The 54250-nt window shown below is 59.9% G+C and carries 59 protein-coding genes and 1 pseudogene (1 of these 60 cut by a window edge); 33 read left to right on the plus strand and 27 right to left on the minus strand.

Going from position 1 to position 54250, the window contains the following annotated elements; all coding sequences use genetic code 11:
• Positions 1 to 326: 326 nt before the first annotated feature.
• Positions 327 to 839, minus strand: a complete 513-nt coding sequence (locus ACWR1S_RS07875) for a carboxymuconolactone decarboxylase family protein (RefSeq protein WP_454563073.1) — start codon at positions 837 to 839, stop codon at positions 327 to 329.
• A 282-nt stretch (positions 840 to 1121) separates the two neighbouring features.
• Between ACWR1S_RS07875 and ACWR1S_RS07880 the strand changes: the two genes are divergently transcribed.
• Positions 1122 to 1937, plus strand: a complete 816-nt coding sequence (locus ACWR1S_RS07880) for a cupin domain-containing protein (protein ID WP_454563074.1) — start codon at positions 1122 to 1124, stop codon at positions 1935 to 1937.
• 3 nt (positions 1938 to 1940) lie between these two features.
• Here the strand turns inward: ACWR1S_RS07880 and ACWR1S_RS07885 are convergent, their stop codons facing one another.
• Entirely contained in the window at positions 1941 to 2834 is an 894-nt protein-coding gene (locus tag ACWR1S_RS07885) for a DMT family transporter (protein WP_454563075.1), read from the minus strand.
• A gap of 89 nt (positions 2835 to 2923) precedes the next feature.
• Here ACWR1S_RS07885 and ACWR1S_RS07890 point away from each other — a divergent pair, with 89 nt between their 5' ends.
• The 4 genes from ACWR1S_RS07890 (at position 2924) to ACWR1S_RS07905 (ending at position 6254) form a co-directional block, all read left to right on the plus strand.
• Positions 2924 to 4255, plus strand: coding sequence for an aminotransferase-like domain-containing protein (locus ACWR1S_RS07890; protein WP_454563184.1), 1332 nt, complete (start codon positions 2924 to 2926; stop codon positions 4253 to 4255).
• Positions 4256 to 4307: 52 nt separating this feature from the next.
• Positions 4308 to 4697 (plus strand): c-type cytochrome, encoded by a 390-nt coding sequence (locus ACWR1S_RS07895; protein ID WP_454563076.1) that lies wholly within the window; start codon positions 4308 to 4310, stop codon positions 4695 to 4697.
• Between the two features lie 169 nt (positions 4698 to 4866).
• The gene (locus tag ACWR1S_RS07900) at positions 4867 to 5892 is read left to right on the plus strand and encodes a hypothetical protein (protein ID WP_454563077.1); all 1026 of its coding nucleotides are present in this window, start codon (positions 4867 to 4869) and stop codon (positions 5890 to 5892) included.
• A gap of 23 nt (positions 5893 to 5915) precedes the next feature.
• On the plus strand, positions 5916 to 6254 hold the full coding sequence (locus ACWR1S_RS07905; RefSeq protein ID WP_454563078.1) for a hypothetical protein: 339 nt from the start codon (positions 5916 to 5918) through the stop codon (positions 6252 to 6254).
• A 6-nt stretch (positions 6255 to 6260) separates the two neighbouring features.
• Here the strand turns inward: ACWR1S_RS07905 and ACWR1S_RS07910 are convergent, their stop codons facing one another.
• A complete protein-coding gene (locus tag ACWR1S_RS07910; RefSeq protein ID WP_454563079.1) occupies positions 6261 to 7166 on the minus strand; it encodes a LysR substrate-binding domain-containing protein in 906 nt (301 codons plus the stop codon).
• Positions 7167 to 7326: 160 nt separating this feature from the next.
• On the opposite strand from ACWR1S_RS07910, the gene ACWR1S_RS07915 reads away from it, so the two are divergent.
• From ACWR1S_RS07915 to ACWR1S_RS07925, 3 genes are all read left to right on the plus strand, one after another.
• Positions 7327 to 8628, plus strand: coding sequence for an NAD(P)/FAD-dependent oxidoreductase (locus ACWR1S_RS07915; protein ID WP_454563080.1), 1302 nt, complete (start codon positions 7327 to 7329; stop codon positions 8626 to 8628).
• Between the two features lie 51 nt (positions 8629 to 8679).
• Positions 8680 to 9768, plus strand: coding sequence for a polyamine ABC transporter substrate-binding protein (locus tag ACWR1S_RS07920; protein ID WP_454563081.1), 1089 nt, complete (start codon positions 8680 to 8682; stop codon positions 9766 to 9768).
• A gap of 91 nt (positions 9769 to 9859) precedes the next feature.
• On the plus strand, positions 9860 to 10153 hold the full coding sequence (locus ACWR1S_RS07925) for a hypothetical protein (RefSeq protein ID WP_454563082.1): 294 nt from the start codon (positions 9860 to 9862) through the stop codon (positions 10151 to 10153).
• On the opposite strand, the gene ACWR1S_RS07930 is transcribed toward ACWR1S_RS07925, so the two are convergent.
• From ACWR1S_RS07930 to ACWR1S_RS07940, 3 genes and pseudogenes are all read right to left on the minus strand, one after another.
• Entirely contained in the window at positions 10154 to 11794 is a 1641-nt protein-coding gene (locus ACWR1S_RS07930) for a sensor domain-containing diguanylate cyclase (RefSeq protein WP_454563083.1), read from the minus strand.
• A 150-nt stretch (positions 11795 to 11944) separates the two neighbouring features.
• A pseudogene (locus tag ACWR1S_RS07935) lies at positions 11945 to 12226 on the minus strand (hypothetical protein); the annotation flags it as partial.
• 123 nt (positions 12227 to 12349) lie between these two features.
• On the minus strand, positions 12350 to 12910 hold the full coding sequence (locus ACWR1S_RS07940) for a chorismate mutase (protein ID WP_454563084.1): 561 nt from the start codon (positions 12908 to 12910) through the stop codon (positions 12350 to 12352).
• 199 nt (positions 12911 to 13109) lie between these two features.
• Here ACWR1S_RS07940 and ACWR1S_RS07945 point away from each other — a divergent pair, with 199 nt between their 5' ends.
• Positions 13110 to 14465, plus strand: a complete 1356-nt coding sequence (locus ACWR1S_RS07945) for an MATE family efflux transporter (RefSeq protein ID WP_454563085.1) — start codon at positions 13110 to 13112, stop codon at positions 14463 to 14465.
• 74 nt (positions 14466 to 14539) lie between these two features.
• Complete coding sequence (locus ACWR1S_RS07950; RefSeq protein WP_454563086.1) at positions 14540 to 15097, plus strand: YceI family protein; 558 nt, start codon at positions 14540 to 14542, stop codon at positions 15095 to 15097.
• Between the two features lie 15 nt (positions 15098 to 15112).
• On the opposite strand, the gene ACWR1S_RS07955 is transcribed toward ACWR1S_RS07950, so the two are convergent.
• The 3 genes from ACWR1S_RS07955 to ACWR1S_RS07965 all read right to left on the minus strand — a co-directional run bounded on the left by ACWR1S_RS07955 (position 15113) and on the right by ACWR1S_RS07965 (position 16358).
• The gene (locus tag ACWR1S_RS07955) at positions 15113 to 15325 is read right to left on the minus strand and encodes a YXWGXW repeat-containing protein (protein ID WP_077573601.1); all 213 of its coding nucleotides are present in this window, start codon (positions 15323 to 15325) and stop codon (positions 15113 to 15115) included.
• A 42-nt stretch (positions 15326 to 15367) separates the two neighbouring features.
• The gene (locus ACWR1S_RS07960) at positions 15368 to 15691 is read right to left on the minus strand and encodes a YXWGXW repeat-containing protein (RefSeq protein ID WP_454563087.1); all 324 of its coding nucleotides are present in this window, start codon (positions 15689 to 15691) and stop codon (positions 15368 to 15370) included.
• A gap of 181 nt (positions 15692 to 15872) precedes the next feature.
• The gene (locus tag ACWR1S_RS07965; RefSeq protein ID WP_454563088.1) at positions 15873 to 16358 is read right to left on the minus strand and encodes a hypothetical protein; all 486 of its coding nucleotides are present in this window, start codon (positions 16356 to 16358) and stop codon (positions 15873 to 15875) included.
• 151 nt (positions 16359 to 16509) lie between these two features.
• Here ACWR1S_RS07965 and ACWR1S_RS07970 point away from each other — a divergent pair, with 151 nt between their 5' ends.
• Entirely contained in the window at positions 16510 to 17196 is a 687-nt protein-coding gene (locus tag ACWR1S_RS07970) for a GNAT family N-acetyltransferase (RefSeq protein WP_454563089.1), read from the plus strand.
• 580 nt (positions 17197 to 17776) lie between these two features.
• On the opposite strand, the gene ACWR1S_RS07975 is transcribed toward ACWR1S_RS07970, so the two are convergent.
• Both ACWR1S_RS07975 and ACWR1S_RS07980 read right to left on the minus strand, forming a co-directional pair.
• Entirely contained in the window at positions 17777 to 18895 is a 1119-nt protein-coding gene (locus ACWR1S_RS07975) for a DmpA family aminopeptidase (RefSeq protein ID WP_454563090.1), read from the minus strand.
• A 160-nt stretch (positions 18896 to 19055) separates the two neighbouring features.
• Complete coding sequence (locus ACWR1S_RS07980; protein WP_454563091.1) at positions 19056 to 20171, minus strand: extracellular solute-binding protein; 1116 nt, start codon at positions 20169 to 20171, stop codon at positions 19056 to 19058.
• Between the two features lie 110 nt (positions 20172 to 20281).
• Here ACWR1S_RS07980 and ACWR1S_RS07985 point away from each other — a divergent pair, with 110 nt between their 5' ends.
• On the plus strand, positions 20282 to 21055 hold the full coding sequence (locus ACWR1S_RS07985) for a helix-turn-helix transcriptional regulator (protein WP_454563092.1): 774 nt from the start codon (positions 20282 to 20284) through the stop codon (positions 21053 to 21055).
• A 149-nt stretch (positions 21056 to 21204) separates the two neighbouring features.
• Here ACWR1S_RS07985 and ACWR1S_RS07990 read toward each other — a convergent pair whose 3' ends face one another.
• Positions 21205 to 22146: a class I SAM-dependent methyltransferase gene (locus ACWR1S_RS07990; RefSeq protein ID WP_454563093.1), complete on the minus strand. Its 942-nt coding sequence runs from the start codon at positions 22144 to 22146 to the stop codon at positions 21205 to 21207.
• A 199-nt stretch (positions 22147 to 22345) separates the two neighbouring features.
• Here ACWR1S_RS07990 and ACWR1S_RS07995 point away from each other — a divergent pair, with 199 nt between their 5' ends.
• Both ACWR1S_RS07995 and ACWR1S_RS08000 read left to right on the plus strand, forming a co-directional pair.
• Positions 22346 to 22759, plus strand: coding sequence for a response regulator (locus ACWR1S_RS07995; RefSeq protein WP_454563094.1), 414 nt, complete (start codon positions 22346 to 22348; stop codon positions 22757 to 22759).
• A 69-nt stretch (positions 22760 to 22828) separates the two neighbouring features.
• Positions 22829 to 23494 (plus strand): HAD-IA family hydrolase, encoded by a 666-nt coding sequence (locus ACWR1S_RS08000; protein WP_454563095.1) that lies wholly within the window; start codon positions 22829 to 22831, stop codon positions 23492 to 23494.
• Between the two features lie 121 nt (positions 23495 to 23615).
• On the opposite strand, the gene ACWR1S_RS08005 is transcribed toward ACWR1S_RS08000, so the two are convergent.
• Positions 23616 to 24275 (minus strand): methyltransferase family protein, encoded by a 660-nt coding sequence (locus ACWR1S_RS08005; protein ID WP_454563096.1) that lies wholly within the window; start codon positions 24273 to 24275, stop codon positions 23616 to 23618.
• Between the two features lie 218 nt (positions 24276 to 24493).
• Complete coding sequence (locus ACWR1S_RS08010) at positions 24494 to 25390, minus strand: LysR substrate-binding domain-containing protein (protein ID WP_454563097.1); 897 nt, start codon at positions 25388 to 25390, stop codon at positions 24494 to 24496.
• Positions 25391 to 25502: 112 nt separating this feature from the next.
• Here ACWR1S_RS08010 and ACWR1S_RS08015 point away from each other — a divergent pair, with 112 nt between their 5' ends.
• Genes ACWR1S_RS08015 through ACWR1S_RS08025 form a run of 3 tightly spaced genes read left to right on the plus strand, consistent with a single transcriptional unit; the run spans position 25503 to position 27753 of the window.
• Positions 25503 to 26525, plus strand: coding sequence for an aldo/keto reductase (locus tag ACWR1S_RS08015; protein ID WP_454563098.1), 1023 nt, complete (start codon positions 25503 to 25505; stop codon positions 26523 to 26525).
• Entirely contained in the window at positions 26522 to 27319 is a 798-nt protein-coding gene (locus ACWR1S_RS08020) for an SDR family NAD(P)-dependent oxidoreductase (protein WP_099756603.1), read from the plus strand. Before ACWR1S_RS08015 ends, ACWR1S_RS08020 begins: the two co-directional genes overlap by 4 nt.
• Before the next feature lie 23 nt (positions 27320 to 27342).
• On the plus strand, positions 27343 to 27753 hold the full coding sequence (locus ACWR1S_RS08025; protein ID WP_454563099.1) for an SRPBCC family protein: 411 nt from the start codon (positions 27343 to 27345) through the stop codon (positions 27751 to 27753).
• A 129-nt stretch (positions 27754 to 27882) separates the two neighbouring features.
• On the opposite strand, the gene ACWR1S_RS08030 is transcribed toward ACWR1S_RS08025, so the two are convergent.
• Both ACWR1S_RS08030 and ACWR1S_RS08035 read right to left on the minus strand, forming a co-directional pair.
• Positions 27883 to 29277 (minus strand): sensor histidine kinase, encoded by a 1395-nt coding sequence (locus ACWR1S_RS08030; protein ID WP_454563100.1) that lies wholly within the window; start codon positions 29275 to 29277, stop codon positions 27883 to 27885.
• Positions 29255 to 29938 carry a response regulator transcription factor gene (locus ACWR1S_RS08035; RefSeq protein WP_007914996.1) on the minus strand — a complete coding sequence of 228 codons (684 nt, stop codon included), beginning with the start codon at positions 29936 to 29938 and terminating at the stop codon, positions 29255 to 29257. Before ACWR1S_RS08035 ends, ACWR1S_RS08030 begins: the two co-directional genes overlap by 23 nt.
• Positions 29939 to 30131: 193 nt before the next feature.
• Here ACWR1S_RS08035 and ACWR1S_RS08040 point away from each other — a divergent pair, with 193 nt between their 5' ends.
• The 6 genes from ACWR1S_RS08040 to hcnC all read left to right on the plus strand — a co-directional run bounded on the left by ACWR1S_RS08040 (position 30132) and on the right by hcnC (position 35545).
• Positions 30132 to 30440 (plus strand): YdcA family protein, encoded by a 309-nt coding sequence (locus ACWR1S_RS08040; protein WP_454563185.1) that lies wholly within the window; start codon positions 30132 to 30134, stop codon positions 30438 to 30440.
• A 192-nt stretch (positions 30441 to 30632) separates the two neighbouring features.
• On the plus strand, positions 30633 to 31562 hold the full coding sequence (locus tag ACWR1S_RS08045; protein ID WP_007914999.1) for a membrane protein: 930 nt from the start codon (positions 30633 to 30635) through the stop codon (positions 31560 to 31562).
• Between the two features lie 226 nt (positions 31563 to 31788).
• Positions 31789 to 32328 carry a hypothetical protein gene (locus ACWR1S_RS08050; protein ID WP_116030229.1) on the plus strand — a complete coding sequence of 180 codons (540 nt, stop codon included), beginning with the start codon at positions 31789 to 31791 and terminating at the stop codon, positions 32326 to 32328.
• Positions 32329 to 32569: 241 nt separating this feature from the next.
• Positions 32570 to 32887, plus strand: coding sequence for a (2Fe-2S)-binding protein (locus tag ACWR1S_RS08055; RefSeq protein ID WP_454563101.1), 318 nt, complete (start codon positions 32570 to 32572; stop codon positions 32885 to 32887).
• Entirely contained in the window at positions 32884 to 34293 is a 1410-nt protein-coding gene (gene hcnB, locus ACWR1S_RS08060; RefSeq protein WP_454563102.1) for a cyanide-forming glycine dehydrogenase subunit HcnB, read from the plus strand. Before ACWR1S_RS08055 ends, hcnB begins: the two co-directional genes overlap by 4 nt.
• Positions 34286 to 35545: a cyanide-forming glycine dehydrogenase subunit HcnC gene (hcnC, locus tag ACWR1S_RS08065; RefSeq protein WP_454563103.1), complete on the plus strand. Its 1260-nt coding sequence runs from the start codon at positions 34286 to 34288 to the stop codon at positions 35543 to 35545. The genes hcnB and hcnC overlap by 8 nt, the downstream gene beginning before the upstream one ends.
• Positions 35546 to 35663: 118 nt before the next feature.
• Here hcnC and ACWR1S_RS08070 read toward each other — a convergent pair whose 3' ends face one another.
• On the minus strand, positions 35664 to 37472 hold the full coding sequence (locus ACWR1S_RS08070; protein WP_454563104.1) for a monovalent cation:proton antiporter-2 (CPA2) family protein: 1809 nt from the start codon (positions 37470 to 37472) through the stop codon (positions 35664 to 35666).
• Between the two features lie 251 nt (positions 37473 to 37723).
• On the opposite strand from ACWR1S_RS08070, the gene ACWR1S_RS08075 reads away from it, so the two are divergent.
• The gene (locus tag ACWR1S_RS08075; protein WP_454563105.1) at positions 37724 to 38638 is read left to right on the plus strand and encodes a LysR family transcriptional regulator; all 915 of its coding nucleotides are present in this window, start codon (positions 37724 to 37726) and stop codon (positions 38636 to 38638) included.
• On the opposite strand, the gene ACWR1S_RS08080 is transcribed toward ACWR1S_RS08075, so the two are convergent.
• Positions 38628 to 39398, minus strand: coding sequence for a substrate-binding domain-containing protein (locus ACWR1S_RS08080; RefSeq protein WP_454563106.1), 771 nt, complete (start codon positions 39396 to 39398; stop codon positions 38628 to 38630). The two genes, ACWR1S_RS08075 and ACWR1S_RS08080, sit on opposite strands and share 11 nt — an antisense overlap.
• 12 nt (positions 39399 to 39410) lie before the next feature.
• Entirely contained in the window at positions 39411 to 40703 is a 1293-nt protein-coding gene (gene tcuC / locus ACWR1S_RS08085) for an MFS transporter (protein ID WP_194936312.1), read from the minus strand.
• Between the two features lie 465 nt (positions 40704 to 41168).
• Between tcuC and ACWR1S_RS08090 the strand changes: the two genes are divergently transcribed.
• Together ACWR1S_RS08090 and ACWR1S_RS08095 are read left to right on the plus strand one after the other, a co-directional pair.
• Positions 41169 to 41474: an RcnB family protein gene (locus tag ACWR1S_RS08090; protein WP_454563107.1), complete on the plus strand. Its 306-nt coding sequence runs from the start codon at positions 41169 to 41171 to the stop codon at positions 41472 to 41474.
• Positions 41475 to 41575: 101 nt separating this feature from the next.
• A complete protein-coding gene (locus ACWR1S_RS08095; protein WP_093441034.1) occupies positions 41576 to 42040 on the plus strand; it encodes a hypothetical protein in 465 nt (154 codons plus the stop codon).
• A 5-nt stretch (positions 42041 to 42045) separates the two neighbouring features.
• On the opposite strand, the gene ACWR1S_RS08100 is transcribed toward ACWR1S_RS08095, so the two are convergent.
• Entirely contained in the window at positions 42046 to 43122 is a 1077-nt protein-coding gene (locus tag ACWR1S_RS08100) for a diguanylate cyclase domain-containing protein (RefSeq protein WP_454563108.1), read from the minus strand.
• A 163-nt stretch (positions 43123 to 43285) separates the two neighbouring features.
• Between ACWR1S_RS08100 and ACWR1S_RS08105 the strand changes: the two genes are divergently transcribed.
• Positions 43286 to 43624: an FKBP-type peptidyl-prolyl cis-trans isomerase gene (locus ACWR1S_RS08105; protein ID WP_053121462.1), complete on the plus strand. Its 339-nt coding sequence runs from the start codon at positions 43286 to 43288 to the stop codon at positions 43622 to 43624.
• Between the two features lie 59 nt (positions 43625 to 43683).
• On the opposite strand, the gene ACWR1S_RS08110 is transcribed toward ACWR1S_RS08105, so the two are convergent.
• The 5 genes from ACWR1S_RS08110 to ftrA form a co-directional block, all read right to left on the minus strand.
• Positions 43684 to 44019, minus strand: coding sequence for a hypothetical protein (locus ACWR1S_RS08110; protein WP_137216433.1), 336 nt, complete (start codon positions 44017 to 44019; stop codon positions 43684 to 43686).
• Positions 44016 to 45254: an S-type pyocin domain-containing protein gene (locus ACWR1S_RS08115; protein ID WP_320413140.1), complete on the minus strand. Its 1239-nt coding sequence runs from the start codon at positions 45252 to 45254 to the stop codon at positions 44016 to 44018. The genes ACWR1S_RS08110 and ACWR1S_RS08115 overlap by 4 nt, the downstream gene beginning before the upstream one ends.
• A gap of 306 nt (positions 45255 to 45560) precedes the next feature.
• A complete protein-coding gene (locus ACWR1S_RS08120) occupies positions 45561 to 45830 on the minus strand; it encodes a hypothetical protein (RefSeq protein ID WP_454563109.1) in 270 nt (89 codons plus the stop codon).
• 2 nt (positions 45831 to 45832) lie between these two features.
• The gene (locus tag ACWR1S_RS08125) at positions 45833 to 46213 is read right to left on the minus strand and encodes a DUF6124 family protein (protein ID WP_150775071.1); all 381 of its coding nucleotides are present in this window, start codon (positions 46211 to 46213) and stop codon (positions 45833 to 45835) included.
• A 437-nt stretch (positions 46214 to 46650) separates the two neighbouring features.
• Positions 46651 to 47625 carry a transcriptional regulator FtrA gene (gene ftrA / locus ACWR1S_RS08130; RefSeq protein WP_454563110.1) on the minus strand — a complete coding sequence of 325 codons (975 nt, stop codon included), beginning with the start codon at positions 47623 to 47625 and terminating at the stop codon, positions 46651 to 46653.
• Positions 47626 to 47726: 101 nt separating this feature from the next.
• Between ftrA and ACWR1S_RS08135 the strand changes: the two genes are divergently transcribed.
• The 4 genes from ACWR1S_RS08135 (at position 47727) to ACWR1S_RS08150 (ending at position 51400) form a co-directional block, all read left to right on the plus strand.
• Entirely contained in the window at positions 47727 to 48155 is a 429-nt protein-coding gene (locus ACWR1S_RS08135) for a rhodanese-like domain-containing protein (RefSeq protein ID WP_454563111.1), read from the plus strand.
• 247 nt (positions 48156 to 48402) lie between these two features.
• The gene (locus ACWR1S_RS08140; RefSeq protein WP_454563112.1) at positions 48403 to 49182 is read left to right on the plus strand and encodes an ABC transporter substrate-binding protein; all 780 of its coding nucleotides are present in this window, start codon (positions 48403 to 48405) and stop codon (positions 49180 to 49182) included.
• Positions 49183 to 49392: 210 nt separating this feature from the next.
• Positions 49393 to 50505, plus strand: coding sequence for a succinylglutamate desuccinylase/aspartoacylase family protein (locus ACWR1S_RS08145; protein ID WP_454563113.1), 1113 nt, complete (start codon positions 49393 to 49395; stop codon positions 50503 to 50505).
• Positions 50506 to 50683: 178 nt separating this feature from the next.
• Positions 50684 to 51400, plus strand: coding sequence for an alpha/beta hydrolase (locus tag ACWR1S_RS08150; protein WP_454563114.1), 717 nt, complete (start codon positions 50684 to 50686; stop codon positions 51398 to 51400).
• Here the strand turns inward: ACWR1S_RS08150 and ACWR1S_RS08155 are convergent.
• Together ACWR1S_RS08155 and ACWR1S_RS08160 are read right to left on the minus strand one after the other, a co-directional pair.
• The gene (locus ACWR1S_RS08155; RefSeq protein ID WP_186624566.1) at positions 51390 to 51947 is read right to left on the minus strand and encodes a DcrB/PsbP domain-containing protein; all 558 of its coding nucleotides are present in this window, start codon (positions 51945 to 51947) and stop codon (positions 51390 to 51392) included. The two genes, ACWR1S_RS08150 and ACWR1S_RS08155, sit on opposite strands and share 11 nt — an antisense overlap.
• Positions 51948 to 52031: 84 nt before the next feature.
• Positions 52032 to 52805 (minus strand): hypothetical protein, encoded by a 774-nt coding sequence (locus ACWR1S_RS08160; protein WP_454563115.1) that lies wholly within the window; start codon positions 52803 to 52805, stop codon positions 52032 to 52034.
• Positions 52806 to 52952: 147 nt separating this feature from the next.
• Between ACWR1S_RS08160 and ACWR1S_RS08165 the strand changes: the two genes are divergently transcribed.
• Positions 52953 to 53489 (plus strand): chalcone isomerase family protein, encoded by a 537-nt coding sequence (locus ACWR1S_RS08165; protein ID WP_454563116.1) that lies wholly within the window; start codon positions 52953 to 52955, stop codon positions 53487 to 53489.
• Between the two features lie 72 nt (positions 53490 to 53561).
• Positions 53562 to 54250, plus strand: the 5' portion of a protein-coding gene (locus ACWR1S_RS08170) for an Nramp family divalent metal transporter (RefSeq protein WP_454563117.1). Its footprint extends 631 nt past the window's final position; the window shows 689 of its 1320 coding nt (coding positions 1-689); its start codon is at positions 53562 to 53564; the stop codon falls past the right edge of the window.

Raw genomic sequence — 54250 nt, forward strand, 5'->3', positions numbered from 1 at the left:
CAAGAGCTGCAGCCGAGCTAACGCTCATCCTGTTGAGTGGGGCGGCTTTGCCGCTAGGGTTGTACGCACGTTAAAACTGTGAGAGCGAGCCTGCTCGCGAAGGCGGCCTGCCAGCCGACCAATTTCTTGCTGATGTACCCGATCCAACTGTGGGAGCGAGCCTGCTCGCGAAGGCGGCCTGACAGCCGACCAATTTCTTGCTGATGTACCCGATCCAACTGTAGGAGTGAGCCTGCTCGCGATAGCGGTGTGTCACTCAAAGATGCTTTGAATGACACACCGCTATCGCGAGCAGGTCAGCTCCCACAGGTTTTGTGTAGCCGGATTCAGATGGCCGGGAAGTCAATATCGGTCAGCGCCGCGTTGTTCAGGTAGTTGGTCAGGCTCTGCACGGCCACCAGTGCGATCACTTCGATGATCTTCACGTCGTCGATGCCGGCAGCACGGGCAGCGGCGATCTGTTCGTCACTCAAATGGCCGCGACTTTCGGTCAACTGACGGGCGAGGGTGGCGTACGCGTTGAGTTCGCCTTGGCGGGCGGCGACGATGTCTTGCGCCGAGAGCCCGGCCTTGCTGGCAAACAAGGTGTGTGCGGCCAGGCAATAGTCGCAACCGTTGACCTGTGAGGTGGCGAGGTACACCGCTTCTTTTTCCTGGGCGCTCAGCGAGGTTTTGCCGAGGATCGCCGAGGCTTGCACGTAGGTTTCGAGGGCCACCGGCGCTTTCGCGAGGGTGGTGAAGACGTTGGGCAGGAAACCGATTTTCTTTTTCACGCCTTCCAGTACTGGGCGGCTGGCGTCGGCGGCGGTTTCGAGGCTGATAGCGTGGATGCGGCTCATGGTGATGCTCCGAGAGTCCGGTGCGTAGTGCGCCGGGGATGGAGGCCATGTTATTGGGTGAGGCTGGTGGATTGGCGGCAAATCGTCGAGGATATGCGGCAGATCGTCCAGCTCTGGCGTTCGCTGACAGATTTGTGGTGACTGGACGGGCGTCTTCGTGAGCAAGCTCACTCCCACCGGGGAATGGATTTCAAATGTGGGAGCGAGCTTGCTCGCGAAGGTCGCGGCGCAGTCTCAGCGCTGAAAAGAATACGAGCCGCCCGATAACTGTTGGAGCCGTCCATGGATCGCCTTTCAACATTGCTCAGCCATTTCGGCGTGACTGCCGGCACTTTTCACAGCGGCACGTTCTGCGGCGTCGCGGTTCATGAAAATGAACCGGTCGGCCATGTGCATTTGTTGCAGGGTGGTGAACTGTTGCTCAAGCCGGGCAGCGAACGTGAGATTCGCCTGAGTGAGCCGTCGTTGATTTTCTTCCCCCGACCTTTTGCCCATCGCATGTTCGCCGACGAGGCGATGGACACCCGAGTGGTCTGCGCAACGCTGACGTTTGACGGCGGTTCCGGTAATGCACTGGCGGCGGCACTGCCGGATTATCTGGTGCTGAAGCTGACGGACATCCCGGAGCTGGGCAACACTGTTGAATGGCTGTTCAAGGAAGCGTTCGAAGGTCACTGCGGGCGCGTGGCAGTGATGGATCGACTGTTCGAACTGCTGGTTATTCTGTTGCTGCGGCACTTGATCAGCAGTCGCGAACAACAACCGGGGATGATCGCCGGGCTGGCCGATCCACGTCTTTCGCGCGCCTTGAACTCGATGCACGAGCAACCGCAAAAGCCCTGGAGCGTGGCGGATCTGGCGTCTGTCGCTAACCTGTCCCGCGCCGGGTTTGCCGAGCAGTTTCGTCGGGTTGTCGGGCAGACGCCGGCCGATTATCTGCTGAGCTGGCGGGTCAGTCTGGCGCAGAAACGCCTGCGCGAAGGCAAACCGATTGCGCTGATTGCCGAAGAGGTCGGTTACGAAAGTCCTTCGGCGCTGGCGCGGGCGTTTCGGCGTAAGACCGGGCTCAGCCCTCGCGAATGGAAGGCGGGCGCCTGAGCATCATTTGGCGAATTTCTTCGCCCCGGCCACGCACAGGATCACGCCCAGCGTCACGGCGAGCATGCCGACGCTGACGTGTTCATGCAGCAGGGTCGCCGCCAGCGCCAGACCGAAAAACGGCTGCAGTAATTGCAACTGACCCACCGCCGCAATCCCGCCCTGAGCCAGGCCGCGATACCAGAACACAAAGCCGATCAGCATGCTGAACAGCGACACATAGCCCAGACACAACCATGCCGACAGACTGACCGTGCTGAACGAGGCGGGCGCCCGCCACAGACTCAACACCACCATCACGGGTAGCGACAGCACCAGCGCCCAGCAAATCACCTGCCAGCCGCCGAGGGTGCGTGACAACTTCGCGCCTTCGGCATAACCGAGCCCGCAGGCGAGAATGGCGGTGAGCATCAGCAGGTCACCGGTGGGCGAGGCAGTCAGCCCTTGTGCCAGCGCGAGGCCCACCACCAGTGCGCTACCCAGTACGGAGAAAATCCAGAACACCGGTCGCGGCCGCTCACCGCCGCGCAGCACGGCAAAAATCGCCGTCGCCAATGGCAGCAATCCGACAAACACAATCGAGTGCGCCGACGTCACGTGTTGCAGCGCCAGGGCGGTCAGCAGGGGAAAGCCGAGCACTACGCCCAGCGCGACAATCAACAGCGACAGCCACTGATCGCGCGCCGGACGCCGTTCGCGAAACAGCCACAACAGCGCCACCGCCAACACACCGGCGATGGCAGCGCGGACCACCGTGAGAAACACCGGATCGAACTCCAGCACCGCCAGACGCGTGGCCGGCAGCGAGCCGCTGAAGATCACTACGCCGATAAAACCGTTGATCCAGCCGCTGGTTTTTTCCATTGCCGGGGGGCTCAGGTTCGAAGTCTGTTCCATGCCAGATCACGCTCAGGAGTGGGTTGCGTTGCGGCCATGCTAGAGCCGAGAATCAGCACAATCAAAGAATTGTCATGGATACATCCGGCATGCCACGTTCGCGCTACAAGACACTCGTTGATGCCTATGCGGCAGACATTCGCTCGGGCCAGTTGCCGCCGGGTACGCGGTTGCCGACGCACCGGCAACTGGCCGCTCAGGAAGGGCTGGCGCTGGTCACAGCCTCGCGGGTGTACGCGGAGCTGGAGGCGATGGGCCTGGTCAGTGGCGAAACCGGGCGCGGCACGTTCGTGCGCGAAACCTCGCTGTCGCCGGGGCAGGGCATCGATCAGAAACAGGTGGCGGTGGGCATGATCGACCTCAATTTCAACTACCCGTCATTGCCCGGTCAGGCGGATCTGTTGCGCACCGCGCTGCGCCAATTAGCGTTGTCCGGGGATCTGGAAGCGTTGCTGCGTTATCAGCCGCACGCCGGTCGCGCCCACGAGCGCGCGTCCGTCGCTCGGCATCTGCTGACGCGCGGGGTGACGGTCGAAGCCGAGCAAGTGCTGATCGTCAATGGCGCCCAGCAAGGCCTCGCCGTCACGTTGATGGCATTGCTCAAACCCGGCGATGTGATTGCCGCCGACGCGCTGACCTATTCCGGCTTCAAGGTACTGGCCGAAGCGCTGCATCTGGAAGTCGTAGCCATTCCGCTCGGTGATCAAGGGCCGGATCTCGTGGCGCTGGACACACTCTGTCGCAGCCGCTCGGTGCGCGCCGTGTACAGCATGCCGACGTTGCACAATCCGTTGGGTTGGGTGATGCCGTTGGCGCAACGCGAGCAGTTGGTGGCGATTGCCCGTCGACATGATCTGACCCTCATCGAAGACGCGGCCTACGCGTTTCTGGTAGAAAACCCACCCCGCGCGTTAATCGAGCTGGCGCCGGAGCGCACGGTGTACGTCTCGGGCCTGTCGAAAAACATCGCCACGGGCCTGCGCGTCGGTTTCATCGCTGCACCGACAGAGACCGTGCCCGCGCTGGAACGCATTATTCGCGCCACGACCTGGAACACGCCGGGCATCATGACCGCGATTGCTTGCGGCTGGCTCGACGACGGCACGGTGACGCTGCTGGAGGAACAGAAACGCAACGACGCCAAAGCGCGGCAGGCCCTGGCGGCCGAGGTGCTGCAAGGCTTGCCGAGCATTGGCCATCCGGCGTCGTATTTCTTGTGGCTACCGCTGCCGGAAGACGTGCGCGCCGATCAGATTGTCGTGGAACTGATGCACGAACAGATTTCCGTCACCACCGCCGAACCGTTTTCGGTATCGAGCCATGTACCGCATGCGATTCGCCTGGCGCTGGGTTCAGTCGACAGGGAGGTGTTGCGTCAGGCCTTGAGCAAAATCAGAAAGGTCATTGGCGCTTACCTGTAAAAACAAAATGCTACCCTTGCGCCGCCCGATGCAGACCGATCCGGAACCCTCGATGAAAAACACCGCTGCACTGTCACTTGCCCTGATGCTCGCCACCAGCCTGTTCAGTACGCTCTCCCACGCCGCAGGCGATCCCGAAGCCGGGGCGAAAATCTTCCCGCGTCTGTGCGGCGGCTGCCATCAGGTCGGCGAATCGGCCCGGCCGGGATTCGGCCCGCAACTCAACGGCATCATCGGCCGGCCTGCCGGTACGTCAGCGAATTACGTGTATTCCGATGCAATGAAGAACTCGGGAGTAACCTGGGATCGTGAAACGCTGATCGCTTATCTGAAGGATCCGAAAGGCGTGGTGCCGGGTACGCGGATGATTTTCTGGGGCCTGAGTGATGAAGAGAAACTGGAGAATCTGTTGGCGTATTTGCAAATGTTCCAGCCTGATTAACGAGCGAACGCAATGCCTCGGGTGATGTACTTTGCCATTCGTCTTGTCCCTTTTCTGAATAGTGGCAAATCGCCCTGAATAAACTAGCGTTCATGTTCAGGGACGCCTGAGCAGCAATCGGTTTTGCTGCCCGTTGTGTCTGTTCCTCAAAACAGACCAAGGGTGATTTATGAAGAGGCGCAAGATATTTTGGCCAGCATTTTTGCTTGTTGTGCTCAATTCTGGCTGTTCGAATATTGATCCTAAAGATGCTGTGAAGCTCGCCGGTAGCGGCGAATCCGTTGCCAGTGCGGCGAACCTTTCCTACCAATCCTCAAAAGACGGGCTCAATAAGTATCTGGAGGCGGAGGCCATTTCGGCTGCGTTTCTCGGCAGGCCCGATGTGGGGGACACTACCGTTGCCTCGATAATAGACATTTCCAGGCAGTTACAAGCGCGCAAAGAAGTGTTCAATCAATTGAACGCCACGTACAAGTCATTTGGGGAACTGGCGTCATACGATGCGGCGAAAGAAGTCGAAGACAAGATAAACAATCTGTCTGGTGCATTGAATGAGTACGCCAAAGCAACAGGCAGTACTGGTGGGGCAATTTCCAGTGTGACCAATTTCGTAGTGTCCAAGGGCGGCGGTCTTATTGCCTCGGAAGCCCAGAAGGATCAGTTGAAAGAAGCCAGTGAGCTGATCAGAGCAAGGCTGTTGTCGCTGAGTACATTTCTTGCAAACGATGTAGAGCGCCTAAAGCGCTATAAGAGCGAGGAGCTGAAAGCGAAAGCCCGGGCTACTGATATTTTTATTGGCGAAGGGTTGGGCGACCCTGCCCAGATGGCGGCCGGTTATCTGGCCGATGCTGGCTTGAGTTCATCCGCTGATGGTGTTGGGTATTGGTCAACCGAAGTGAGAAAAGCCTACATCGCCAGCCTGTTGAAGTATAGAAACAGCAACGGGGCGAAACCTACACTTCCACCCGCTTATGATGCAATGAAAAAAAGTGCCGCGATAAAGTTGAAGTGGCGAATGGGAGCAGAGTTGGACTTGTTGGGCGAGATCAAATCTTCCGTGGATAAGTTGGTGGGGCAGCATGTGGATTTCGAAGCAGGCACACCGCTGTCCGCAGAAAGTCTCACTCAATCAATAATTCAGCTTCAGGAATTATTGAAAGGGTATGAAGCCGCCAAAGTTCAGAGTAAATCTTGAGTCCCTGGTTTAAGGAGAGTGAAATGGCTGCCACATTGAAAACCAACATTGTTCAACAGGCAAAAATGACCTATGACACATTGGATGATCAGTATGATGCTCTTTATTCTGCGCAAACGACAAAGGGTCGTGATCAATTAAAAGCAATGCTCGGTGCGGCCAGAGATGCCTACTGGAAAGCAGAAAGAGATGATCTGCGAGACGATAACTTATATGTGCAGCAATTGATGAGTGAGTTAAAGGCGACTAATGAGAATGTTCAGTCAGCCATTGCAGCACAGAAGAAAGCTGCGCAAATCATCGCTTTGTTTGCAGAAGCCGTAAAACTAGTGGCAGCGGTTGTCGCATTGGCAGCCGTCTGAGTACGTTCAAGTCCCAAGCGGAACACCGCTTGGGACTGCCATTGCCTTTCTCGCAAACCACTCCATCACCCGTCCACACGCAAGATGTGATGCGGCTGAAGGCTGCAAGCACAAAGCATAAACGCCCCCAGTCCTCAACGGCTCCCCAAACGGCACCACCAACACCCCGCGCTCAATCGACTCTGCCGCCAGCGTCATGTCCGTCATTGCCACGCCCAAACCTCGCGCCGCTGCATCCAGTGCCAATTCATCAAGGTTAAACGGAATGTGCCGGTAATCCTCCAGCGGTTTTCCATCGTTGGCTGCCAGCCATTCGATCCACGCCTGTCGATCGGCCGAGCGGTGCAATAACGCGAAGTGCAGCAGTTCATCGACCGAATGCGGTGCACCGGCGAGGGTGGGGGAGCACACCGGCACCAGTGTTTCTTCGAACAGCGTCAGGCAGTCCGGATCGCTCGATGGCTGCGGCAAATAAAGAATGTAGGCGTCGCTGTCGTTGCCCGGCTCAACCACTTCAGTGGCGACGGTTTCGATCGCCAGCGACACCTCGGGATGGCGCAGATAGAAGTCGTTGAGTTTCGGCAGCAGCCAGCGCACCGCCAACGATACATGCATGCGGATACGAAACGGCCGCTTCTGTGGGGCGAGACGTTCTTCGAGCGTCTTCAGTTGTTCAAGGATGCTGCGGGCGCTGGCCAACACCTGTTCGCCTTCTGCGGTCAGGCTCAGGCTGCGGCTGGTGCGCAGAAACAGCACGACATTGAAGTGGCTTTCCAGTTGCTGGATCTGTCGGCTCACCGCGCTTTGCGTCAGGCACAGGGTTTGCGCAGCGCGGGTGAAGCTGCCGCACCGGGCGACTTCAACCAGTGCTTGCAGTGCTTGTAGCGAAGGAACGTGGCGAATTTTATCCATGCTTTTCCTGAATGGCTCGATGATTTTATAGCGTTGGTCGGTGTGCTGAAGACCTTATAGATTCTAGCTATGGCGGTGATCTTCTCAAGCTGCCCATGCGATTCACGCATGGCGCTCTCTCAGAGGCAAGCCGCAGAACGACAGTCGAATGAGGTGAGGCATGGAAAACGTATGTGGCTGGATCGCGCAGGCCGGCAGTTCGCCAGAGCGTGGTCGCCTGAGCGGGGTGCAAACAGCTGATTGGCTGGTGATTGGCGCCGGGATCACCGGGCTCAGTGCCGCACACGCACTGGCCGATCTGCACCCGCAGGCGCGCATCGTCGTGGTTGATCGCCAGCGTGCGGCGCAGGGGGCCTCGGCGCGCAATTCGGGATTCGTAGTCGCCCATGAACACCCGGCGCACAGCGAGCTGATCGGCGCGCCGAGTTTTGCCGGGTTTGAAGTCGATACGATGATTTCCCGGGCGGCCAGCGAGGAGGTGCGGCAACGAATCGCCCGTCATGCCATCGACTGTGATTTTCGCGACAGCGGTTATTACTTTGCCGTCAACGACCGCGCCAAGCTCGACCATGTCGACGCGAAACTGGCGACCCTGCGTGCCCTCGGCGCTCGCGCGGAGTTTGTGCAAGGTTCGGCACTGGCGCAGAAGCTCGGCACCGGTCACTACGAGGCAGCGATCTGGTGTGGCAACGGCAATGCCCTGTTGCAACCGGCGAAATACGTGAAAGGTTTGCTCAATGCCTTGCCGGGCAATATCAGCGTTTACGAAAACACAGACATCACTGGTCTGCAGCGCCTCGCAAAGGGGCGACTGCGCGCCAATTGTGCGCAAGGCAGCATCGAAGCCAATCGCGTTCTGGTGTGCCTCAACGCTTTTATTCCTCGGGTCGGGATTGCCGACAGCGCGACATTTGCGATGGAACTCAGCGCCAGTCTCACGCGGCCGCTAACCGATCAGGAGTTCAACGCCATCGGTGCAGTTGAGCCGTGGGGCGTGCTGTCGACGCGACCGCTGGGCGCCACGGTGCGCCTGACCCCGGATCGCCGCGTGATGATCCGCAACACCGCCGAATACCGTACGCGCGATCTTTCCAGCAGTGAACTCGCGTTGCGTCGCCAGCACCATGTTCGCGGCTTGCAACGACGCTTCCCGTTTCTCGGTGAGCAAGACATTCAGTACACCTGGACCGGCCATTTGAGCGCCAGCCGCAGCGGTCAGGCGTTTTTTGATCGGGTCGAAGAGGGCGTCTTCGCCGTGGCCGGCTGCAACGGTTCAGGGGTGGCGCGGGGGACGTTATGGGGCCGCTTGCTCGCGGAACTGGCTTCGGGAATCGACTCGCCGCTGCTGCAATCGGTGATGCAGCGCGCCGAACCTGGCTGGCTGCCGCCGCGTCCGTTTTTCGACATCGGTGCCATGCTTCGCCTGCGCGTGGAAGCGCTCAGGGCCAGAACAGAAATCTGAAACTCCACCTATCGCACAACAACAAAAGCCACTCAACTCAGGTGACAGACCATGCGCATCCAGCCACTTTCGCTGGCCGTCGTAATTGCGGCAACATCGACCTCGGCCCTCGCCGACGAAACCGTCAACATCTCCAACTGGAACAGCTACATCGCCCCGGACACCCTGGCCAACTTCACCCAGGCCACCGGCATCAAGACCACCTACGACATCCACGACAGTAACGAAGTGCTGGAATCGAAGTTGATGACCGGCAACACCGGATATGACGTGGTCAGCCCGTCGAACCACTTTCTGTCGCGGCTGATCAAGGCCGGTGCAATCGAGAAACTCGACAGGTCGCGACTGCCGAACTGGAAAAACCTTGATCCGGTGTTGATGCAAAAACTTGAGGTCAACGACCCCGGCAACCAGTACGGCTATCCGTATATGTGGGGCACCGCCGGCATCGGCTACAACGTCGAGAAGGTCAAAGCGATCTTCGGCAACACCGATGTCACCCGCTCCTGGAAGCTGCTGTTCGATGAAGACAACATCAAGAAACTCAGCCAGTGCGGCGTGGCGTTCATCGACAACCCGACGCAAGTGTTGCCGATCACCCTCAACTATCTGGGGTTGCCACCGCACAGTCATGAGCCTGATGATTACAAAAAAGCCGAACAGGCCTTGTTGAAAATCCGCCCGTACATTCAGTACTTCCACGCCTCGAAGTACATCAGTGATCTGGCCAACGGCAACGTCTGCGTGGTGATCGGTTTCAACGGCGATATCGTCCAGGCGGCCGCCAGCGCCAAAGAAGCCAAAAACGCTATCGACATCGCCTATTCGATCCCCGACGAAGGCACAACGCTGTGGTTCGACATGCTGGTCATGCCGAAGAACGCACCGCACGAAAACAACGGCTACGCCTACATGAACTACCTGCTCGAACCGCAAGTAATCGCCAACATCAGCAACAGCATTCATTACGCCAACCCGAATGCCGCAGCCGGTGAGTTTCTTAACCCGGACGTGAAGCAGGATTCGGCGATCTACCCACCGAACAGCGTGATGGAGAAGTTGTTCACTGTAGAGGAATTGCCGGCGAAGATTGCGCGGCTGACGACGCGCTTGTGGACCAAGTTGAAAACCAATACCTGACCGTGAGTGTGGCAACACGGCGCTGGCCGGGCTGAGGGATTTGCGGTATTGCTTAAGGCGTCGGCACACCGTCGCACTCAAGGAATCCACCATGAAATCTTTGCTGTTGGCAGCGCCGTTGTTGCTTGTAACCGGACTGGCCCACGCTGGTATCCCCCTGTTCAACGCCACGTGCCCGGGCAAGATCGAGGTGCACGCCGATGAGGGCGGGCCAATCTACATCAATGGCAAGGAAGGCAAGTTGAAGAAATTCAACGACAACTACTTCGAGGTCAAAGGCGCTGGGGTGACCATTTCCCTGAGCATCAATCCCGATGGTTCGCCTGCGGTGTCTTACACCGGGAAAAACAGGGCCAACGGGGTTTGCGAAGTGAAGAAGGGCTGATCAAGCGACCTGATTGCGGCCCGCTGCCTTGGCTTGATAGAGCTGCTGATCGGCGCGTTTGATCAGTGCACTGTGGTTGTTATCGGCCGGGTCTGCCAGGCCGACACCGATGCTCACCGTCACATTCCCGACCGCAGGGAAATCGGCCTCGGCAACCGCCGCGCGAATCTTCTCGGCGACCACTTCCGGGGTGTCGGGTTGGGCGATTTCCGGCAATAGCACGGCGAACTCTTCGCCGCCATAACGGGCGACGAAATCGGTGGTGCGCAGGCTGCTCTGAATCAACTGCGCCAACTGCTGCAGCACCTCATCACCCACCGCGTGACCGTGGGTGTCATTGATTCGCTTGAAGTGATCAGCATCGATCAGCAGCAGGGAAAACGGGCGTCCGGTGCGGCGGAACAGCAGTGTGTATTCGGTGAGTTTTTCGTCGAAACGGCGACGGTTGTGAACGCCGGTCAAACTGTCGTGGGTTGCCAGACTCAGCAACTCGGCATTGGCTTGCGTCAGGGCTGCGGTCCGTTGCGCCACCGTGGCTTCCAGCGAGGCATTGGCCTCTTGCAGTTCACGCTCTTTGCCGAGCAGTGATTGCGTCATCGCATCGATGGACTGACCGAGCTGGGCAATTTCCAGCACCGGATGTTGCAGCGGGAATTGTGCGCCGGGCTGCTGGTTTTGCACCTGTCGGGCGGAGCGCGCGAGTTGTTCGATCGGTCGGCTCAGGTACAGCGCCAGGTAGTAAGCCACCAAGCCGAACAGCACCGCCGCGACCACACCCAGGATCAGCAATTTGTACATCAGCAGGCGTGCCGGTTGCAGTGCGGTTTCCAATGGCTGGCGCACCGCGATCGACCATGACAACGCGGTGCTCGACGGCGTCGGCACGTTGACCACGCTGGTGAGGAATCCATTGCCGGCGGTCCAGCCTTGCGCCGTGGCGTCAGTTGCCAGTTGCTGCCCCATCAGCGCTTCCGGGTAGAGCACCTTGCCATCGTGATCGATGATCAACGCCTCGATATCCGGCGTTGAATTTTTATGTGAAAACGCCGCCGACTCGACAATGCGTGTCACCCAACTCCAATGTGCGTGTGCGCCCAGCACGCCAATCACCTGGCCGTCGGCATTACGGATCGGCGCGGCGAAATCGATGAAGCGCAGCGGTTCGCCGTTCGGCAACCCCGGCAACATTTTCGCCAGCAGCACCGCCTCATGGGGATCGCCGGTGTACTCGCCGCGCATCCCGGCCTGGAACCATGGTCGTTGTTGCACTGATTGACCGACCAGCAAGTCGTTGACTGCCTGATGCACCTTGCCCTCGGCGTCGGTGACGCCCATCCACGCATATTCGGCGCGGGCCTGAGTACGCAGTTGCATCGATTTCAGAATCGCCGGGTTGTCCAGATCGCCCCGCTCCAGATGCGGCGCGCGGCTTAGCAGATAAACCTCCAACTGGCGTTCGCGCAGTTGTTCACCCAGCAACGATGCGGCCGAGCGCGCGGTGTTGAGCAAGGCATTGCCGCTGGCCTGCTTCATCTGTTCCGTGGCGATGTGACCGACATAGAAGCCAACGCTGAGCAGTGTCAGCAGGGATAAACCGGCAAACCAAAGGGTGAGGTGGCTACGCAGACTGGCTTTGAGCATGGGCAGGCGAGGTCTGTTTTGGAGTTGTGCCCGCATGGTATGCGCAATGGGCGGTGGGTGGCCAGTCGGGGAATGGATGGCGGCGGACGTGAAAAAGCCCGGCTGATCAGGCCGGGCTTTTATTGCGATTGCGATGAAGCCGTTGAGTTATGCGACGCGGCGCTCGATCAGACGATCAGCGCCACCTTCGGCAACACGGCGTTCAAGCAGACGATCAGCGCCACCTTCGGCAACACGGCGTTCGATCAGACGATCAGCGCCACCTTCGGCAACGCGGCGTTCGATCAGACGATCAGCGCCACCTTCGGCAACACGACTTTCAATCAACTTGTCCGAGCCGCCTTCAGCGACCTGGGTGTGTGCCGGGGTGGCGGCAAAAGCGTTAATGGCGAAAACCGAAAAAGCGATGCCGAGAAGGGTTTGGCGTTTCATGATCGTGTGCTCCAAGGGGTAGTTGTTTGTCTGGAGCCGATGTTACGCCGTGGATTTTTTATGAGAACTTCATTGCCGTGATGGTGACTATCGATGCCAGCAATGTATGCCCGAACCCCCGTTTCAAGGGGCTGTTGATCGCACGCACAGCTCACCGGTAGCCCGCGTCAAAGCCAGTTCATGCAGCGCGTCGTGTGTCAGGTCTTTACGCGCCTTGGCCAGCCAGACTGGGCAATTCGCATCATGGCGATACGGCGCAAAATCGGCGTATTGCTGCAACAGCCGAGTTTGCAGTTCATCTAGACGCGGGCGGATCTGTTTGCCCAGGTCGGGGCGAGGAGTGTCCGGCGCGGCACCCGCTGCCTGCCATTGCGAAAGCAAACCGTACTGCACCAGTTTGTTCGCCTCCATTTGCGCCGCGATCAGTTGCGCCACGTCCTCCGCGTCGAGTTGACGCTCGCTGGCCAGCTTACGGGCATTGGCGATGACCTGCGCTTCACGCGGGCTGTCCTGAATCGGCTTGCCGCTGTCCCATTTGGTCAGCGCGACGAGGTCGCCGATGTTCAGGCGTTCGTTGAGTGTCTCCAGCAACGGCTTCAAGGTTTCGGCGGGCGCAGCGGCGTGGGCGCTGGTGGCGAGCAGGGCGAGGAGGGTGATGGTCAGCAGTTGGGCAAAGCGCGGCATGAACAGAGCCTCAATGAGAGAAGGGAAAGTGGACAGTTGTTTACCACAGCTCTGAACTTGCACCTACAGAACCGTGTCCGTTACACAGGCTCGGCCACCGGTCATAAACACCGATTTGAAATGTTAATTGCGCCCCGCGTGCAACTCACCGAAGCTATCCTCCATCAGCCCACCCGCCGTCGAGATGGACCTCTATTCAATGCAAGCCGTCGCCCAACGCCCACTCTGGCACACCTACCTGCTGTTCCTCGCGCCGATGGTGCTGTCGAATTTTCTGCAATCGATGTCGGGCACGGTCAACAGCATCTACATCGGTCAGATGCTCGGCACCCAGGCTTTGGCAGCGGTGTCGGGGATGTTTCCCATCGTGTTCTTCTTTATCGCACTGGTGATCGGCCTCGGCGCGGGCGCCGGTGTGTTGATCGGTCAGGCGTGGGGCGCGCGGGAGCCGCACATGGTCAAGGCGATCGCCGGGGCCACGCTGTTGCTGGGCGTGTTGATCGGTCTGGTCGCCGCAATATTGGGCAGCGTGTTCGCGCGGCAGGCGTTGGCGGGGCTGGGGACGCCGGCGGATGTGCTCGACGATGCGGTGGCGTATGCCCATGTGATGATGTGGATCTTGCCGTCGCTGCTGGTGTTTGTGTTGTTCACGCAGCTGTTGCGCGGGGTCAGCGATACGCTGTCGCCGTTGCTGGCGTTGATCGTATCGACCGGTGTCGGGCTGGCATTGACGCCGGCGCTGATTCGCGGCTGGTTCGGCCTGCCGCAACTGGGTATTCAGAGTGCGGCGTACGCCGGGCTGGCCGGTAACCTGGCGGCGATGGCGTGGCTGGCGTGGCGCCTGATTCGCAAGGGCCATCCGCTGGCGCCGGACCGGGAGTTCTTTGCTGCGCTGCGCCTCGACGGGGCCATTCTCGGCAAGGTCTTGCGCATCGGCCTGCCGACCGGCGTGCAGATGATTGTGCTGTCGCTGTCGGAGCTGGTGATTCTGGCGCTGGTCAACCAGCACGGGTCACAAGCGACGGCGGCCTATGGCGCGGTGACACAGATCGTCAATTATGTGCAGTTCCCGGCGTTGTCGATTGCGATCACTGCGTCGATTCTCGGTGCACAGGCCATCGGCGCCGGGCGACTGGAGCGGATGGGGCCGATTCTGCGCACCGGGCTGTTGATCAACGTGTGCCTGACCGGCGGCCTGATCGTGCTCGGCTATCTGCTGTCGCACTGGTTGCTGGGGCTGTTCCTGACCGAGGATTCGACCCGGGCAATGGCTGAGCATCTGCTGCACATCATGCTGTGGAGCCTGTTGGTCTTTGGCTTCCAGGCCATCATCGGCGGGATCATGCGCGCCAGCGGCACGGTGTTGGTGCCGGTGATCATTGCGATCATTTGCGTTGTCGGTGTGCAACTGCCGGCGGCGTACTGGCTGGACGGCCAATATGGTTTGCAGGGCGTGTGGATGGCGTTTCCGGTGGCGTATCTGAGCATGCTGGTGTTGCAGACCTTGTATTACAAACTGGTCTGGCAGCATCAGAAAATCGAGCGTTTGGTGTAGGCGCTGGCGCAACGGTCGGATGTTTGCTTAAGTCAATCGAGTCCCTCGACGGCAAGCCCCACCCGGAGAATCTTATGTCGATCCGATTGCTGCTGGCTGCCGCGTGTTCGCTGTGCGTCGTCTGTACCGCGCAGGCTGTCGAATACACGCGGGTCAACACCACCGCCAGCCAGATCAGTTTTACCTACAACCAGATGGGCTCGCCGATGTACGGCACCTTCGGCAAGTTCGAGGCGACGCTGGACTTCGATACCAACAACCTCGCCAACGCCCGTACCACCTTGCACATCGACCTCAACAGCATCGATGCCGGCAGCGAAGACGCCAACACCGAGCTGGTGAAACCGGCGTGGTTCGACACGGAAAAATTCCCGGTCGCGGTTTTCGAATCCAGCCACTTTACCCAAGTGGCCGAGCACCACTACCTGATTGCCGGCCAGCTCACCCTAAAAGGCATCACCCGCAAGGTGCAGGTTCCGGTGGAATTGAAACCGGGCAGCGCCATCGGCATTTTCGACGGTGAACTGGTGCTCAAACGCGACGAATTCGGCCTCGGCGCGGGGGAGTGGGCTGACACGGTGGTGTCCAAGGACATCGCCATCAAATTCAAAGTGGTGGCGCCACAGCAGTGACGCCCGCCGTGGCGATCAATAGGCCCGCCAGTGCCCCGGCACCCAGCGCCATTGGTTGCCGCCCCAGCGATAGTGCCCGGCGACCCAGTGATAACCCGGTGCCGGCATCACCGGAACGACTTCGACCAGCGGCGGTGGCCGGTGCGGACGGGCCGGCTCGACGACACAACCGGACAGCGTAATGGCCACCAGCGTGGCTGCCAGCAGTGCTTTAACGATTTTCGACATGGTGGGGTTCCCCCAAGAAGTGATGGTCAGGCTGTCGCGCATTCATCGCACCCAATGCCCTTCGACCCAGAACCAGTTCGGCCCGCGCGCCTGCCAGTGCCCGGGTTTCCAGCGCGCGCCGTACTTCACCGGTTGCCAGTGGCCGGGTATCCACACGTAACCGCGTCCTTGCCAGCGCCAATGACCTTGATCCCAGACATAACCGGGACGCGCACCGGGCATCACTTCCATGCGCATCGGCGGTGGGGCTTGCTGGACGATCACCACCGGTTGCGCAAACACCGGGGCGCTGCTCAGCGCGGCCAGCGTTAACGGCACCAGCAGCAGGGTTTTTCGCCATTTGGACAGGGAACGCAAAACGCTCATGACAACTCCTCAAGGCCTGCGTTGAAAAGTGAACGCAGCTGCAGAATTGGATGCCTGAATGGCGAAAGATCCCTTCTGAGACGGATGAAATTTTTTTCAGGGAGGGCGATGCGAGAACGTCAGGATGGCGCCGCAGCAAGACGCCCGGCGCGCGTGATGGTTGTTGCCTGTGAGGCTGGACTCAATAAAACCGGTCTTGTTCTTTCATTGCCTGAATCTGCCAGAACGTCCTGCCCGAGATCAGCAGAAACAGCAGTGCGAGCAACACACCGCCGGTCATGATGTAGAAGCTCGTACGGTAACTCTGCAACTGGCTGGCGATGCAGCTGTTATCCGGCATCCACGGCGACACCAGCAGGGTGATGGGGCCATCGACTTCATACTGGGTATGCTCAACGTAGCGTTCGTCGGCGTGTTGCCCTTCATGGGTCTGGCCTTGGGCATCGGTGTATTGATAGTGAATGACCTTGCCATTGGCATTCATTGGAATCTGTTCCAATGCCGTGACGCTGCCACGGGTTTCCACACCGTTGAAACTCAGCGCTCCATAAAGCATGCCCGACTTGTGAGCCATTGCAGCGAGCAGCAGTACCACGCAGCAAGCAACGGTCAGCATAACGATACGGTTGTAGAGGTGATCCTTGGCAGCTTCGCGCGGGTAATACATGGCCGATCCCTGGTAGTGACGTTCGTTGGAGACCGTTACATCGGCGCTCGGAACAGGAACTTTAGACGTCGAGCGGGCGCGTCACGGTATGATGTCGCGGCTCGTCGACCGCTGCGGCGGTCGGCAACGCTTTTTACCGTCGGAGTTCGTCATGCCACGCATCACCCACTACAAATCCCCATGCCCTGAGGCCGTCAACAGCCAGATCCTGCAGATGGTCGTCGACTACTTGACCGACATCAGCGCGGTCGGTCTCGGCCCGAGCAATCTGTTGTACAACGTCTATCAATACGCGGTCGGCTATGAGGTGCATCTGTATCTGGAGGCGTTGAATGGCGAGAAGGGCACCGACGTGGAGTTGCTGGTCGCTACCGACGAGGATGATCCGGAGCAAGTGATCGGCTTTCTGTTGTACCTGCCGGTGCAGGGCGACTGGGAAGCCTGCAGCGTGGCTTACATGGCAGTGCGCGAAGGGCATCGGCGCCAGGGCGTGGCGCGGGCGATGATCGGTGAGATGGTCGGGCGTTATCCCCATGCGGAGCTGGCCTGCACGATCGGCAAAGTCCCGTTCTTCGAAGCCTTGGGTTTTGAAGTGATCGGTTCTCGCGAGACGCAAGTGTTGATGAGTACGCGGCATTACCGCAGCAACGGCCTGCGTGGATTTATCGACACCACACCGATTTACCGGTCGCTGGAAGTACAGCAGATTCACACCTATCTGCTGCAGAAAAACGGCAAACGCGCGATGCTCGATGCCGAGAAACAGCGCGACCGGCACCTCGATCAGACCACTCGCCATGTCGAGGAGTTTGTCCGCCAGCGCCTGACCGTGCACTGACCTCACATCGCTGAAAAAGCCCTTGCTGTGAATCGCGCAGCAAGGGCTTTTTTGTGGGCGCCATTCAGCCGGGTTTGACGTTCAAAGTGATCCGCGCCGTGAACACCTGTTTGCCCTCGGTAGCGTGAACGGGTTGGCGGGGCGGGTGAAGGGCAGCCCGGCGACTATCGCGAACTGCTGGCGCAAGCAGCCTGGCACTCGATTCGCGTCGATTCGCCGGTGGGCAGTTGATTTGCGCAGACAAAAAAAGAGCCTCAAAGCTCTTTGATGGGGAGGAAGTAGAGCCCTCGAGGCTCAAGAGGCGCATGAAGCAAGGCGCGGGCTTGATTGGGGTTCAGAGCACCCACGCCTACGCAGCGCTCGAAGTGCGGAGCCACTGCGTGACTCCATCCTAGGAGTGTGCAAGTGACGGCTCAAGTACCGCCAGTCGCACGGGCGGCGGCGCGAACCTGGTAGCCAAATACTGACGTAATCCTGTGTAGGAGTGAGCCTGCTCGCGATCGCGGTGGGTCAGTCAAATCTACTTCGACTGACAAACCGCGATCGCGAGCAGGCTCACTCCTACAGGGGAAAAGCGGGGTTAGCGGGCGCCAGGCCAGCCTGATTTTTCGAGGGCAGCGAGCAGGGTTTGCGCATCCAGTCCCGGTACGGAATGCCCATTACCTTCGGTGCTGTCACTGGCCAGCAACGCATTGATGATCGCTTCTTCAACGGCCTCGGTCGCTGCCAGAAACAGTTCGCTGATGTGGTCATTGTTGACCATGCGCAAACCGTCGCAGGTCGGTGCGCCTTTGCCTTCGTAGGCTGCGGGCGCTACGTGATCGTTGCCGGTGGCGAAAGCGATGAAGATGTCGCCGCTGTGATCCTCGTTGCCACCGCCGGTTCGCGCCAGTCCGAGGCTCGCACGCTGCGCCAGACGCGTGCACTGATGCGGCAACAGCGGCGCATCGGTGGCCAGGCAGACGACAATCGAACCCATGCCCGGATGCGGCAATGAGGCGCGCAGGAACGGCGAATCTTTCTGTTCCATGTAGCGCCCGACCGGGTAGCCATCGACCCGCAATTCACTGCGAATGCCGTGGTTGGCCTGCACGATCGCGCCGACGGTCCAGCCACCCTGAGCACTGCTCAAACGGCGCGACGCGGTGCCGATGCCACCCTTGAATTCATGGCAGATCATGCCGCTGCCACCGCCGATCGCGCCCTCGACGACGGGGCCGTCGACGGCTGCGCTCAGCGCTTCGGCGACGTGTTCAGGCTGGACGTGGAAACCATTGATGTCGTTGAGCAAACCGTCAAAGGTTTCCAGTACCACCGGCATGTTCCAGTAGAGGCGACCGTCATCGGGTTGCTGCTGGCGATCCAGGGCAATCAATGCATCGCGCACCACACCGAGGCTGTGGGTGTTGGTGAAGGCAATCGGGCTGGTCAACAGACCCGCCTCGCGAATCCATTCAAGCCCGGTGGCGTCGCCATTGCCGTTGAGCACATGCACGCCGGCAAAACACGGTTGCTGATTGGTCGAGCCCAGGCGCGGTTCGATCACTGTGACGCCAGTGCAGATGTCGCGCCCGGCGCTGCTGCGCCCGCGCACATTGCTGTGGCCGACGCGCACGCCGGGGACATCGGTGATGGCGTTGAGCGGGCCGGGTGGTAGTTGGCCGATGCGGATATTGAGGTCACGGGCACGAGGTTTCATTGATTGTTGTCTCTCTAAAAAATGCTGGGCTATTCGCCGACCCCTGTGGGAGCGAGCTTGCTCGCGAATGCGGTGGCTCAGTCGACATCAATGTTGAATGTCGGACTGCCTTCGCGAGCAAGCTCGCTCCCACAGGGTTTTGTGGAATGTTCAAAAAGCTTTATTGGCCGTTCTTGACCTTGCTCCAGACCCGCGTGCGCACCCGTTCGGTGGCTTTGGGCAGGGGTTCAAGGGTGTACAGCGTGGCCATCGCCGTGGCGGATGGATAAACCGCCGGGTTGTCCCGCGTGGCTTCGGCCACCAGCGGTGTCGCCGCGCGGTTGCCATTCGGATAAGACAGATGATCACTGACCGGCGCGATCACTTCGGGCCGCAGCAGATAGTCGATAAACGCCAAACCCTGAGGACGATTCGGCGCGTCCTTGAGCAGCACCAGCGTGTCGAACCACACCGGCGCACCTTCCTTGGGCAGGCTGTAGGCGATCTTCACGCCGTTGTTGGCCTGCTCGGCATTGGTCTTGGCTTCCAGCATCGCTCCCGACCAACCGACTGCCACGCAGATGTTGCCGTTGGACAGGTCGCTGATGAATTTCGACGAGTTGAAGTAAGCGATGTGCGGGCGCAGTTTCAACAATAGCGCTTCGGCTTTTTTATAGTCTTCGGGATCGGTGCTGTTCGGTGGCAAGCCGAGATAGTGCAGGGCGACCGGCAGCATCTCCGACGGCGAATCGAGCATCGCCACACCGCACTGGCCGAGTTTGGCGAGGTTGGCTTCGTTGAACACCAGATCCCACGAATCCACCGGCGCCTTGTCGCCCAGCGCCGCGCGCACTTTGTCGATGTTGTAACCGATGCCGTTGGTGCCCCACAGGTACGGCACCGCGTATTGATTGCCGGGATCGTTGTTGGCCAGTTTCGCCAGCAGGTCGCTGTCGAGATTCTTCCAGCCCGGCAGTTGTTCGCGCGGCAGTGGGGCGAGGGCGCCGGCCTTGATCAGCGTCGGCAGGCTGAAGTTGCTTGCCACCACCACGTCGTAGCCGCTGCGGCTGGTCATCAGTTTGCCTTCAAGGACTTCGGCACTGTCGAAGGTGTCGTAGACCGGCTGGATACCGCTGTCGCGCTGGAAATCGTGGAGGGTAGTCGGGCCGATGTAGTCGTACCAGTTGTAGACGTGCACGCTCGGCGCGTCGGCGGCCATGGCCATCGAGCCGGCGCCGATACCGGCCAGCAGGCCCAGTTGAATGCTGAGGTTGATACAGCCACGGTGACCACGCATGATGCGGCACTCCTGGCCTGTGCAGGCCGGTGATGAACAGGAGTGCTCAGCCTATCGGGCCGGTCACGCCTGACCCATTCCCATCATGGGTTACTCAAAAGGGGTAGTGCGTGGACGCGTTGCTGCAGGAACTGCCAGTGCATCAAAGCCTGGCGCGGGTATTTGCCGGTGTCGGTCAGGCCGGTTTCTGGCGCGCGCTGGTCGACACGTTGCGGCTGCTGGTGCCGCTGGACAACGCGCTGGTGGCGCTGATGCAAGCGGGGCAGGCGCCGCAGTTGCTGATCGATTTCGACAGCAGCGGCCGCGCCGACGAGCAGGAAGAACTGGCCGGTTACAGCGCCGGGATGTACCTGCTCGATCCGTTTTATCAAGCCGCCTCGACCGGCATTGCCGACGGTTTGCACAGCCTCGCCTCGGTCGCGCCGGACCAGTTTCTGCACAGCGAGTACTATCAGAGCTACTTTCGGTCGGTGGTCGGCGAAGACGAGTTGCAGTTCATGATCAACGTCGAGGGCGGCGTGCTCGGTTTGTCATTGGGCCGTTCGACGCCATTCGGCATGGCCGAGCAGGGCCGGCTGCTGTGCGTGCGAGACTGGGTGCTGGCGGCGATGCGTCGGCATGTGCAGTTGCTGCCGCCGCAGGGCGCGGTGGCTGAAACGCCGGTTGGGGATCTGGCGACGTTACTCGACCGCTTCGATGCGCGGCTGACGGTGCGCGAGGTCGACACGGCAAGGCTGATTTTGCAGGGTTTCTCCAGCAAGGCGATGGCCCAGCAGATGGGGATTTCGCCGGAGACGGTCAAGGTGCATCGGCGCAATCTGTATCACAAGCTCAATGTCACCGGGCATGGTGAATTGTTTGCGCTGGTTCTGCGCCCTCACTAAAGATCATCGGCCGTACACATAAACCTGTGGGAGCGAGCTTGCTCGCGAATGCGGTAGATCAGTCAACCTCACTGGCGACTGACAAAACGCTTTCGCGAGCAAGCTCGCTCCCACAGGGGATGTGTGTTGTTCAGGGGATCTTCGGGGTGTCAGGGGGTGCGCTGGAAGACTAAAGCCTTGAGGCCGCTTTCAGGATCTATGTCCGGAAACTCCGGCGGATTCTCCAGCCGCTGCTCAAAGCGCAGACTCGGCGCTTCCTGCGTCACGCCCTCAATCAGAAAGTCCGAACCGAACGCCGGGTCATTCATGCACGCCAGCACCGTACCTTGCGCGGTGAGCAATTCCGGCAAACGACGCAGCACGCGCTGGTAATCCTTGGTCAGCAGGAAACTGCCTTTCTGGAACGACGGCGGATCGATGATCACCAGATCATACGGACCGCTGTTGATCACCTTGCCCCAGGACTTGAACAGGTCGTGGCCAAGGAAACTGACTTTGCTCAGGTCATGGCCGTTCAAGCGATGGTTGTCGCGGCCACGGCTCAGTGCGGCGCGGGACATGTCCAGGTTGACCACATGGCTGGCGCCACCCTCGATGGCCGCCACGGAAAAACCGCAGGTGTAGGCGAACAGATTCAACACGCGTTTGCCGTTGGCCTGTTCGCGCACCCAGTTGCGCCCGTAGCGCATGTCGAGAAACAGCCCGGCATTCTGTTTGCGTCCCAGATCGACGCGATACTGCAAGCCGCCCTCGACGATGCTCATTTCATCGATCTCATCACCCAGCAGCCATTCGGCAGTGCTCTGCGGCAAGTAGCGATGCTGGATCAGCAAGGTGTGTGCGCCGGACTGTTTCCATTCGGCGGAACCGGTGAGTTCCAGCAGCAGCGCCTTGAGATTGTCCAGTTGCTCAGGTGCCGGCTCCTTGAACAGCGAGACCAGCACCACGCCTTGCAGCCAGTCCACGGTCAGCTGCTCCAGTCCGGCCCAGCAGCGTCCGCGCCCGTGGAACAGGCGACGGGTTTCGCTCGGTGCGGCCGCGAGGGCCGGCAGCAGATGGGCGTGGAGGGTGGCGAGGGCTTCAGGGTTCATCGGTCAGGATCGGCAAGCAAAAGGGCCGGCATTTTAACCACAAATACACCGTCGCGAACGATTGCCGCTGACAGGCAAAAATACCGTTTCGCAAAAGACCTGTATCAAAAATGAATTTCTGCAGAGCCCGCTGCTCATACCAGTTAAGCAGCGGATTCAAGCCGCTAAATCGTTAATGCAATTCAGGGAGTGCAGTTCCATGTGCCCAACACCTACGGCGAGCGCGCACCTTCCTGGCGGATTGATTCTGGTGGTTGAGGATGATCCGTTGATTCTGGAGTTTCTCTGCGAAATTCTTCAGGAGGAAGGTTTCAAAGTCGAGCCGCACACCAGCGCCGACGCCGCATCGCAATATCTCGAGCAACACGCGCCGGAAGTGGCGCTGCTGCTGACCGACATCACCATGCCCGGCACCCTCAATGGTGCTGATCTGGCCAACCTGGTCAGCGACCGCTGGCCGGACAAACCGGTGATGGTCATGTCCGGCTATGAAACGCCCGAGACCTCCGGGGTCAAGCATCCTGTGGCGTTCATCAAAAAGCCGTGGGCCATTGGTCAATTGCTCGACTGCGTCGACAGCGCCTTCAAATCCAAGGCACCGCGCCTGCACTGACATGCTGGGTGAATCGACCGGGCAAGTGCTACATTGCCCGCCCGGTCTTTTGCCAGAGGATGCGACCCTTTGTCTGCTCACGATGCTGTACTTGATCGCGCGTTCGGCGCGTTTCTGTTCGACATGGACGGCACCGTCCTCAACTCCATTGCCGCCGCCGAGCGGATTTGGGCAGCCTGGGCCGTGCGCCATGGCGTCGATGTGGAAACCTTTTTGCCGACCATTCATGGTGTGCGCGCGATCGATACCATCACCCGGCTGAACCTGCCGGGCGTGGACGCCGAGGCGCAAGCGGCGTTCATCACCGAGGCGGAAATCGAAGACGTTGAAGGCATTGTCGAGATTCCCGGCGCGGCCGCGTTTCTCAACAGCCTGCCCAAGGATCGCTGGGCGATGGTGACCTCGGCGCCACGGGATCTGGCCTTGCGGCGCATGGCGGCGGCGGGAATTCCAGCGCCTGCGGTGATGATCACCGCGGAAGATGTGCAGGCGGGTAAACCTGATCCGGCCGGCTATTTGCTGGCAGCCAAACGACTGGGTCTGGAAGCGCGTGATTGCCTGATCTTCGAAGACGCCGCCGTCGGCATTCAGGCGGCTGAAGCCGCCGGCGCGCCGCTGATGATCATCACCACCACGCATCAGCATCCGCTGGAAACGGTTCATGCGACGTTGGTCAGTTACGCTGACATTCGCGTCGCAGTCGACAGCGACGGCCTGCATCTGCGACGCCACTGACACCCCACAATCCCTTGTAGGAGTGAGCCTGCTCGCGATAGCGGTGTGTCAGATAACACTTATTTGACTGGAAGACCGCTATCGCGAGCAGGCTCACTCCTACAGGGACGGTGTTTGGAGGTCAATAAACCCCCGGCACCAACCGCCAGCTCCGCGCACAGTAAGCGTCATACTCCGCGCCAAACTGCGCACGCAGCAGGGCTTCTTCCGAATGAATCCGGGCAATCAACGGGATCAGTGTCAGCGCTGCCAGCATCAGTCCGACCACCGAACGAAACGCCAGCGCCCAGCCCACGGCATTGACCACCAGCCCCAGATAACTCGGATTGCGCAGGTGTTGATAGATGCCATCGGTCACCAATCGGTGCCCCGGCTGAATCGCCACCAACCCACTGAACCGCCGCCCCAGCACAAACACCGGCCACAGCCGCAGCGCGCCGCCGATGATAAACAGCAAAGCGCCGAGCCAGCGCACACCTTCACCGCCCACCGTCCAGAAATTCACCCGGTCGCAGTAAGCCGGCAGAAAACCACTGACCAGCCCGATCACACCGAACGCCGGAATCACCCAGCGATTGGCGCGATCTTCACGCTCGCCAGCGCTCAGGTTGACCTCACTGAACAGCGAAGCAATCACCATCGCCACCGTCGCCAATGCGACGATCACCAGCGAGCCGTGGGCAAAGAACATCGCCACACCACCAATGCCCCACACCGCCAGGCCGAGGTAGGCAAGTGTGGCGAGTACCGCAACGACGGTCATTTGTGCGGACATTCTCATGGTCAACTCACGGCTGGATGCTGATCTGATGAGTGTAGATCCACCGCAAAACCTGTGGGAGCGAGCCTGCTCGCGAAAGCGTTGGTTCAGTCAATTTTGATCTTGGATGTGCCGGCCCCTTCGCGAGCAGGCTCGCTCCCACAGGGATCTGCGTCGTACACAGAATGCGAGATCACTTCTGAACCTGTGGGTGCGAGCCTGCTCGCGAAGAGGCCCTCTCAGTCAGCGCCTATCTCACCGTCAGTCAGGACTTTGCGGAACGTCTCCACCAACGGCCGCAAATTGATCCGGTGCCACGCCGCCCACAACGGCGTGGTCAACCTCAGCCACGGCAGCTCCCGCAACACCACACCCGGCGGCGCGTTATGGCTCAAACCTTTTTGAATCATCGCAATCCCCAACCCCGACGCCACCAACCCCAGCGCAGTAAACGGCTCGGTTGCCTGCATGCGCACATCCGGGGTGAATCCCGCACGGATGCAGGCGCTGACAAACTCATCGTTGGCATCCTGTCGCGGCTGCACGCCGATCCATTCCTGATCGGCCAGATCCTCGGGACTCAACGCCGCTTGCTGCGCCAATGGATGATGTTCCGGCAACGCCAAGAGCATCGGGTCATCGAGCACCTGAAAGCTCAGCAGATCCGGATCGTCATCGGTCGACGGCTCACTCACCAAGGCAATATCGAGACTACGCTGTCGCAAGCCTTCCAATTGCTCGGCGGAACTGAGGTTGTACAACGCGACATGCACATTCGGCCGATCGGTGCGCAACACGCGTAAGGCATTGGGCAAGACGCCGGCGTGCATGGCGTTTTCGATGTAGCCGATGCACAAGCCGCCTTCTTCGCCGCGACCCAGACGCTTGCCGAGGGATTCCAGGCGATTGGCGTGGGTCAGCAGGGCGCGGGTTTCGGCGAGGAAGGTCTGGCCGTCGCGGGTCAGGCGAATGCGTTGCTGGCTGCGTTCGAACAGGGTCAGGCCCAGACGCTCTTCGAGTTGGGCGATCTGCCGGCTCAGCGGCGACTGGGAAATGTGCAGCCGTTCGGCGGCGCGGCCGACGTGTTCTTCCTCGGCGACGGCAACGAAATAGCGCAATTGGCGGATGTCGATCATGTCAGACCTGTAGGGACTCAAGTGCTGCGCATTATGTCTTGGACGGTCTCGGTGTCGCAATCTAGGATCTGCTCAACGGTCACCCAGACCCTGAACCTATGAGGACAATCCAATGAGTTTGAAAGACAAACTGCCCGGCCAACTGGGCTTTGGCACCGCGCCACTGGGCAACATGTTCCGCGCCATCCCCGAAGAAGAAGCGCAGGCCACCGTGCATGCTGCGTGGGATGCCGGCGTGCGTTACTTCGATACCGCGCCGTTCTATGGCTCCGGTCTGTCGGAGATCCGCCTCGGTGAAGCGCTGAAGCAATACAAGCGCGACGACTATGTGCTGAGTAGCAAGGTCGGCCGGGTGATTCTCGATGAAATCGAAGACGCCGCCGCCCGCGATCTCGGCGAAAAAAGTGGTGTTTTCGAACACGGTCGGCCGAACAAAATCGTCAATGACTACAGCGCCGATGCAACGCTGCGTTCGATCGAAGACAGCCTCAAACGCCTGCAAACCGATCGCCTCGACATCGTCTGGGTGCACGACATCGCGCAGGACTTCTATGGCGATCAATGGCTGGAATACTTCAATCAGGCCCGCACCGGCGCGTTCAAAGTGCTGACCCGCTTGCGCGAAGAAGGCGTGATCAAAGGCTGGGGCCTGGGTGTGAACAAGGTCGAGCCGTGTGAACTGACCCTCGACCTCAGCGAAGCGCAGCCGGATGGCTTCCTGTTGGCCGGTCGCTACACGCTGCTCGATCACGAGCGCCCGTTGCAACGCTTGATGGATGCGGCACGGGCACAGAACGTTGAAATCGTCGTCGGTGGCCCTTATAGCTCGGGAATCCTGGCCGGTGGCTCGCACTTCGAATACCAGCAGGCCAGCCCTGAAGTCATCGCCAAGGTCGAGCAGATCAAACGCATCGCCGCCGCGTACAACGTCGATATCAAAGCCGCTGCGCTACAGTTCTCGCTGGCCAATCCCGCTGTTGCGGCGGTGATTCCCGGCGCCAGCAAACCCGGTCGCATCGCTGAAGATGTCGCGGCGTTGTCGGCGATCATTCCTGCCGGTTTCTGGCAGGCGATGCGCGACGCCCAACTGGTTTCTGAACGTGCACCATTGCCAATCGATGAGGTGAAAGCATGAAGATTGATCTGAGTGGAAAACTGGCCATCGTCAGCGGCAGCACCGCCGGCATTGGTCTGGGCATCAGCCAGTCGCTGGCCGAAGCGGGCGCGACGGTGGTGGTGATCGGCCGCGACACGGGCAAGGTCGAACAGGCGTTGGCGAGCATTCGCGAGAAAGTCCCGGGTGCGCAGTTGCGTGGTTTGGCTGCCGATTTGGGCACCGCCGAAGGTGCGCAAAAACTCTTCGCCGCGGAACCGCGTGCCGACATTCTGGTGAACAACCTCGGCATCTTCGACGCCGTGGATTTCTTCGAAGCGCCGGACAGCGAGTGGACGCGTTTCTATGAGGTCAACGTGATTTCCGGCGTGCGTCTGGCACGGCATTATGTGCCGGCGATGGTCGAGCAAGGCTGGGGCCGAGTGATTTTCCTGTCTTCGGAATCCGGCGTCGCCACACCGGCCGACATGATCAATTACGGCGTGACCAAAAGCGCCAATCTGGCGGTGTCCCATGGTCTGGCCAAACGTCTGGCTGGCACCGGGGTGACGGTCAATGCGATCCTGCCGGGGCCGACCTTCACCGATGGCCTGCAAGACATGCTCAAGGATGCCGCCGCCGAATCCGGGCGCAACCTGCGCGATGAAGCCGACGCCTTCGTGCTCAAGGCCCGTCCGACCTCGATCATCCAGCGCGTGGCGGATGTCGAAGAGGTCGCGCACCTGGTCACCTACATTGCTTCGCCGCTGTCCTCGGCCACCACTGGCGCCGCGTTGCGCGTTGATGGCGGCGTGGTCGACAGCCTGACCATCTGAATTCCCCAGAGAGACATTTATCTATGCCTACAGCATCTGCAACCATGGACATCCCGGCCTCGGCCGATCAGGTCTGGCAATTGATCGGCGGCTTCAACACGCTGCCCGATTGGCTGCCCTTTATTCCCAACAGTGAGCTGAGCGACGGCGGCCGCGTGCGCACGCTGCGAACCGCTGACGGCGCTGTGGTGGTCGAGCGTTTGCAGGCGTTCGATAACGCCGCGAAAACCTACAGCTATTCGATTGAACAGGCGCCGTTTCCGGCAACTGATTATCTGGCAACCATCAAGGTTGAAGCACAGGGGCAGGGCGCACGGGTGACGTGGTCGGGGCGCTTCAACGCCAAAGGCGTGAGCGATGAGGAAGTGGTGGCGCTGTTCAGCTGCATCTACCAGGGTGGCCTCGAGGCACTCCGAGCCAATTACCCAACCTGAGTTGATGATCGTTCCCACGCTCTGCGTGGGAATGCAGCCCGGGGCGCTCCGCGTCCCTTTCGCAAGCTGGAACGCGGAGCGTCCCTTGAAGCGTTCCCACGCAGAGCGTGGGAACGATCCTGTCGCGAATCAGGAATTTTCGATCAGGCTCTGCCGGCAATCGAGCACCAGTTTTGCCCCGCCCAGATCACTGCTGCCGACTTCAAGACTGAAGCCATGCAAGCTGACAATCGCCGCGACAATCGACAATCCCAGGCCAAAACCACCCTGCGGCTGCCCACCCTCGGCGCGATAAAACCGCTGGAACACCGCCTCACGCTCAGCCTCGGGAATCCCCGGACCTGAGTCGTGCACCTCAATCCGCGTCTGCCCACCCGCGTTGACCCCACGCAACATCACCGTGCCGCCCGGCGGGGTGAATTTGATCGAGTTGCTCAGCAGATTCGCCAAGGCCTCGAACAACAACGCCCGATCACCATTGAGTGGCGGTAGCGTCTCCGGCATGTTCAGCTCGAAACGCAGCTCGCCTTCCTCGGCCAGCGGCAGGTAAAACTCATGCAGTTCTTCCAGCAATTGCACCGGGTCGAGCTCGACAAAACCTGAGCGGCGCTGGCGATCTTCCAGTTCGGAAATCCGTAACAACCCACGAAACCGTGCCATCAGCGTGTCCGCTTCAGCGAGCACCAGATCCAGTTGCGCCGCTTCCTGCGAGCCTTCGCCAGCCTGTTGTTGCATGCGATACAACTGCGCGCGCAGGCGCGTCAGCGGCGTACGCAAGTCATGGGCGATGTTGTCGCAGACGCCTTTGACTTCATTCATCAAGCGCTCGATGCGTTCGAGCATGGCGTTGACGATGGCGGCGAGCATGTCCAGTTCATCGCGGCGGTTGGACAGCGGCAAGCGATGGGTCAGATCGCCGGCCACAATCGCCTGGGCGCTGGCCTGAATCGCCCGAATCCGCCGCAACGGTCGGCGCCGCAGCAAATGCCAACCGGCAATGCCCGGCAGAATCGTCAGCGACACGCCCCAGAACAACGCATGCAAAATGATCCGCGTCACCGCAAACAGCGAGCCGTTGTCGCGCAACAACACCAGCCAGCGCCCATCGCGGGTTTGCGTGGCGACCGCGTCGCAGCTGTCATTGGGCAGGGTCGGGTCATCGGAGTCGGCGCAGTCGGCGAGCATGTGGATCTTGCCGTCCAGCGGCAGCCCCTCGGGAATCTGCTGCAAGGCACCGCCGAGGTAAACGCCGTCGGCATCGAACAAGCCATAGGCGTCGATGCCGCGAATGTCGAAGGTCATGCTGGCGGCGAGGGCGTCTTCCAGTTGTGCGCCGCGAAAGTGCGAAAACAGATGCTGACGTTGCATCAGCGAATGTTTGGCGAGGTTGTCGAGGTAGCCGGAGACCTCGTAATACATGACCCCCATGAGGATCGCGCTCCACGCCACGAACAGCGAACTGTACAGCGCCAGCAAGCGGCTGCTGGAGGAACGCCAGCCGTCAGACGGGTTCGGCAATGACATAACCCGAGCCCCGTACCGTGCGGATCAGCGGCACATGGCCGGCGGCGTCGATCTTCTTGCGCAGACGGCCGATGTGCACGTCGATCAGGTTGGTGCCGGGGTCGAAGTGATAGCCCCAGACTTCCTCGAAAATCATCATCCGCGAAAGGATCTGGCCGCTGTTGCGCATGAGGAACTCGAGTAACTTGTACTCGGTCGGCAGCAGCGTCAGCACTTGTTCGGCACGGCGTGCTTCGTGGCTGATCAGGTCCAGTTCGAGGTCGGCGACCTGCAGCGTCGTCGCCTGAGTGGCGCCGCTGTTTTGCCGGCGCAGCAACACTTCGACCCGTGCGGCCATTTCATCGGTGGCGAACGGTTTGGTCAGGTAATCATCGCCGCCGGCCCGCAAGCCGCGCACACGCTCGTCGACATCGGAGAGGGCGCTGATCATCAAAATCGGTGTGGCCACGCCCATGGTGCGCAGCGTGGTGACGATGGCCAGGCCATCGAGTTCGGGCAACATGCGGTCGAGGGTGATCAGGTCGTAGTTGCCGCTCACGGCGCGGTCGAGACCTTCGCGGCCATTGTCGACCCAGTCGACTTCCAGCCCGTGGCTGCTCAGTTCGGCGACGATTTCCCGCGCGGTCACGGCGTCGTCTTCGATGGTCAAGATACGAGTCATAGGCAGGCCTGCTGATCGGTTCAAACGGAATGGCAGCATTTTGCCAAGAAATTCCGGCGACGCTTTAAATTAACTTTCATGTTGTAGCTGTCATTTGCGCGCCTTGGGGATTTATTTGTCGCAACGTTGATATCATCTGGCCATAAAATCCATAAGGAGTGGTTCTGTGCGTCTTTCAATTCGCCGTGGCTGGATGCCAACCGTCAGTCTGTTGCTGGTGCTGTTCAGCGTCTCGGCATGGGCCGCGAACACGCCGTGTTCCGGTAAGAAAGGCGGGATTGACCGCTGCGACGGCGACCTGTTCCTGTGCAATGACGGCTCCATCAGCGGCTCGAAGAAAAGCTGCGCGGCGATGTTTGGCGAGCGCCAGCAGGCCCGTCCGCAAAACCTCCTGCAAAGTGATGATGGCTGCGCCTGCGGCACCGGTTCCTTCTGCACTGGCCCACGCGGCGGGGTGTATTGCCTGACCCCAAGCGGTAACAAGAGCTACAAACGCAAATAACTGGCATTTGTGCCAATGCATAAAACCCGCTGTTATTCGGCTGTTGTTGCAATTTGCATGGAATGAGGAAGTTCATTCTTTCTAAGTGATTGAAAAAAGACGATTTATTTAATTTCTGCGAATGGCACGGTCGCTGCAATTCCTCTGATGACGAGTTGTAACACCATTTTTCATGCCTGGAGCAGAACAACAATGAATAGATCCCCTGATGGGTTTTATCCCGCCGTTGAAGAGTCGAGCAGCGTTTCGGGCGTGTCCTGGGGCGCGATCTTCGCCGGTGCTGCGGCTGCCGCTGCACTGTCGATGATTTTGGTGTTGCTCGGGTTCGGTTTGGGTTTCTCTGCCGTTTCACCGTGGGCCGGAGAGGGCGTCAGCGCCAAGGGCCTTGGCATTTCGACAATCGTCTGGCTGGCGGCGACGCAGATCATCGCCTCCGGTATGGGCGGTTATATCGCCGGTCGCCTGCGGGTGAAGTGGGCGAACATGCACGGCGATGAAGTGTATTTCCGTGACACCGCGCATGGCTTCCTCGCCTGGTGTGTGGCGACGTTGGTCACCGCTGTGTTGGTCGTCGGTTCGGTCAGCAGCGTCATCAGTGGTGGTGTGCAGGCCGGTGCCAGTGTGGCCGGCGGTGCAGCCAGTGCCATGACCCAAGCGGCCGGTTCTGCTGCGGCCAACACCGACAGCAATCAGTACGGTTACTACATTGACAGCCTGTTCCGCGATGACCGTCCAGCCTCCGTCAGCGATGACGCCGCGCATGGCGCCGTGGCGCGGATCTTCGCGCAAAGCCTGGCCAACGGTCAGCTCAGTGCCGAAGACCGTACCTACCTCGCGCAACTGGTCGCCCAACGGACCAACCTGACTCAGGCCGATGCCGAGCGTCGCGTCGATGAAATCTACGCCCGCACTCAGAAAGCCCTGGCCGACGCCAAGCTGAAAGCTCAACAAGCCGCCGACACCGCTGCGAAAGTCGCTGCCTGGACCTCGCTGTGGATGTTCATCTCGCTGTTGGCCGGTGCGTTCTTCGCCAGCCTCGCGGCCACCTACGGCGGTCGTCGCCGGGATGCCGTCGAGTACGTTGAAGTCGACACCTACACCACGACCACTCCAGTCCGTTAAACAAGGAGCATGACCATGCGCTCACTACTGCTGTTTTTCCTCGGCGTGCCAATCCCGATCATCATCCTGATCGCCCTGTTCGTGCACTGATTGCTCCATTGAGGCCCATGCCTCGGCCGCTTCCACCTTCGGGTGGGAGCGGCTTTTTGCTTTCTGCGGGGCCAACGGCGAGAATCGCCGCCGGAAGTGGATTGGCCGCTTTTACCTCTCTTTAAGGATGAACACGTTGGACAAGAAGGAAATCAAACGCCAGTTGGTGGAAATGCTCGAAGCCGGGCGCTCGAAAACCGAAACGTTCAAAGCGTTGTCGGGCGGTGCGGTCAAGGATCGCGTGTTGGCGGCCTGGATTGGCGGGCGTCCGGATCCGGCCCTCAGAGCAAAGCATTCACTCAAAGTCACCCTGCTGGTGGTGTTGACCTGCATCCAGGCATTGATCGGCGCAGTCTTCGGTTTTTTCCTGTTCTATGACGCAAGCGCTGGCCTGGCACTGACCATGTTGCTGATCGCGGGTGGCATTCCGCTGTTGTTTGCATGGGGCTTTTACAAGAACGTGGCGGCGGCTTACACCGTTTACGTCCTCCTCACCATCAGTCAGGTTTCACGCCTGTTCAAGGGCTATGAGGAAGATCCACTGTCGACTGTGATTGCCGTCGGCATCACCCTGGCCATTGTGTTCTACGCCGCCTGGATCAAATCCCTGCTGTTCCCGGACCTCGGTTTCATCGGTGCGAAGAAGATCAAAGGGCAGTTCGTCTTCTCCAATTGATCGTTGGACAATCCAACCGCTTTCACTGGCCTGGATCAATATTTCGTCGAGCGAGATCGCCTAACGTAAATGATCCCGGCCTTTGCTGAGGTATGAACTACAGTGCTTCACGCGCACCTTGTTGCGCTGACGAAGTACCCGCGCCGACGCCCCCTCACAGCCACAATAAACGCGTCGACACGCTGTAGTGCAGCAAGGAGCTGACACCACCTCAACCGAACTTTCACGGATGAACATCGCAATGCACTGCCAAGAAAGAACTTTCGATATCCAGCCGTTGGCGCAGGCGGATATGACCGTCCACATCAATGGCCTAGCGGTCAGCGCTGCTATCGGCGAAACCGTCCTCAGCGTTATCCAGTCCCTCGGCGTGCGCCAGATCGCGCGCAACGATCACGACCAGATCACCGGCGCCTATTGCGGCATGGGCGTGTGTCAGTGCTGTCTGGTGAAAATCAATGGCCGACACAAACGCCGTGCCTGTCAGACCGTGGTGCGCGACGGCATGCAGATCGAAACCCAGGTCAACCGCATCACCACGCAAGAGGTGATCGTATGAACCTGCAACCGGTCATCGTCGGCGGCGGCCCGGCGGGGATGGCGGCAGCCATCGAACTGGCGCGCCACGGTGTGCGCTGCACCTTGCTCGAAGAAGCTTCGCGCCTCGGCGGCGTGGTCTATCGCGGGCCGCTGCGTGACGGCGTGCAACTGGATTATCTCGGCCCGCGCTACTCCGAAGCGCTGGGCAAACTGCACGGTGATTTTCAGGAGCAGGCCGGGCTGATCGACGTGCGCCTCAACCATCGCGTGGTCGGCGCTGAAGGCACTCGCGCGCTGGTGGTGCTCGATGGCGACGAGCACCTGCACGAGATCGAGTATCCGCAGTTGCTCCTGGCTGCCGGTTGCCATGAACGCAGCGTACCGTTTCCCGGCTGGACCTTGCCGGGGGTGATCATGCTCGGCGGTCTGCAATTGCAGATCAAAAGCGGCGTGGTCAAGCCGCAAGGGCCGGTGATCATCGCCGGCACCGGGCCGTTGCTGCCGCTGGTGGCGACGCAGTTGCATGCCTCGGGCGTCAGCGTCGCCGGTGTGTATGAGGCTTGCGCGTTCGGCAAGATTGCCCGCGAAAGTCTGGCGCTGCTGAACAAGCCGCAGCTGTTTCTCGATGGCTTGAGCATGCTCGCCTACCTGAAACTGCACGGCATCCCGATGAACTACGGTTGGGGCGTGGTCGAGGCGCATGGCGAGGGCGAGCTGAAAAGCGTCAGCGTCGCGCCGTACTCGGCGACATGGGAGCCGGACATGAGCCGCGTCGAGCGCTTCGAAGCCAAGACCCTCGCGGTCGGTTACGGCTTTATTCCGCGCACGCAACTGAGCCAGCAGATGGGCCTGGATCATGGCTTCAGCGACGACGGTTATCTGCGTGCCAATGCGAATGTCTGGCAGCAAAGCAACGAACCGCACGTGCATCTGGCCGGCGACATGGGTGGAATTCGCGGCGGTGAAGCAGCGATGCTCGCCGGCAAGATCGCCGCAACCTCGATTCTGCTGCAACGCGGTGTGCTCGAAGAGGAATTGGCCCGCGTGCGCCGCGACCGCTACTTGAGCAAACTCAAAGCCATCGTGCGTTTCCGCGCGGCGGTGGATCGCTACACCGAACGCGGCGTCGGCCAGACCGCATTACCCGCCGCCGACACGGTGATCTGCCGTTGCGAACACGCCACCCGCGCCGACATCGACCTGGCGCTGGAGCAGGGCGTGCAAGACATTGCCAGCCTGAAAATGCGCACCCGCGTGAGCATGGGCGATTGCCAGGGGCGCATGTGCGTTGGCTATTGCAGCGATCGCTTGCGCCAGGCCACCGGGCGCAAGGACGTCGGTTGGCTGCGCCCGCGTTTTCCGATCGATCCGATTCCTTTTTCCGCGTTCCAGTCTGTCGGCACGGAGGCCGCTGCCCATGAGTAAGTTCTATGACGTGATCATCGCCGGCGGCGGCGTGATCGGGGCGTCCTGCGCCTATCAATTGTCGAAACGCAAAAACCTCAAGGTCGCGCTGATCGATGCCAAACGCCCGGGCAACGCGACGCGCGCTTCGGCCGGCGGTTTGTGGGCGATCGGTGAGTCGGTCGGCCTCGGCTGCGGGGTGATTTTCTTCCGCATGATGTCGGCCAACCGCAAGCGCGAAACCCAGGGCGCGGCGGTGGCGGTGGACGCGAGCACGCCGCACATTCTGCCAGAGTCGTTTTTCGATTTTGCCCTGCAGTCCAACGCGCTGTACCCGGCGTTGCACCGAGAGCTGAAAGACAATCACGGCATGGATTTCAAGTTCGAAAAGACCGGGCTGAAATTCGTCATTTACGACGACGAAGACCGGCTCTACGCCGAGCACATCGTCGGCTGCATTCCGCATCTGGCCGACCAGGTGCGCTGGCTCGATCAGGCGGCGCTGCGCGAGTCGGAGCCGAGCGTCAGCCATGAAGCACGCGGGGCGCTGGAGTTTCTTTGCGACCATCAGGTCAGCCCGTTCCGCCTCGCCGATGCCTACATGGAAGGCGCGCGGCAGAACGGCGTCGATATTTTCGTCAACACTAACGTCACCGGCGTCTTGCACCACGGCAGTCGCGTCACCGGTGTGCAAACGGCCGAAGAGGGCGTGTTCCACTGCAAGACACTGATCAACGCCAGCGGCGCGTGGGCGGCGGATTTGAGTGAGTGGGCGACGGGGATTCGCATCCCGGTGAAACCGGTGAAGGGCCAGATTCTGCTCACCGAGCGTATGCCGAAAATCCTCAACGGCTGCCTGACCACCAGCGACTGCTACGTGGCGCAGAAGGACAACGGCGAGATCCTGATCGGCAGCACCACCGAAGACAAAGGCTTCGACGTCACCACCACCTACCCGGAAATCGCCGGACTGGTGCAGGGTGCGGTGCGCTGTCTGCCGGAACTCAAGGACGTCAATCTGAAACGCACGTGGGCGGGCTTGCGTCCGGGTTCGCCGGATGAGTTGCCGATTCTCGGGCCGATGCGTGGGGTGGAAGGGTATTTGAATGCCTGTGGCCACTTCCGCACCGGGATTTTGACCTCGGCGATTACTGGCGTTCTGCTGGACAAACTGGTCAACGACGAACCGCTGCCGCTGGACATCACGCCGTTTCTGGCAGACCGGTTTGAGGTGGCGCCGGTCAAACAGGAGCGCACGCTAGAGCCGGCGTGACACATATCCCCTGTGGGAGCGAGCTTGCTCGCGAATGCAATCTGTCAGTCATTTAGATGTTGACTGACACACCGCCTTCGCGAGCAAGCTCGCTCCCACACGGGGTTTTGTGTGTGGCTCAGGTTTTGCGGGATTCTTCTTCCAGTTGGTCCGACTCAAACAACCGCGCCAGTTCCGCCCGGGCTTCCTGGGCGGTTTGCAGGACTTTCGCCGCGTCGTCGTAGATCGCGTGCTGCGCCTCCAGCACCTGTTCGTCGTGGTGCTTGAAGCGCTTGATCCGCGCATCGGCCTGAGCCTGGGTGAGACCGAGCCCGACCAACGTGCGCCGACTCATCTCCAGACTTGAGTAATACGTCTCACGAATCGCCTCCGCGCCAACATCGACCAAGCGGTGCACGTGCTGACGGTTACGGGCCCGGGCGATGATCTTCATGTGCGGATACAGCTTGCGCACCACCTCGGCCGTCTTGATGTTGGTGTCTGGATCATCCGTGGCAATCACGAAATATTCCGCCTCGCCGACCTTGGCCGCGTTAAGAATTTCCGGGCGCATCGGGTCGCCGTAGAACACCGGCACACCGCCAAAGCTGCGTGACAGTTCAATGGTTTCCACCGAGGTGTCCAGTGCGACGAACTTGATGTTCTGCGCACGCAGGATACGCGCGACGATCTGGCCCATCCGGCCCATGCCAGCGATCACCACCCGTGGCGTGTCAGTGTCGATCTCACGGTATTTTTCCGGCACTTCCACCGGCTGCACTTTCGGGCTGACCAGCCGCGCGCAGAGCAACAGCAACAACGGCGTGACCGCCATCGACAAGGTGATGGTCAGCACCAGCAAATCGTACAGGCGCGGTTCGAACAAGCCCTGATCACGACCGATCTTGAATACTACAAAGGCGAATTCACCACCCGCCGCCAAGACGATACCGAGGCGAATCGCACTGACCTTGTTCAAGCCACCGGCCAGACGCCCGACGACGAACAGCAGCGGCAATTTCAGCCCGATCAACAGCAGCGTCAGCCCCAGCACGGTGATCGGCGCGCTGAGCAGCAAACTCAAGTTGGCACCCATGCCGACGCTGATGAAAAACAGCCCGAGCAGCAGCCCTTTGAACGGCTCGATCTGCGCTTCCAGTTCATGGCGATATTCCGAATCCGCCAACAGCAAACCGGCGAGAAACGCCCCCAGCGCCATCGACACACCGACCAGATCCATCAACCACGCCGTGCCGATCACCACCAGCAACGCCGTGGCCGTCGACACTTCCGGCAAACCGGTTTTCGCCACCACGCGGAACACCGGACGCAACAGATAGCGCCCACCGACCACGACCACGGCGATACCGCCGAGCACTTGCAAGGCATGATTGAGGCTTTCGGCATTGCTGGTGTCGTGCGCACCGCCGGCGAGCATCGGCACCAGCGCAATCAACGGGATCGCGGCGATGTCCTGGAACAGCAGAATTGCAAACGCCAAGCGCCCATGGGGGCTGGTCAATTCTTTGCGCTCGGCCAGACTTTGCAGGCCGAACGCCGTTGAGGACAGTGCCAGACCGAGGCCGAGCACAATCGCGCTGTTCAGCGGTTGGCCAAACACCGACAAGGCCAGTACGCCGATCACTGAAGCCGTCAGCAGCACCTGCGCCAGACCGACGCCGAACACTGATTTGCGCATCACCCACAAACGTCGCGGCGACAGCTCAAGACCGATGATGAACAGCAGCAACACCACACCCAACTCGGAAATGTGCGCCACGCTCTGCGGGTTGCCGATCAGGCCCAGCACCGAAGGACCGATAATCACCCCGGCAAACAGATAACCGAGCACGGCACCCAGTTGCAGGCGTTTGGCCAAAGGCACGGTGAGCACGGCCGCGAACAGAAAGACGACAGCGGCTTGCAACAGATTGCCTTCATGGGGCATGGGGGGTTACTCCTGACAACGGTACGGCGGGGGGGACAAGGATAAGGGTTACACAGACCTATAGGCCACTGGAGATCCAATGTGGGAGCGAGCTTGCTCGCGAAAGCGAAGTGTCAGTCAACAGGTTTGTCACTGGTAGATCGCACTCGCGAGCAAGCTCGCTCCTACAGGGGATCTTCATCATTTCTGTAATATCTGGCATCAATTGGTTACATTTATAGCCTAAGCGAATCAATCTCCCGAGTCCCGCCATGGCCATCAACTTCGACCTCAACGACCTGCAAGCCTTTCGCGCCGTGGTCGAGCAGGGCAGTTTCCGCAAGGCCGCCGACACCGTGCGCCTGTCGCAACCGGCGCTGAGCCGGCGCATCGAGAAGCTTGAAGACGCCCTCGGCGTTAAGCTCTTCGAACGCACCACGCGCAAGGTCAGCCTGACCCAGGCCGGACGCGGCTTCATGCCCAGTGTCGAGCGTTTGCTCGATGATCTGGATGTCGCGTTGCTGGGCATCAGCGAAGTCGCTTCGACGCGTCTGGGCCATGTCACCGTCGCCTGCGTGCCTTCGGCGGCGTACTACTTCATGCCGCGCGTGGTCGCGCGCTATCACCAGCAATTTCCACGGATCAAAGTCAAAGTGCTCGACTCCAGCGCGCACGATGTCTTGAGTGCGGTGGTCAATGGCGAGGCGGATTTCGGCTTGAGTTTTCTCGGCACACAGGATGCCAAAGTCGAGTTCGAACCGCTTGTGCAGGAGTGCTACGTCGTCGCTTGTCGCCGCGATCATGCGTTGGCCGGGCGCAGCAGCGTGAGCTGGGACGAGTTCTATCAGCAGGATTACATCTCGCTCGACAAGACCTCCGGCAATCGTTTTCTGCTCGATCAGGCGTTGAGCAGCGTGGTGCCGCAGCGCTCGAGTATCTGCGAAACCCGGCATGTGACGACGATGATCGGTCTGGTGGAGGCGGGGTTGGGCGTGGCGGCGGTGCCGCTGATGGCGATGCCGGGGCCGGATCATCCAATTTTGACGCGGGTGCCGCTGACCGATCCGCAGGTGATGCGCAGTGTTGGCATCATCAAGCGCCGGGGTCGCACGCTGACCCCGGCGGCACTGGAACTGGAGGGGCTGGTGGTGGAAATGAAGGTCCAGCCGCCGATTATCAGCGCTTGACCGAGTCCAGTCCGGTGGCCTGCACGTCAGCTTGCGCGGCCGGCGCGGCGAGATAAGAGAGCAGCGCTTTGGCTTCTTTCGGATGCTGTGCGCCGACCGGAATCCCGGCAGCAAAACGCGTGACCGACTGCACCGATTCCGGAATCTTCGCGACGAAACTCACACCCGGCACTGGCAGCAATTCGCTGACCTGCTGGAAGCCCAGTTGATAGTCGCCGGTGGCAACCACCGAGCCGACCGGGATTTTCGGGATCATTTTTGCCTTCGGTTTCAGCTGATCTTCGATCCCCAGTTTCTTGAACAACTGCTGCTCGATGTAGACGCCGCTGGCGCTGTCGGAGTAAGCCACTGACTGCGCGTCGAGCAGGGTTTTCTTCAAGGCGTCGACGCTGCTGATGTCCGGTTTCGGCGCGCCTTCACGCACCACCAGGCCGATCCGCGAATCCGCCAGCTCAACGCGCGAGGCCGGGTCGACCTTGCCCTGTTTGATCAAGTCATCGAGGGCGTAGCCGACCATGATCACCACGTCGGCGTGCTCGCCGCGCGCGAGACGATTGGGGATCGCTTCGGGGGCTTTACCCATCGACGGGCCGAGGCTGGTGGTCAGTGTGTTGCCGCTGGCGGCGGCGAATTTCGGCCCGAGAATCTTGTAGGCAGCGGTGAAACCGCCGGAGGTCATCACGTTCAATTCCTCGGCCTGGGCCGCGAGGTTGAACGCGAGACCGGCGAGCAGGGCGGTGACAGTAAATAGTTTTTTCATGGCGAGTTTTCCTCAGGCCGCGACAGGTTGCAGACGACCACCGGCACGGCGGTACAGATAAAGAGTGGCGCACAAGGCACACAGCGCACCGATGCTCATCCAGTAACCCGGCGCAGCTTTGTCGCCGGTGTACTGAATCAGGAAGGTCGACATCGCCGGGGTGAAACCACCGAAAATCGCTGTGGCCAGGCTGTAGGCGAGGGAGAAACCGGCAACCCGCACTTCCACCGGCATGATCTCGGTCAGCGCCGGAATCATCGCGCCGTTGTACAAGCCGTAGATAAACGACAGCCACAACAGCGACAGCAACATGTGGCTGAAGCTCGGCGCCTGCACCAGGTACGACAGCGCCGGATAAGTCGTGGCCAAGGCCAGCAGCGACATGGCGATCAGCACCGGACGGCGGCCGATACGGTCGGACAACAGGCCGCCAATCGGCAGCCAGAAGAAGTTCGACACACCGACCAGCAAGGTCACCAGCAACGCGTCGGAGGTGCTCAGGTGCAGCACGGTTTTGCCGAAGGTCGGCGCGTACACGGTGATCAGGTAAAACGCGGTGGTGGTCAGCGCGACCATCAACATGCCGCCAAGTACCACGCCCCAGTTCTGACCGAGGGTGCGGAACACTTCGCCCATGCTCGGGCGGTGTTTGCGCGCGGCGAACTCTTCGGTTTCTGCCAGGTTACGGCGCAGGAAAAAGATGAACGGCACGATCATGCAACCGACGAAAAACGGAATCCGCCAGCCCCAATCGGCAATCACATCCGGCGCCATCCACGCGTTCAGCGCATAGCCCAAAGCGGCGGCGACAATGATCGCCACTTGCTGACTGGCCGACTGCCACGCGGTGAAGAAACCTTTGCGACCCGGCGTGGCGATCTCGGCGAGATACACCGACACACCGCCCAGTTCCGCCCCGGCCGAGAAGCCTTGCAGCAAGCGCCCGATCAACACCAGTGCGGGAGCAAACAGGCCGATGCTTTCGTATCCGGGCACCAGCACAATCAGGATCGTGCCGCTGGCCATGATCGACAGCGTGACGATCAAACCTTTGCGCCGACCGACATCATCGATGTACGCACCGAGCACAATGGCCCCCAGCGGACGCATCAAAAAGCCTGCGCCGAACACCGCAAAGGTCATCATCAGGGAAGCGAACTCACTGCTCGCCGGAAAGAACACCGCCGCGATCTGCGTGGCGTAGAAGCCGAACAGAAAGAAATCGAACTGTTCGAGGAAGTTGCCCGAGGTCACTCGGAAAATGGCGCCGGCCCGCGAGCCGCTGTGTGGGATTGAGGCTGTCATAGAAAAGTACTCCACCGCTTTTATGACGTGCGCGACGGGAGGGCGGCGCACGGTTTTTATTGAGGTGGATGGTGGCGCAGATGTAACAATCTGTTAATTGCATTGTTGGCATGGATTGATGTTCAGGGCGGATCAATGGTTTTTTTGGGGACACATCCATTGCTGCTGTAACGGCTGTTTATGGTTTCGCCACCCCAGCCCTCTCCCGGGGGAGAGGGAGCCGATTTCGGTTGGTTTTGAAACTTGCATTCGGCTCGGTATCGCACGTCGGCGCACTTCTGCCAAACACCTCGGTCAGTCCCCTCTCCCTCCGGGAGAGGGCTAGGGTGAGGGGCTCTTGATTTTGCTTTTGTCTCCAGGACACCCAAATTTCAATGACCTCTAGCGCCCACCCCCGGCAAAAAAGGAATGATTCCCGCCCCACGCAGTCGGAGTTGAGGTACTACCAATTCAGGAGGTTCACCGATGAACAGCAAAACCCTAATCGCCAGCCTGGCCCTCGTCGCCGGCATTGCCGGGATCAGCCCACTTGTTCAAGCGGCGCAAACCTCAAATGAACAGGCCGTCCAATCGCCGACCAGCGACCGTGAACTGAAGGTCAACGACCGCGCCCCGGATATTTATCAGCGCAGTGAAAAAGCCGTCGACTGGAAAGCCAAGGGTCTGAAAAAACCTGTTGATCAGGCGCAATGGGTACAGATCAATGACCAGTACGTCATGGTGATGATCACCAACGGCACCATTGTCGAGATGAAACCGGTCCCGCGTTAAACCTCCGGCAACAATCAGCCATGGACGGTTGATTGCAATCGAGCGCCGTTCGGGTAAAACCCGTGGGGCGTTTCGAGTGAAGGCAAGTCAGGAGCAACAGGTTGGAAAAGAAACCGCTGTACCGCAAAGAAAACACCACCGCCCACAATGTCTGGCGCAACAACCCCGGCGGGCACTACCGGGATCAACGAAACACCAAAGCGCAAAGCCGCAGCGAGGCCACGCGCGGCTCGATGCATGGCATCAAACACCACGGCTACGACTACACGCCGTTGTTTCGTTTTCTGTTATCCCGCGTCGGCGGTCATTGGGATGAGATTTTCAGCGAAGCGGTATCTCGCCTTGATCGGCCAGAGCCGGTGTTCTGGATGGTTGCCATCCACGAAGACGATCGCAAGGACATTGTGCGACTGGGCGAGTCGGCCTACTTCAACGGCCTCTTCGTCGATGAGCAAAAGCAGCTGCAAATCGTCAATCCGCAGCTGAGTGTCGAAGAGATGAAGCCTCATTGCCGTTGCTGCACGCATACCTTCAATGGCGTTCCGTTTGGCCTGCCTGCGGACTGATCGAGCTACTCGACCCGAACCTGATTCATCACCTGCCCACCCCCCAACCGATACTGATTATTGCCACTGCGCTTGGCCTCATACATCGCCAGATCGGCAATGTGCAGCAACCGGTCCATCGCCGTCGCGTGGTCCGGAAACACCGCCACCCCAAGGCTGGTGCCGATGTGGCGTTGGTCGTTGCCGATGCTGATCGGGGGCGACAGTTCGATGAAAATTTTCTGGCAGATGCTGCGGGCTTCGTCCTGCAAACTCAGGCTCGGCGACAGGTCTTGCAGGATCACCACAAACTCATCGCCGCCAATGCGCGCGACGGTGTCGGTGGCGCGCAGGATGCGTTTCAACCGTGTTGCCGTGGTGATCAGCACGCGGTCGCCGGCGGCATGGCCGTAGCGGTCGTTGATGGTTTTGAAACCGTTGAGGTCGACGAACACCAGTGCGACGCGGGTCTCGGTCTGCCGCGCGTGATCCAGTGCTTCGGACAAGCGTTGTTCCAGCACCAAGCGATTGGGCAGCCCGGTCAGCGGATCGAAGTGGGCGAGGTGCTGCAGGTAGCTGGCCGAGGCTTTTTCTTCGGTGATGTCGCGCACCACGCCCATCATCTTGACCACCGCATCGTGGTCGTTGTGCACCACGTTGCCGGTTTCCCGCAGCCAGCGAATCGTGCCGTCGGGCCAGACCACGCGGTATTCCTCATCATGGTTTTCGCCGGTTTCCAGGCAACGCAGTTCGCCTTCGCGCACCTTGGTGCGGTCATCCGGATGGACACAGGAACAGAACAACGCATAGGACGGCGTAATCTCGCCGATCTTGAAGCCGAACATGCCGTAAATCGCATCCGACCAGTACAGCCGGTCCGTGTCGACTTCCCAGTCCCACGTACCGATGCGCGCAAAGTATTGGCTGCGTTTGAAACGCTCGACGTCGCCGTCCTGCTGAATGTTCTGGCCGTCGGCGGCCCGTCTCAGCAGATCCCGGTAGTGCGCGAGCTGCCGGCGCAAACCGCGTTCGCGCCACAGCAGCAGGGCGATGATGGCGAGCATGCTCGCGCCCATGGCAAGGCTGATCCAGAACAGAGTCATTCGGGCGCTGCCAGCATGGCGGGTCGATCCGTGGGGTAGTGGCGGTTGGCTATGTTAATGCTTCAATACTCGGTTCCGATACCACGTTGATCTGCGCTGGCAGGTTGCCAATCACCGGCATTTCTGGGAAAACGGCGGCCGGCTGAACAATAGAGTGAATGTTATGAATGATGAACTGCAGGTAATCGATCTTCAGGTCGGCGAAGGCAAAGCCGCTGTCAAAGGCGCGCTGATCACCACCCAATACACCGGTTGGCTGGAAGACGGCAGCGAGTTCGATTCTTCCTACAGCCGCGGCAAACCTTTTCAGTGCGTGATTGGCACCGGGCGCGTGATCAAGGGGTGGGATCAGGGTTTGATGGGGATGCAGGTGGGGGGCAAACGTAAATTGCTGGTGCCGGCGCATCTGGGGTATGGCGAGCGGACGATGGGCAAGATCCCGCCGAATTCGAATCTGGTGTTTGAGATTGAGTTGTTGGAAGTGCTGACGCGGGAGGATTGAGGTGGGGGGCGTTGATCTGGATGAAGTCCGTTACTTCATCCAAATGCCGTCAGGGTGGATCAGGTGAATACGTCTATGTCGTCAAGCGTGTCTTCGATGATTCCTTGCAGTGAAGGGTGCGTTTGCTTGGCTGATTCGAGTGCCGCAAAAACTGTTTCAGTATCCAGCTCGCCATGTCGGCGAGCGATGTGCCCGAGTGCAGTCGCCGCAGCGGCCACAATTGCTTCGGCTGTGCTGGTGAGGTGTTTCAGGCAGATGTCCTGAGCCCATTTTCTATCGGTTTCATTCAGGCCAATGGATACGAGTGCGGCGATTACGTTTGCATCCTTGTCACTGGAAAGGAGTCTTATGGCCTCGTCATGGCTTATGGATGGATCTTGATAGATGAGGCTCACTTTGTATCTCCCAGGATTCTGCCTTTGTTGTCTACTTTTTTAGCCTTGATCAGCGCATTTTTCATATCTTGGTGAAGTTTATCCCATGGCCTTACGTGGCCGTGATAGACATCTCCACCTGTGCGATCGAAGACGACTAGCTCATTTGTTTCTGGATCAACTCCGATTCTACGTGGTGATGTAGGTTTGACCTGAACCGAGTTTTCTAGCGCTTCCTGACCATTGGTTGGTCCTTTACTTTTTATGGATGTATCTGTTTTGCCGTGGTAACTGGCTGCATCGAACTCAAGCGCCAAAACAATGTAAAGGGGTTTAATTCCCGAGTTTGGAGGAAAAACAAGGATGAAATCTCGGTACTCAGGCGGGTAAACCGGATTAACGATGATCTTGTCTGCTTGCTCAGTCGGCGGGTAAATCCAAATTTGGGGTATTCGTGGCGTGCTTTCCAACGGTGGAATTACCGTTGTCTTGGTGGGGTCTACGGCGGGTGTCCAGATCAATTTTGCGCCATTACCGAAATCTGCGACTTGATGGGTGCCTTGCTTCACGAATCGTACGACAGGAATCATCTCCCAATCGCTGCGCGTCTGGGTGTTGTACCCATATCCTTTCAAGGTGCCGTCGGCTTGTTGTTCTAAACGCAATCGGACACGAGTGCGACCTTTCTCAAGCGATTTAAGTTGTTCTTCTGTGTATAGCGAGCTGTCGCCCAAACTCGAAGGCCAAAGCAGAGCAACCATGCCGAGCAATGCACCAGCGACAACACCTCCCGTCACTGCACTTGCACCACTCACCGCACTTGCGCCTGGGCTTGCAGTGGTAGTCGTAGCTAATAGAAGCGTTCCTGCCGCAGCGGGAAAATTACGGCCTCCTACTTTTTTTAGCGGGATGTTCCCAGCAGTGTCTCGCTCGCGGCCGCCCAACAAAGACAACTCTCCAAAATCAGCCAACTTCTCGACCGGAATAAATCCGGTACTACTGACATGGTTGATTACACCATCCGGAAGCTGGCAGCTTTTAGCGAACACGCAACCTTTTGCATCGGGCATAGGCTGTTGTGGTTGTTTGATTAGGCTATTTTCGTAGGCTTGCTGTCTGGCAAGCATGTCGTCATAGGCGGTTTGTCTAGCTTCCCGCTCTGCCAACTCGCTGTCGGTCATATAGCGGCTAGTGATGTGGTGTCCGTCACCGGCCGGTGGGTTTTGAACCCGAGGTCTGTCTGTCTTTCGCGCCATGAGCGTCCTTGTTCTTTCGTCAGAAAACGATGCGGACGCTAAATGAATGGACGTTTGATGGATGTAGGACGGGTCTGAAATTGCGACAGTTGTTACAAGTGTAAAAAATCAGGATGGGTACATCGGCAGGTACGCCAACTCGCTCGGGCCTTCCTATGGTCTGGTTTTCAGATATCTGTTAGCAGAAAGAACGCCATCGCGAGCAGGCTCACTCCTACAGTTGATCGCGGATGCTCATGGGATTTGAGTACACCGCAGATCTAGTGTGGGAGCGAGCCTGCTCGCGAAGAACGATCACGCGGTCAATCAGGCTGCGTACGCCATCTCGGCCAGTGTGTCGGCCACGGTTCTTTGCAGTGAGGGGAACCGGCGGGTTACGCGGCGCAGTGCGGGTAGCACGGCGTCGATTTCCAGTTCATCGAGTTGGGGAAGGACGGTGACGGCGGAGGCGACGATGGATTCGCGTTCGCTTTCAAAGAGCACCAGGCAGGTGTTCTGCGCCCAGCGTCCGTCCCGTTCGTTGAAACCCATCGCCACCAGTGCCGCGACGACTTGTGCATCGGTTTTGTTGGACATGTTTATTGCCTCAGGGCGGGTTCGATTTTGTCGAGGGCGCGGTTGACCGCGAGTTCGCCGAGCATGACCACTTGCTGGATGCCGAGCACGGTGTTGCGGTAGGGCGAGTCGAGCAGGGCGGCGAAGTCGCTGAGCATGACGCTGGCCGACGCCATGGATTCGCAGGCGTGGGCCATGAGGTCTTCGGCGCCGGTGTTAGGGTCGACGAGGAACATGGTGCTGGGTCTGCGCGGTGGTGAAGGCGGTGTGGGTTTCAGGTAATGGTCGAGGGCGCGTTCGGCGGCTTCGTGGAGTTTTCTGGAACCCGGGGTGGAATAGGGGGACGTTGGATTTGGATCGATTTCCGCGTCTGTTTCGGGCGGATTTGGCGTAATTTTGAACATATGCTGGGAAACCTCAATGAGGCTGACACCGTTCTGCGACTAAACATTAGGTGGCAGCTATACGCAGGTTAGTCGACCGGCATCCCAAGCATTACCGGCGCGCTCGAAAGCGCCCTACGCATAGCCGCCATTGAGTGCAGGCATGGAGATGCCAGACTGAATAACTGCTTGCAAGCTAGAGATGAAACCGAGCGACTAAACCCGATCACTGAACATTCAGTGACGCGAACCAAGTTACCGGCAGCTCCCAAGCCGCACAAGCCGGCGGATTCTGGCGTAGTTGTAGGCAAAGGCGCAAGGCGCTGTAGCCTTGTGGCTGATGTCTAAATGATGCTGCGTTTTACCCGGCGCTTTCGCGAGCAAGCTCGCTCCCACAGGGGAAACGCATTCCAAACTGTGGGAGCGAGCTTGCTCGCGAAGGCGCCTTCAAAATCACCTCAGGAATCGACCCTGACCTCACGCCCAAACCGCTCCCGATACACCGACGGCGGCACACCCACCACGCCTCGAAACGCCACACGAAAACTCTCCACCGACCGATAACCGCAACGCTCGGCAATCTGCTCGGTGTTATGCGGCGTACTCTCCAGCAACTCCCGCGCCCGCGCCAACCGTTCATGCTGCAACCACGCCTTCGGCGACTGCCCACTGGCCTCGGTAAAACGCCGCAGAAACGTGCGCTCACTCATCGCCGCTTCACTGGCCAGATCACGCACTTCCAGCGGTTCATGCAAACGCTCGCGCGCCCACTGCATCACCCGCGACAGATCATTGCGCGGCGTCGGGCTGACCGGTGTCGGAATGAACTGCGCCTGACCGCCGGTGCGTTGCGGCGACATCACCAGGCGCCGCGCCACCGAGTTGGCGACTTGCGTGCCGAAGTCCCGCGCCACCAGATGCAGGCAGGCATCGATCCCGGCCGCGCTGCCCGCCGAAGTGATCAATTGCCCGGAGTCGACATAAAGCACGTCCGGATCGACGGCAATCGCCGGGAAGCGCTGCGCCAGTTCCGCCGTGTAACGCCAATGGGTGGTGGCGCCATGCCCGTCAAGCAGGCCGGTGGCCGCCAGCACAAATACACCGGAGCAGATCGACAGCAATCGCGCGCCCCGGGCATGGGCCTGACGCAACGCGTCGAGCAATTCTTCCGGCACCGCCGCGTTGCGATCACGCCAGCCGGGAATGATGATGGTGCGCGCTTCGGCCAACAATTCCAGACCGCCGTCGGCCAGCACCTGAATGCCGCCCAAGGCGCGCATCGGGCCCTGATCGACCGCCGCAATGGCGTGGGTGTACCACGGGAAATCGAACTCCGGCCGGGTCAGGCCGAAGACCTCCACGGCAATGCCGAACTCGAATGTGCAGAGGCCGTCGTAGGCCAGAATCGCGACCAGACCTGGTGATGTCGGCATTTGGCGGAAAATTCCCGGTGAGTGTCTTGTGCGCCACTGTAGCCGCAAGCGGCCGCTCGTTAAAGTCTGCTCACACCCGTTCAGATAAAGGAGCAACACCCATGGTCAGTCTGGTTCGCGACATCCCTGCCGCTCCGTCGGCAATCGCCCTGATGCACTTCAGCAATCGTCTGACTTTCGAAACCGATTGTTCTGACGTGTTCAGCAGCCAGGAGGCCGGCGAGATCGATTTTGTCCTGGTCGATGTCCGTGGGCCGCTGGCCTTTGAGCGCGGGCATGTGCCGGGCGCGATCAATATCCCGAACCGTTTGCTGACGGCGGCAGAACTGGCGAACTACCCGAAAACCACGCTGTTCGTGGTCTATTGCGCCGGCCCGCACTGCAACGGCGCGAACAAGGCAGCGGTGAAACTGGCGGCACTGGGTTACCCGGTCAAGGAGATGATTGGCGGCGTTACTGGATGGCTGGATGAAGGCTTTCAACTGAGCGTTGAGCCAGTCGGCAAAACCGCCATCGGCTGCGAATGCTGACGTCCGTTTAAGAGAATTCCTGAGCAAAAAAAGCGCTTGTCCTACAGCCTTTGCACCACGACGGCGCACCCGTTGACACCGGTCAATCGGTGCGCCGATCTTTCATAAGTATTTGTCGCTTAAACACAATTTGCCCTGTGCGCGCCGCCATAGACTGCCGGCCACTTCGGTGTTTGTAGCCAATTGGCCATGACCGAACGCTGAATCGAAAGCTGCCAATAAAAGCCTCCGCACACAGGAGTTATAAATGAAGAAGCTAGTGATGTTCGGTGCCCTGGCACTGTCGATGTTGTCCCTGACCGCTGTGGCCGAAGACGCCAAGCCGATCCGCATCGGTATCGAAGCCGGTTACCCGCCATTCTCGATGAAAACCCCTGACGGCAAACTCGACGGTTTCGACGTCGATATCGGCGATGCGCTGTGCGCGCAGATGAAAGTCGAATGCACCTGGGTCGAGCAAGAGTTCGATGGCCTGATCCCGGCGCTGAAAGTGAAGAAGATCGACGCGATTCTGTCGTCGATGACCATCACCGATGATCGCAAGAAAAACGTCGATTTCACCATCAAGTACTACCACACCCCGGCGCGCTTCGTGATGAAGGCAGGCTCCGGTGTCAAAGACCCGCTGACCGAGCTCAAGGGCAAGAAAGTCGGTGTGCTGCGTGCCAGTACCCACGACCGTTACGCCACCGAAGTATTGGTGCCAGCCGGGATCGATCTGGTGCGCTACGGCTCGCAGCAGGAAGCCAACCTCGACATGGTTTCCGGGCGTATCGACGCGATGCTGGCCGACTCGGTCAACCTCAGCGACGGTTTCCTGAAAACCGACGCCGGCAAAGGTTTTGAATTCGTTGGCCCGACCTACGAAGACGCCAAGTACTTCGGCGGCGGCGCTGGCATTGCGGTGCGCAAGGGCGATACCGCGCTGGCCGAGCAATTCAACAAAGCCATCACCGAAATCCGCGCCAATGGCGAGTACAAGAAAGTCCAGGACAAGTACTTCGACTTTGATGTGTACGGCCATTAATACGCCGTAGAAAAAAGTGGCCCCGTTTGCGCGGTGGCCACTTTTTTTATGCTTTCTTTCTACTGATGGAGATCCCTGTGGGAGCGAGCTTGCTCGCGAATTCGGTTTAACATTCAACATCTTTATTGACTGTCAAATTGCATTCGCGAGCAAGCTCGCTCCCACAGGGATCTCATTGATCCAGATCTACCAGACTGCAGGAGTCTTCCCATGCAACGCATCGACCATGTTCTGCCCTGGAGCCACTTGGGCAGCGAGCGCTCGCTCAGCGTGTTTCGCTATGGCGCGGGCACCCGCAAGGTGTACATCCAGGCCAGCCTGCACGCCGACGAACTGCCGGGCATGCGCACCGCGTGGGAACTCAAGCAACGCCTCAATGAACTCGAGCAGCAGGGCCGTTTGCAGGGCGTGATCGAGCTGGTGCCGGTGGCCAACCCGATCGGCCTCGATCAACACGTGCAAGGCGCGCACATGGGCCGCTTCGAATTGGGCAGCGGCAAGAATTTCAACCGCGCCTTCGTCGAACTCAGCGCACCGGTCGCGGCGTTGATCGGTGCGCGTCTGGGCGCGGATGCCGAGGCCAACGTTGCGCTGATCCGTCAAGCCATGGGTCAGGTCTTCGATGAGCTGCCGGCCCCAGCCTCGCAACTGGAAGCGTTGCATCGTTTGTTGCTGCGCCATGCCTGCGATGCCGACATCACCCTCGATCTGCATTGCGATTTCGACGCGGCGATTCACTTGTACGCGCTGCCGCAGCACTGGCCACAGTGGCAATCATTGGCGGCGCGTCTGAAGGCCGGCGTGGCATTGCTGTGTGAGGATTCCGGCGGCAGTTCGTTCGATGAATCCTGCTCGACGCCTTGGCTGCGTCTGGCGCGGGCATTCCCGAATGCCGCGATTCCGGCGGCGAACCTGGCGACCACGCTGGAACTGGGCAGCATGGGCGACACCCGGGTCGATCAGGCGCAGGCCAATTGTGAGGCGATTCTCGGTTTCCTCGCCGAGCAGGGTTTTATCAGCGGCGAGTGGCCGACGGCGCCGAGCGAGTGCTGCGAAGGCCTGCCGTTCGAGGGCACCGAATACCTGTTTGCGCCGCACCATGGTGTGGTCAGTTTTCTGCGCAATGCCGGCGAGTGGGTGGAGCAGGGCGATGCGCTGTTTGAAGTGGTCGATCCGTTGCAGGATCACGTCACCACCGTGCGCGCTGGCACCAGCGGGGTGTTGTTTGCGCTGGATCGCGGGCGTTACACCGAGCCGGGGATCTGGCAGGCGAAAGTGGCGGGGCGGGTGGCGTTTCGTACAGGCAAATTGACCAACGACTGACGATCTTCACTGGATTCACTGGCCCTTTCGCGAGCAAGCTCGCTCCCACAGGGGAATGTATTTCCAATGTGGGAGCGAGCTTGCTCGCGAAGGGGCCATCAGCAGCACCCAACATGTTGATCCTCGCCGCAGGATGTTAGGCTCCCCCCGAACCCGACTCTCCGTGAAGGAAGGCTCTATGTTGAAGGTCTTTGCTCTCTTGACCCTGCTGGCGTCCAGCGCCGTGCAGGCGCAAACCACGTTGCAATCCGATCTGCCGCTCAAGTACATCGAGCAGGTGCACGCTGACGCCGAGGCGCGACCGCTGGTGATTTTTCTGCACGGCTACGGCAGTAACGAAGCCGATCTGATCGGCATGAAATTTCAGCTGCCGGCGCAATACAACTACCTGTCGGTGCAAGCACCGTTGTCGCTCGGTGAAGGGCGTTTCCAGTGGTTTCGCAAGAAAGGTGAAGGTGCCTACAACGGCGAGACCGATGATCTGAAGGTCAGTGGCCAGAAGCTGCGCGACTTTATCGCGCAAGCGGCGCAGAAATATCACACCACCCCGAGCAAGGTGTACCTGATCGGCTTCAGCCAGGGCGCGATGATGACCTACGAGGTGGGACTGCGGCCGCCAGTCGCTGTCGGCGGGATCGCTGCGTTGAGCGGGCGTTTATTGCCAGTGTTGAAAGCTGAACTCAAAGGCGAGCAGCAGCCGTTGCCGCTGAGTATCTTTATCGGCCACGGCACCGCCGATGATCGCGTGCCGTACCACGACGGCACCGAGGCCAATGCGCAGCTACAGAAGCTGGGCTACAAGCCGCAGTTCCATGCCTATCCCGGCGTCGGCCACAGTATCAGTGCGGCCGAGCTGCGCGACTTGAGTGGCTGGCTGCAGCAGCTCAATCCTTGAGGATGGTTTTCACCAAAGCATCGTGACCTTTCTTGTCGCTGGCGCGGGAGATCACCTGCACCAGCGCCATTTTCGTCCCGGAGCCGGCCATCAGCGTAGTGTTGAGGGTCTGGCCGCCGCCCTGGGTCGCGGTGCTGTCGACCTGACGCAGGCCAAGGCCGGTGCCTTTCTGGGTCAGGCTTTTTTCGCTGAGTTTGTTGAAGTCCGGCAGGGCCTTGCGTTGGTCGTCGATGAAGCTCGAGACGGTGCTGTCGAGGAACTGGCCGTCGTTGTCCTTGACGTGCTGGCCTTCGGGGATTTGGTTTTCAGCGGTAATGACCACGGTTTTTGTGGCCTCGTTGGTGTACATCGTGCCCTTGGTTCCGCTCGGGCTGGCCGGCAGCGGGTCGGCGATGAAACCTTTAGGCAGCACAAAAGTGAATTTGCCATCGAGCATCGAGACTTTCTCGGCGCTGGCTTTTTCCTTCGCTGCTTGCGCGTGGAGGGCGCCGAAACCGGCGAGGGCCGCCACCAGCAGGACGACGGCTTTTTTGCTCAACAATGACATGTGAATCTCCGGTGGATGGTCGCGCGAGGCGGGCGATCATCCCACGGAGGGGGGCGGGCGTTCCAGCGCGAATCGTCTGACCGGTTACTGCGCCTGCGCTTTCGCCAGTGGACGGGCCAACAGGCGTTTGGTCACGCCGAGCATGGCCACCGACACCGCAACGCCGACGGCAAATCCGCTCAGCCCCATGGTTGGCAAGGTCAATGCCGAGACCAGACAAAATGCCGAGAACGAATACATGCCGGTTGCCGTCGCCCGTAACAACGCGGCGGTAAATGCCGGGCCGCGCGTCTGTTGCGAGAACACCGCCATCACACTGCCTAGCACCGGGAACACCGCGAGCAAACCGCTCCAGCGCTCGCCGACGGTGCTGGCGAGCATCGTCACCACTAGCGTCAACGCGGCGCCGGCGATCATTCGCCAGATCAGTTTGTCCGACTTCGGCGCCGGGCCGTTCAATACCGGTTGCACGGTGGGAAACAGGTATGGCGATGCCAGCAGCGCAATCGCCGCCACTGCCACTGAAAACGGTAGCGACGCCGGGATCAACGACAACACCCACGCGATGATGGCCCACACCGACAGCGACGCCGTCAGCGCCAGCGGCCAATTCGTCCGTTGCGCGACCTGCGCGTAGGTGATGCAGAACGCAATCATCGCGAACATCGCCGATAACGCCGCCACCGCCGACTGCGCGGCAAACGCCGGACCTTGCTCAATGGCGAGGAAAAACAGAATCGGCCCGACCACCACCGGCAATCCCGACAGCCACCCGGCCACGCTCGGCCCCCAGCGTTTGCCCGCCAGGGAAATCAGCAGCAGAAAACCGGGAATCAGCAGCAGTTTGAGGATCAGCACGCAGGAGTCTCCATCCGTTGAAGGTTCGCCACGTTAGCATTGTCGATCGGCGATTGCTGCCTATGTGCGCAGTTTTTGTATACAAAGTGCCGGCGGCGATACCCGGCTATGCTTTGACTATCAGGGCTTGCCGGAGTCGATACCGCGATGAACAGAACACCGAAGGTGTTGCGCGGATGCTGCGGCATCGGCTTGTGGGCGCTGTTGCTGACGCCGACCTGGGCCAATTGGCAGGACGCCGTACCCGGTGCGCAGATCATCGGCACTGGCGATTTCAGCGTGTTCGGTTTCGATGTCTACAACGCGCGCCTGTGGAGTGCCGCGCGGCCCTTGGTCGACGGCCAGCCATTTGCGCTGGAGTTGATCTATCGCCGCAACATCTCCCGCGATGATCTGGTCAAGGCCAGCGTCGACGAAATCAAACGGCTGGCCGGTGCCCGCGTCAGCCCGGCGCAATTGGCCGGGTGGCAGGTACAGATGCAGCAATCGTTTGTCGATGTGCAGGCTGGCACGCGGATTACCGGGGTGTATCTGCCGGGGCAGGGTGCGCGGTTTTTTGTCGGTCAGCAGTTGCAGCACGAGATCAATGACCCGCTGTTTGCCCGGGCATTTTTTGATATCTGGCTGGATCCGCGCACACGCAGTCCGGAGTTGCGCGAACAGTTGTTGGGGGTGAGTCGATAGATTTTTTTGCGCTTCAAGGCTCAGGCGGAAACCTCTAAGCTGCGTCTTTCCGACTTGTTTCTGGATGTGTGCGTGAAATTCAGTTTGCCCAAAATCGCCACCGCGCCGTTTTGTCCGCCGGAAGTGGCTGGCAGTGTTGCGTTGGATCCCAACGCCTCGTTCTTCAAACGCGTGCTGCGTTTCGCCGGCCCCGGCTTGCTGGTGTCGATCGGCTACATGGACCCGGGCAACTGGGCCACGGCCATCGAGGCCGGTTCACGCTTTGGCTACAGCCTGTTGTTTGTGGTGTTGCTGGCGAGTCTGGCCGGCATGGTCGTGCAATGTCTGTGCTCGCGGCTGGGCATCGCCACCGGCCGCGATCTGGCGCAACTGTCCCGCGAGCGCTACAGCACACCGACCGCACGGCTGCAGTGGGTGTTGGCGGAAATCTCGATCATCGCCACCGATCTGGCTGAAGTGCTGGGTTGTGCGCTGGCGTTTCATTTGTTGCTCGGCTGTTCGCTGACCTTCGGCATCGCCCTGACCGCGTTCGACACCTTGCTGGTGCTGGCCCTGCAAAATCGCGGTTTTCGCCGTCTGGAAGCAATCATGCTGGTATTGGTCGCGACCATCGGCGTGTGTTTCTTCGTTGAACTGCTGCTGATCAAACCCTACTGGCCGGACGTCGCCCAAGGTTTCAAACCGTCGCTGGCAGCGATTGGCGAAGCGGCGCCGTTGTACCTGGCCATCGGTATTCTCGGTGCGACAGTGATGCCGCATAA

This window comes from Pseudomonas sp. AIG (assembly GCF_977020205.1).

Excerpts from the sequence above, each read along its gene's own strand:
- ACWR1S_RS07950 (WP_454563086.1), top strand. The coding sequence starts at position 14,540 with ATGTCGATCCGATTGCTGCTGGCTGCCGCGTGTTCGCTGTGCGTCGTC.
- ACWR1S_RS08010 (WP_454563097.1), bottom strand. The coding sequence starts at position 25,390 with ATGATCGACATCCGCCAATTGCGCTATTTCGTTGCCGTCGCCGAGGAA.
- ACWR1S_RS08105 (WP_053121462.1), top strand. The coding sequence starts at position 43,286 with ATGAATGATGAACTGCAGGTAATCGATCTTCAGGTCGGCGAAGGCAAA.
- ACWR1S_RS07965 (WP_454563088.1), bottom strand. The coding sequence starts at position 16,358 with ATGTATTACCCGCGCGAAGCTGCCAAGGATCACCTCTACAACCGTATC.
- ACWR1S_RS08140 (WP_454563112.1), top strand. The coding sequence starts at position 48,403 with ATGAAGAAGCTAGTGATGTTCGGTGCCCTGGCACTGTCGATGTTGTCC.
- ACWR1S_RS07910 (WP_454563079.1), bottom strand. The coding sequence starts at position 7,166 with ATGGATAAAATTCGCCACGTTCCTTCGCTACAAGCACTGCAAGCACTG.
- ACWR1S_RS08145 (WP_454563113.1), top strand. The coding sequence starts at position 49,393 with ATGCAACGCATCGACCATGTTCTGCCCTGGAGCCACTTGGGCAGCGAG.
- ACWR1S_RS08045 (WP_007914999.1), top strand. The coding sequence starts at position 30,633 with ATGAATAGATCCCCTGATGGGTTTTATCCCGCCGTTGAAGAGTCGAGC.
- ACWR1S_RS08120 (WP_454563109.1), bottom strand. The coding sequence starts at position 45,830 with ATGTCCAACAAAACCGATGCACAAGTCGTCGCGGCACTGGTGGCGATG.
- ACWR1S_RS07995 (WP_454563094.1), top strand. The coding sequence starts at position 22,346 with ATGTGCCCAACACCTACGGCGAGCGCGCACCTTCCTGGCGGATTGATT.
- ACWR1S_RS07960 (WP_454563087.1), bottom strand. The coding sequence starts at position 15,691 with ATGAGCGTTTTGCGTTCCCTGTCCAAATGGCGAAAAACCCTGCTGCTG.
- ACWR1S_RS08035 (WP_007914996.1), bottom strand. The coding sequence starts at position 29,938 with ATGACTCGTATCTTGACCATCGAAGACGACGCCGTGACCGCGCGGGAA.
- ACWR1S_RS07885 (WP_454563075.1), bottom strand. The coding sequence starts at position 2,834 with ATGGAACAGACTTCGAACCTGAGCCCCCCGGCAATGGAAAAAACCAGC.
- ACWR1S_RS07880 (WP_454563074.1), top strand. The coding sequence starts at position 1,122 with ATGGATCGCCTTTCAACATTGCTCAGCCATTTCGGCGTGACTGCCGGC.
- ACWR1S_RS07925 (WP_454563082.1), top strand. The coding sequence starts at position 9,860 with ATGAAATCTTTGCTGTTGGCAGCGCCGTTGTTGCTTGTAACCGGACTG.
- ACWR1S_RS07915 (WP_454563080.1), top strand. The coding sequence starts at position 7,327 with ATGGAAAACGTATGTGGCTGGATCGCGCAGGCCGGCAGTTCGCCAGAG.
- ftrA (WP_454563110.1), bottom strand. The coding sequence starts at position 47,625 with ATGCCGACATCACCAGGTCTGGTCGCGATTCTGGCCTACGACGGCCTC.
- ACWR1S_RS07930 (WP_454563083.1), bottom strand. The coding sequence starts at position 11,794 with ATGCTCAAAGCCAGTCTGCGTAGCCACCTCACCCTTTGGTTTGCCGGT.
- ACWR1S_RS07905 (WP_454563078.1), top strand. The coding sequence starts at position 5,916 with ATGGCTGCCACATTGAAAACCAACATTGTTCAACAGGCAAAAATGACC.
- ACWR1S_RS08115 (WP_320413140.1), bottom strand. The coding sequence starts at position 45,254 with ATGGCGCGAAAGACAGACAGACCTCGGGTTCAAAACCCACCGGCCGGT.
- ACWR1S_RS08135 (WP_454563111.1), top strand. The coding sequence starts at position 47,727 with ATGGTCAGTCTGGTTCGCGACATCCCTGCCGCTCCGTCGGCAATCGCC.
- ACWR1S_RS08030 (WP_454563100.1), bottom strand. The coding sequence starts at position 29,277 with ATGTCATTGCCGAACCCGTCTGACGGCTGGCGTTCCTCCAGCAGCCGC.
- ACWR1S_RS08025 (WP_454563099.1), top strand. The coding sequence starts at position 27,343 with ATGCCTACAGCATCTGCAACCATGGACATCCCGGCCTCGGCCGATCAG.
- ACWR1S_RS07895 (WP_454563076.1), top strand. The coding sequence starts at position 4,308 with ATGAAAAACACCGCTGCACTGTCACTTGCCCTGATGCTCGCCACCAGC.
- ACWR1S_RS08155 (WP_186624566.1), bottom strand. The coding sequence starts at position 51,947 with ATGTCATTGTTGAGCAAAAAAGCCGTCGTCCTGCTGGTGGCGGCCCTC.
- ACWR1S_RS08080 (WP_454563106.1), bottom strand. The coding sequence starts at position 39,398 with ATGAAAAAACTATTTACTGTCACCGCCCTGCTCGCCGGTCTCGCGTTC.
- ACWR1S_RS07920 (WP_454563081.1), top strand. The coding sequence starts at position 8,680 with ATGCGCATCCAGCCACTTTCGCTGGCCGTCGTAATTGCGGCAACATCG.
- ACWR1S_RS08005 (WP_454563096.1), bottom strand. The coding sequence starts at position 24,275 with ATGAGAATGTCCGCACAAATGACCGTCGTTGCGGTACTCGCCACACTT.
- hcnB (WP_454563102.1), top strand. The coding sequence starts at position 32,884 with ATGAACCTGCAACCGGTCATCGTCGGCGGCGGCCCGGCGGGGATGGCG.
- ACWR1S_RS07980 (WP_454563091.1), bottom strand. The coding sequence starts at position 20,171 with ATGCGTGGTCACCGTGGCTGTATCAACCTCAGCATTCAACTGGGCCTG.
- ACWR1S_RS08165 (WP_454563116.1), top strand. The coding sequence starts at position 52,953 with ATGAACAGAACACCGAAGGTGTTGCGCGGATGCTGCGGCATCGGCTTG.
- ACWR1S_RS08055 (WP_454563101.1), top strand. The coding sequence starts at position 32,570 with ATGCACTGCCAAGAAAGAACTTTCGATATCCAGCCGTTGGCGCAGGCG.
- ACWR1S_RS08125 (WP_150775071.1), bottom strand. The coding sequence starts at position 46,213 with ATGTTCAAAATTACGCCAAATCCGCCCGAAACAGACGCGGAAATCGAT.
- ACWR1S_RS08020 (WP_099756603.1), top strand. The coding sequence starts at position 26,522 with ATGAAGATTGATCTGAGTGGAAAACTGGCCATCGTCAGCGGCAGCACC.
- ACWR1S_RS07990 (WP_454563093.1), bottom strand. The coding sequence starts at position 22,146 with ATGAACCCTGAAGCCCTCGCCACCCTCCACGCCCATCTGCTGCCGGCC.
- ACWR1S_RS08100 (WP_454563108.1), bottom strand. The coding sequence starts at position 43,122 with ATGACTCTGTTCTGGATCAGCCTTGCCATGGGCGCGAGCATGCTCGCC.
- ACWR1S_RS07890 (WP_454563184.1), top strand. The coding sequence starts at position 2,924 with ATGCCACGTTCGCGCTACAAGACACTCGTTGATGCCTATGCGGCAGAC.
- ACWR1S_RS08075 (WP_454563105.1), top strand. The coding sequence starts at position 37,724 with ATGGCCATCAACTTCGACCTCAACGACCTGCAAGCCTTTCGCGCCGTG.
- ACWR1S_RS07940 (WP_454563084.1), bottom strand. The coding sequence starts at position 12,910 with ATGCCGCGCTTTGCCCAACTGCTGACCATCACCCTCCTCGCCCTGCTC.
- ACWR1S_RS07875 (WP_454563073.1), bottom strand. The coding sequence starts at position 839 with ATGAGCCGCATCCACGCTATCAGCCTCGAAACCGCCGCCGACGCCAGC.
- ACWR1S_RS07945 (WP_454563085.1), top strand. The coding sequence starts at position 13,110 with ATGCAAGCCGTCGCCCAACGCCCACTCTGGCACACCTACCTGCTGTTC.
- tcuC (WP_194936312.1), bottom strand. The coding sequence starts at position 40,703 with ATGACAGCCTCAATCCCACACAGCGGCTCGCGGGCCGGCGCCATTTTC.
- ACWR1S_RS07955 (WP_077573601.1), bottom strand. The coding sequence starts at position 15,325 with ATGTCGAAAATCGTTAAAGCACTGCTGGCAGCCACGCTGGTGGCCATT.
- ACWR1S_RS08070 (WP_454563104.1), bottom strand. The coding sequence starts at position 37,472 with ATGCCCCATGAAGGCAATCTGTTGCAAGCCGCTGTCGTCTTTCTGTTC.
- ACWR1S_RS07900 (WP_454563077.1), top strand. The coding sequence starts at position 4,867 with ATGAAGAGGCGCAAGATATTTTGGCCAGCATTTTTGCTTGTTGTGCTC.
- ACWR1S_RS07975 (WP_454563090.1), bottom strand. The coding sequence starts at position 18,895 with ATGAAACCTCGTGCCCGTGACCTCAATATCCGCATCGGCCAACTACCA.
- ACWR1S_RS08150 (WP_454563114.1), top strand. The coding sequence starts at position 50,684 with ATGTTGAAGGTCTTTGCTCTCTTGACCCTGCTGGCGTCCAGCGCCGTG.
- hcnC (WP_454563103.1), top strand. The coding sequence starts at position 34,286 with ATGAGTAAGTTCTATGACGTGATCATCGCCGGCGGCGGCGTGATCGGG.
- ACWR1S_RS08040 (WP_454563185.1), top strand. The coding sequence starts at position 30,132 with ATGCCAACCGTCAGTCTGTTGCTGGTGCTGTTCAGCGTCTCGGCATGG.
- ACWR1S_RS08015 (WP_454563098.1), top strand. The coding sequence starts at position 25,503 with ATGAGTTTGAAAGACAAACTGCCCGGCCAACTGGGCTTTGGCACCGCG.
- ACWR1S_RS07970 (WP_454563089.1), top strand. The coding sequence starts at position 16,510 with ATGCCACGCATCACCCACTACAAATCCCCATGCCCTGAGGCCGTCAAC.
- ACWR1S_RS08090 (WP_454563107.1), top strand. The coding sequence starts at position 41,169 with ATGAACAGCAAAACCCTAATCGCCAGCCTGGCCCTCGTCGCCGGCATT.